This is a genomic window from Methylophilus aquaticus, assembly GCF_030769565.1.
Taxonomy (GTDB): domain Bacteria; phylum Pseudomonadota; class Gammaproteobacteria; order Burkholderiales; family Methylophilaceae; genus Methylophilus; species Methylophilus aquaticus.
Window position 1 is genome coordinate 320,846 of record NZ_JAVCAP010000001.1, and the last position, 44,267, is coordinate 365,112.

Consider the following 44,267-nt stretch of genomic DNA (forward strand, 5'->3'; position numbering starts at 1 on the left):
ATGCAAAGCCGGTGGCCGCGTGGTCTACGCCACTTGCAGTCTGTTGCGTGATGAAAATGAAGCGATTGCCGAAGCCTTTATGGCAGCGCATCCCGAGTTTAAACTCATCCCCGCACACGAAGTGCTGGCGCAGCAGCATATCGAGCTGAATACCGGTGACTATTTGAAGTTACTGCCACATCTGCATGGTACGGATGGCTTTTTTGCAGCGGTGTTTGAAAAGGCGGCTTAATGCGTAGTCATCACTGCTGAAAAGCATGAACCAGATTCAAGTAAAACAGCCCTCAAGAAGCAGCTTGATTACGGTCATACTGTGCACACGTTGTACAGATTAATCACCCAAATGAGGAGAAACACCATGTGGACTAAACCAGCTGCTACAGAAATGCGTTTTGGCTTTGAAGTAACCATGTACGTGATGAACAAATAATTTTAGCCTCGGCTAAGATGACTAAAACCCGACCGAGTGTCGGGTTTTTTGTCGGCGCATGGACTTTGTATGACAAGCCCGTTTGCAGCACTTCAAACGAGTGCCATTTGCGTACATGGGGGCCATATATGAAGTCGAGTATTGCATTCCAATATTTCATTCTTAACCTTGATTTTCAGGTCAATCTAAAACAAAAAGCGATACGATCAGCCAATCGCCTTTTGAATCAACGGCACTAAATCTTGCGGTAGTTTAATCAAGCGCAAAGCGGCCTCTCTGCCTTTGGGAGACATCTTCAAATAAGATTTACGCAATATATCCACAAACTTGCCTTCTGAATATTCGGGGTGCATGCCTGCAAATTCGGTGAGGTCATGTTCTAAAAACGCTAGCACAATCACATCTTCCAACGTTTGCATTTCAGGGTCACTGCTGAGATTCTCTTTATTGAGTAGCGCACACACTTTGCTGATGGTGGTTGCATCGTAGCCATGCGTGGTTAGCACTTGGGTGGCAATTTCTGCGTGATAGCTTTTGAGTTTGGTGCGCCAGGCTAAATAGCCGGGTTTGGTCATGGGGTAGTCGCTGCGTGGGATTTTCCAGCGTTGAATATGTTGGCTGCGCGCGGCGAGTTGCAATGCCTCTGAAGCGTCTGGTGCGTAGCGCGCAAGCATTTCGCTCATGCGGTGTGCGTAAACCAATGCTTTGGATTGCGCTGTGCCTTCGACCATGACGCTGGTTGGGTCTTGGCTATTGAGGGCGTCAAACGCGGCGAGGGCGGTATGAAAGCGTTGGGTGTTCATTTGCAGAGTGCTCATTTTGTGATGTGCTGCGGTGGGGTCTTGCATGACGAGTTTACCCTTTTAAGCTTAAGCAGAATGCTTGTGCTGCAAGCATGGCGGGGAGTTTAAATAGTACAACATTCTCTAAATTCTCTGTCTTGTGTCGCGAAAGTTACAGTATCATGATTCTAACCAATAGCACCCTGAAAATCCGCATGTTCAAACTCCCCAGCCTCAATGCTCAAATCCTGATTGCTGCCATTGCCGGTGTTTTTCTAGGTTGGCTTGCACACGGAAGCGAGCACGCATCATCCTTGTATGCTGCCAATCTGGTGGGCACGCTATTTATCGATTTACTCAAAATGGTGCTGGTGCCGCTGGTGTTTTGTTCGATTGTGGTGGGTATTGCCAATTTGCGGCAGCATCAGCAGATGCACAAGGTATGGCGGTATACCTTGCTGTTTTTTATCAGCAGCATGCTGGTGTCGATTGTGATTGGACTCACGGCCAGCAACCTGTTTAAACCGGGTGCCGGGTTGCAAATGACGATGTTTGAAGGCGCGATTCAGCAGTTTGAGGCCAAGAGTATGTCGTTGCCAGATTTTTTTGCCAGCTTTTTGCATGGTTTGTTTATGAACCCGTTTAAGGCGCTGGCGGAGGGCAGTATTCTGGCTGTGGTGATGTTTGCCTTGTTGAGCGGGATTGTGCTGGTGCTGGGCGGGGCGCAGTACGACGGTTTGCGTAGTCTGTTCGAACAGGGGCTGGCCTTGTGCATGCAGATGGTGGGGTGGGTGATGCGTCTGGCCCCGCTGGGCGTGGGGGCGCTATTATTCAAGCTGGTGGCACAGCAGGATATTGCCATGTTGCAAGTGCTCGGACGTTTTGCAGCCGTTGTGGTGGGCTCAACCCTTGTGCATGGCTTGGTGGTATTGCCGCTGGTATTGTGGCTGTTTACTCGGCGCAGTCCACTGTGGTTTTGGCGTGGTGCACGCGAGGCATTGGTCACTGCATTCGCCACCAGTTCGAGCAGTGCCACCTTGCCAGTGACTTTGCGCTGTGCCACGCAACATTTGCACGTCAAGCCTGAAATTGCCGGGTTTGTGCTGCCGCTGGGGGCGACGATTAATATGGATGGCACCGCGCTATACGAAGCCGCCGCTGCTTTATTTATTGCGCAGCTCGCCGGGGTGGACTTGAATCTGGCCCAGCAACTGGTGGTGTGTTTTACCGCGATGATTGCTGGCATGGGTGCGCCCGGCATTCCCAGTGCCGGCATGGTGACCATGGTGATGGTGCTGCAAAGTGTGGGCTTGCCTGCAGAGGCGATTGCCATTCTATTGCCCGTGGACCGCCTGCTGGACACCTTGCGTACGACGGTGAATGTCGAGGGTGATATGGTAGGCAGTTTAGTCGTACAAAAAATGATTTCCTGAAAGTTTTCAAAAGCATGCTGTTATTTCATCAAGCCGAGCTCAGTGAAGCCGGCGATATTGCCCAACTCGTGAATAGTGCTTATCGCGGGGAAACCAGTCGCGCGGGCTGGACAACAGAAGCCGATTTGTTGGCGGGTTTGCGCACGACCACGCAGGAAGTCGCCAGCATCATTCAACGTGAAGATGCTTTTATGTTGATTGGTGTCGAGCGTGATGAAATCGTGGCGAGTATTTGTTGCGAGTGGCAAGCGCTGGCGGGGCACAATACCGCCCATTTTGGCATGATTGCGGTCAAGCCGAAGTTGCAAAACAAAGGCTATGGCAAAGCGATGATTGCGGCGGCAGAGGCGGTGACGGCCAGAAGATGGCGTGTGGTCGGGTATCACATGGCTGTGATTTCGGTGAGGCATGCCTTGATTGATTTTTATGAAAGGCTTGGCTATCAGCGCACGGGGGAGTTTGTGGCTTTTCCAGAGAAATCCGAGCTGTGGCAACCCAAAGTCGAGGGGCTGAATTTGCAGTACATGGCAAAGTTAATCTCAAGGAGTGGGCAATAACCGCCATTCGCATTGGCCAGCATTCATTAAGCAACGATAATGTGCGACCCATCAAAAAAGGACCAGGGTCGGTTTTGCGCCGAGGTGCAATCTTGGAATGCCCCACATATGTGAAATCGGATAACGCAGCTTCAAGGCCGTTAATAATGATTGCAATGCCATTACCAACGTATTGTTGCAGTGGCAGGCTGATATTGTGAATCGTGATCGTGTCGATGACGGTGTTGACCAGACGTGCATCCACACTCGGCAACAGTCCTTGCAAGACTTGGCCTGATCCTCTTGTCTGCTGGTTCTTGACCCCCCTGCCAAAGCAGCGTAGAGTACGTAGCCTTATGAACAAGCAATGCTCATCAACCTCAGTGATTGCGATGCATCGAACAGCATTGTGGCTAGTCGCCACATTGTGCTGCGGTTGCTGCTTGTCGTAAAACTCATGCAACCGCGGGCTCTCCGCGGTTGATCTTGTTGTCTTTCTCCGTAGAGCCCCACATTCAGGGCTCAATATGAAACACGCCTCACTCCCGTATTCTGGTGCCTTACTGGTGCTGCTGTCCTCTATTGCCTTTTCGTCCAAAGCGATTATGGTCAAGCTGGCTTACGCTTATCACATCGATGCGGCGACCCTGATAGCCTTGCGTATGGCGTTTGCAATACCGTTCTTCGTCGGGCTGGGCTGGTGGGCGATGCGAGACGGCGCCGCATTGCGCGTGACAGCACGTGACTGGCTGACGCTAGTGGTATTGGCGGTGATTGGCGGGTATGGATCTATGTGGCTCAACTTTGAAGGCTTGCGCTATGTTTCAGCGGGTCTGGAGCGGGTGATTTTGTTTCTTTACCCGACGCTGGTGGTTGCCATGAGTGCGCTGTTTCTGCAGCACACCATTACACGTCGCGAGTGGTTTGCCATGCTGACAGGGTATGCCGGGGTCGTGCTTGTTGTTTGGCACGATATCGAGCTGTCTGGCCTGCAGTCTGCCGACACCTTGTATGGCGCCGGACTGGTGCTGTTAAGTGCCATTGTTTATGCGGCCTATTTACTGGTCAGTGGGCAGTTGATCCCCAAGCTGGGCGCCAGCCGCTTTACCGCGCTGAGCATGACGCTGGCGACCCTGGCGAGTGCCATGCACTTCAGCCTCAGCGAGCCAGTCAGTGCGTTGACGCATTTGCCGCCAGCGGTTTACGGCTTGGCCATGCTGATGGCTATCGTGGCAACGGTCTTGCCTTCTGTACTGATGAATTTGGGTATACAGCATCTGGGCAGCCGGCGTGCTGCGCTGATCAGTGCGATTGGGCCGGTAGCCACCATCGTCATGGCCTATCTGTTTCTGGGCGAGCAGTTGTCCTGGATTCAGGCTGCGGGCACCTTGCTGGTACTGGCGGGTGTGGTCGCCGTCAGTGTGCAGGCCGAGTCGGCCTAAACAATCCGTTCCCAGTCAAAAAAAGGGCCAGGGTCGGTTTTACGGCCTGGCGCAATCTCGGAGTGTCCGACAATATGCTTAATGGGGTAGCGCAGTTTTAACGCCGTTAATAAGGTTTGCAGTGTCAGGTATTGCACCTCGGTAAAGGCTTCAACGTCGCTGCCTTCCAGTTCTATGCCAATCGAGAAGTCATTGCAGCGTTCACGCCCCTGCCAGCTGGAAAGCCCGGCATGCCAGGCGCGTTGGGCACAGGCTGCAAACTGAATGAGTTCGCCATCCCGCCGAATCAAAAAGTGGGAGGATACTTTGAGATGTGCAATTTCCGCATAATAGGGGTGTTCTGCGGGATCCAGTTGATTGGTAAACAGTGCCATAATGCCATTGCCACCATAGTGTTGCGGTGGCAGGCTGATATTGTGAATCACGATCATGTCGATGACGGTGTTGGCCGGACGCGCATCTACATTCGGAGAAAGTACCTGAAGGCACGGCTGCGCAAAGCCATCGTCATCAATCATCAGTTTGCTGGAAAATCTGTCAGACATGACAACATTGTAGGTGAATTTTCCAAAATTGCGCTATGATTTCGCCCGCACCGCCATCAATTGGCTTGCACATGTCAGCGCTTGCGTGCGGCGGATCGCGACATGCCCTCTTATCGCCGCCAGATGAGGTTTCACATGGTTTTTCTACAGTTGTTATTGATGTTGCTGCTGATTCTGGTAGCTGCCGAGGTGTTCACTAATGCACTCGAGCACCTGGGTGAGCGCCTGGGTATTTCCGAAGGGGTCACCGGGTCAATTTTCGCGGCTGTGGGCACTGCATTGCCTGAAACGCTGGTGCCTTTACTGGCGATTTTTTCTTATACCTCGGCCAGTGGCGACAGCCAGGCCGGCCATGATATCGGTGTGGGAGCGATTTTGGGGGCGCCTTTAATGCTTGGTACATTGTCAATTAGCCTGATGGCCTTGTCAGTGTTGAAGCGTCGAGGAGCACATGGACATATCCGCCCTGAGCGTACGGGTTTGGTACGCGACCTTAATTTTTTCATCCTTGCATTTATTTTCGCTGCTGCAGCCATGTTTATCCCGCATGAAGAAGCGTTGGTGCGCTATGGCATCGGTATTGTGATGATACTCACCTATTTTATTTACGTATTGATGACGATTCAGGCCTCCAAGGCGCTGGTTGAAGACGGTCACGCCACCGAGGCAGAGGAGGTGATGATGCTTGCCAAGCTCGGGTTGCCTACCAATATGACAACGATATTGCTTCAGTTAGGCTTGGGTTTGGGTCTGCTGATCGTAGGTGCCAAAGGGTTCATTAATGAAGTTGAGACTGCTGCTGCAATTCTCGGAATCTCAGCATTGTTGTTGTCATTGTTGATTATTCCGATTGCCACCGAGCTACCTGAAAAAGTGAACAGTATTTTATGGATACGCAAAGGCAAGGATACTTTGGCTTTTGGCAATATCACCGGAGCGATGGTGTTTCAGGGCACCTTGTTGCCGGCCATCGGCATTATGCTGACTGAATGGACGCCCAGACAAGAAGTTGCGTTGGGAATTGTGGTGACATTGCTCGCTGCACTATGGGTGCGTTACCGCATTGCAAAAGGCGGATTACTGGTATGGCATTTGTTGGTGAATGGGTTGTTTTATCTGGTGTATCTGGCGATTGTTCTTAGCTAGCGTTTGATGAAAAGACCCCTGCAAATACAGGGGTCTTTTTTACATGCTTTATTCTTCGCCTTCAACGTCGTCAATATCTTGTTCTTTGGATAACCCCAGTTTGGAGAGGCGATAGCGCAAGGTTCTAAAGCTGATCCCCAGTAATTTTGCAGCTGCCGTTTTGTTATTATTCGTTTTTTCCAATGCTTGCAGAATCGTACGTTTTTCAATATCTTCCAAATAGTCTGACAGGCTGAGATCTTTGGGTAACATTTCGCCTGATGGCATGGGAGATGCTGGCATAGATGATGCGGGAAAAGTTGTCTGCGAGGTTGAGGGGATGGCAATCCCCGGTAGAGATGTCAGCACAGTCGCCTCGGCTGGTTCGATGACTGTAGTCCGTCTTTCCAGCAGAACAGGCAACTCATCCAGTGATAAGTCCTCGATGTTGATGGTTTGCCCGTCACAGAGTGCCAGGGCACGCTCCAGCATGTTTTCCAGCTCTCGCACATTGCCTGGGAATTGCAGTTGCTGGATGTAAATGCGGGCCTCTGACGAAATGGCTGGAGGCGTAATGCCCTGTGCCAAACTTAATTTGGTCAGCAAGCGTTCAGTCAGTTCAGGAATGTCTTCAACGCGTTCCCGCAGCGCCGGCATTTTTAACTGAATCACATTGAGTCGGTAGTACAGGTCTTGCCTGAACTCGCCTTTTTCCATCATCGCATTCAGATTCTTGTGTGTAGCAGAAATAATCCGGACATCGACGGTTTCTTCTGTGGTGCCGCCTACGACGCGCACTTTTTTCTCTTGGATGGCGCGCAGTAATTTGACTTGCATGGCCAGAGGCAGGTCAGCGACCTCATCCAGAAATAATGTGCCGCCATTGGCCGCCTGAAACAGACCTTGCGTATCTTGAATGGCGCCAGTGAATGCCCCTTTTTTATAGCCAAAAAATTCACTTTCCATCAGGTTTTCGGGAATTGCACCACAGTTCACTGCAATAAAGGCCTGGTCGCGACGTGAACTATTTTGATGAATGAGTCTTGCAGCCAGTTCTTTACCACTGCCAGATTCGCCGCTGATATATACCGGCGCCTGACTGCGTGCCAGTTTGGCAATCATGATGCGCACATTACTCATGGCTGGCGAGCCGCCAATCAGGTCTACCGTATTTGCGCCTTGCGATTCCTTTTGTGAAGAGAGCTTGAGTGCAGACTCTACCAGTGGACGCAGTTGCTTCAGTGAGATCGGTTTGGTGATGTAATCAAACGCGCCCGCCTTCAGTGCCGATACCGCATTTTCAGCACTGCCATACGCAGTAATGACGGCGACCGGCAAGCCTGGAAAGTGCAGATTAATGTGCTGTACCAACTCTAGACCAAGGCCATCAGGCAGTCGCATGTCGGTCAAGCAAAGATCATAACTGAATGATTGCAGCATGTGCTTGGCATCAGTGACATTCCCGGCGCTTTCTGCTTGTATGCCCATACGTTCCAACGTCAGAACCACCAGTTCGCGAATATCTGTCTCATCATCCACTACCAGACAGCGATATGTAGTTGCCATTTAAGCGATTGCCTTTTTAATTGTCAGTGAAAATTGAGTGCCTTTTGCCGAGCTGGTATACGACAGCTTTGCGCCATTGGCTTCTGCAAGCTCGCGTGCAATAAACAGCCCGAGGCCAGTGCCGGTTTTTTCGGTTGTCATAAAGGGCTCGAACAAGTGCGGTTGAATTTTTGCATCGATGCCACGGCCGTCATCTATGACTAAAAGATGGGCAAACTGGCCACTTTTATCGGTGATAATGTTCAGTTTCAGACTGTGCGCATTCTGCTGACAGTGCCGCCATCCATTTTTACATAAATTCCATAAAATTTGATTAATATGCCGACGGTCAAACACAATGACGCACTCTTCATCCAGCACCTGTAGTATAAAACGGCTGGTATCAATCTTTTCAACCGCACAAAATTGCTGATAAAATTCTTGCACAAAACTGTTTACATTAAACAGTTCCTGATTGGTTCGGTCACGACGATTAAGTTCCAGCACGTCTTTAATGATTTGGTCCAGACGCTGCACATTATCCGAGATGATTTGCAACATACGCAATGTGCCTGTTTGTTGCGAATCTTCTTGCAGTAATTGCGTCGCATGGCTGATGGCGCTCAGCGGGTTGCGGATTTCATGCGCAATGTTGGCGGTTAACCTGCCCAGCGCTGCGAGTTTAACCTGATGTGCCTGTGTTTGAATTTGCGACCAGTCTTCAATGAAAATGACAACGCCATTTTCGATATCCTCAGAAATCGCGTGAAAACGGATACCGAGATCACGATTGTTCATGCTGAAACGAATCGCATCTTGCGGCGATAATTTGCGCTCGGGATACGTGTGTAACAATTGCATGAGCGCCGGAATAAGTACCTCGATCGGTGTATTCACTTCTAGTGCTTCTTGCAATTGCGCTTCGTTTAAACCAAGCAACTTACAAGCTTGCAGATTGTAATGCTTGAGTTGTTGGTTCTGGTCAATCACCAGAACTCCATTGGGCATTTCCTGCGTAATCAGCGCATTTGTTTTTGCCAGATGCTCTATATCTTGGCCTCTTTGCGTCGCCAGTTTCTCACTGCTTTGCATACGCACTGTCAGTGATTGGGCCAGCCAGGCAGTTGCAAAGCAACTGAGCGACAGGAGTACTGCCGTGCCATAATCATTCCCCGGAATATTACGAACCAGTATCTGATAGGTATTATCAAGCAATATGCCAATCGTCGCGATTGCCGCGTAAAACATGGCGAATCTGCCATCGCTGATTAAGCTGGCAAATACAATATTGATGACCAGCAGCAAGCCGATACCACTCTGATTGCCATGCAGAAAATGCATCACCATGATGATGAAAGTGATGTCGATGATTGTTTGTGCTTTAAGAAAATTGCCATGTGATAGTTGTAGTCGCTTGGTGCGCACACTCATGACAATTGCATATATAAAGTAAACGACCAATATCCAGAAAATAGCCGGAGAGAGGGCTGAGTGTTGCTTCCAGTATGGCCAGAGCTGGCTTCCTAGCAATGTGCCTGATGCACATAGTCTGAAAAGACTATACAGTTTGACGTGTTGCGTATCCGGCATTTTTTGTGGCGTTGGCTTGCTCATTATTAAGCTTTTTTCATATGTTAAAGCAGTGGAGGCAGCGATGTTCATCAGGCAGCATCCAGGCAGTTCTGGTACTTGCGCTTATTCTAACAGTAATTAAAATTAAAGCTGATATACTCTGATGACATGGAAAAATGGCACTGAACTGGTAAGTGGTTTGATGTGGCGCGTATAACAATAGTGCTTTTAAGGGGTGTAGATGTCAGGTTTGACCGGCATTGATAAACCTTAGAATTGGGAAGAAGTAGTGGCGAGTGCGCAAGAAATATCAGATTTTTTACATCAAGTAGAAAAGAGAGCGTTCAGGCAAACAGCATTTGCTGTGCGTGATGATCATGCTGCGCTGGATATTGTGCAGGATGCCATGCTGAAGCTGGCGGAAAAATATCACAGCAAACCTGTCACCGAATATCCAATGCTGTTTCAGCGTATTTTGCAAAATACCATGCGCGATTATTGGCGCAGGCAAAAAGTAAGAACGATGTGGACTTCCTTGTTTTCTTCATTTGGAAGCCCGGATGACGAAGAGTATGATCCGCTGGAAACACTGGAGGTTGAGCAGGCTGATGCCGAGCCTTCTGGCCAGTTGGAACAGGTGCAAACCATGGCTATCATAGAAAAAGCATTAACCAGACTGCCGGCACGTCAACGGGAAGCCTTCGTCCTGCGTTATTGGGAGGAGTTAGATGTTGCAGAAACTGCCGAGGCGATGGGTTGCTCTGAAGGCAGTGTAAAAACACATTGCTCGAGGGCGGTGAGTGCATTATCCCAGACCTTGATCCAGATGGGTCTCGGGAGTCAAGAGTTGAAAAAGACAGGAGCAAAAACATGAGGAACAAACGTCATCCAGAAGACGAGTTGCCTATTCCTTTGCGCCAATACTTGGACGTAAAAAAGCAAGCAGATACCTTGCCGTTGAGTCCTTCAGTGGAGTTGGGTCTGGCAAAAGCACGGCAGGCGGCTTTGAGACGCTTTGCTGCGCAAAAAAATAATACGCAGCGACTAACCGATATACTCGGGTGGGCTTCGTTTGGACACCCGCGTATGGTGGGTGCAGCAGCTTTGTCTGTGTGCCTGGTTGTGGGGGTCATGCTGATGATGGTAAGTCAACCCGAGGATGCGATGTTGCTCGGTGCCGATTTGCCGCTGGAGGCTTTTGTTGATAACGGTTTCGAGCCTTGGCATTATTCTGATCAGATCTGATCGGTCTGACTGGCTATACGAGCGGTTTTTATTTTGGGATTGGAATAACGAGAAGTGATGCAAAATCATTCAATCACATGGTCTAGGCTGGCATTGCTTTTTTGTGTGAGTCAGGGGTTTGTGCAAAGCGTTGTGAATGCTAATGAGGCGTTGTCTTTGACTGCGCCCTCTTTGTTAATTGCAATGGGAGATATCGGGACGATCAAAAGTGAATTGACGCCCAGTGATCCCGCTTCAAATTTAACTTGGGTGCAGTTAACAGACCAGCAACGTTCGGTACTTTCACCTCTGGCCACCGAGTGGGATAGTTTGCGCCCTTGGCAGCGAGAGAAAATGCTGGATATTGCCAAAGAGTATCCCAAAATGGATGCGCAAAAACAGCAGCGTATTCAGCACCGACTGGTTAAATGGAGTCGGATGACGCCTTATGAACGTGAGAATGCCCGCAAGCGATATCAGCAGTTTCAAAGTTTGAGTCCCGAAAAAAAGGAAGCTTTACGCAAGCAATGGAAAGAGCATCAGCGCAAATCAGCTGCCAGCGAAGGGTATGACCCTGAGTTTGATGGTGTCGAGCCTTGATGCAATGGTTTTTGTCGGTAGCAATGACACCATTAAAAAGGCCCGCAATTGCGGGCCTTTTTAATGGTCAATCTGATTAGTTTGCATTTTCATTCAATGACTTACTCATGGATAGTCCAGTCAATACAATTTCCCCGTGCTGGTCTAGGGAGGATAATGTGTTGTAGTTATGCTCCATCCATTTTTTTATGCGTCTGGCATCGCCAATGCGGGTTAGTTTTCCAACTGAGTCAAGTAGTACCATGATGAAGGGCTCGCCTGCAATGGTCGCTTGCATGACCAGGCAGCGGCCAGCTTCACTGATATAGCCAGTTTTGGATAAACCAATTTCCCAATTGCTTTGCTCTGCCCGTACGAGCGCATTGGTGTTATGAAAATGCATGGGTTGTTGTCTGCGGGCAATTTGCAGGTCGTAGTCAGCCGTTGTTGTAATTTGGCGTATCAACGGGTATTGGTAAGCTGCATGCACCATTTTGGCCAAATCTGACGCCGTAGAAATATTGTTGCTGGTGAGTCCGGTGGAGTCTTCAAAGCGTGTGTTCATCATGCCAAGACTGGCAGCCTTGCTGTTCATATCTTGGATAAACCGTTGTTTGCCGCCTGGGTAATGCGTAGCCAATGCTGAAGCTGCGCGGTTTTCTGATGCAATCAGGGCAAGGTTAAGCAAATCTTCACGGGTCATGGTGGTGCCGACGGGCAGGCGTGAGGAGGTGCCTTTGAGGTAGTCAACATCCATTTCGGTAATCGAAACTTGCTCACGCAAATCAAGTTTTGCATCCAGTACGACCATCGCCGTCATCAGCTTGGTAACCGAAGCAATGGGTGTGGGCGTGTCCAGGTTTTTTGAGTAAATAATTTCGTGGGTATTTTGGTTTATTACCAAGGCTTTGGTCGAAGCAATTGCGAGATTGGTGACGCTGGATTTTCCTTCATATGCGTCATACATGTCGGCTGCAATAGCTGGTTTTGCCGATTTACGGGCATGCGCATGCAGTTTTGTCGGACGCATTGCCTTTGTTTTTTCTTGATTCACGCGGTATTGGCTTGGAACGCGCGTGATGTATTTTTTTTGCTTGCTTGCTGATACATGCTGTTTTTTCACAGGCGACTTGGCCGCAGCGTGCTCAACAGGCGCAAACGCGAGTGAACTGACAAGTAATAACTTAAAACATCTAGTGAAAAAACCCATAATCAACCTTCCTGAATGCGAAGCCATTATTGCCCAATTGTTATTCAACGTCAATTACTTATCATCATTTATTCTTGTAAAAAATTAAACATTTTATGTCTTTAGTTGGTAATAAGTTTTGGCCTGCTTGATGGACTGTGGCACAATAATTATTGCTTAAACTTTTGATTTTTAATTCATATGTCAACGATGTCGCAATACTTCTTTTCAAAAGATCATACATGGGCTGCTCGCAGCGATGACGGAGCTTGGTTGATCGGTATTACCGACTATGCACAGAATATGCTCGGAGATGTTGTGTTTGTGGATCCTCCAGAATTGGGGCAGTCTGTGCAGCAGTTTGCGGTATGCGGTTTGGTTGAATCGGTCAAAACCGGCTCTGACTTATATGCGCCGTTGAGTGGTCGTGTGCTGGCAATCAATGAAGAGGTGTTGGCAAACCCTGAAAAGCTGAACGATGATCCTTATCGCGCATGGATTTTCAAGCTTGCCTCTGATGCTAGCGGTGAAGCTGAACTTTTGAATGAGGCCGCTTATCAGCAATTGCTATAAATCACTATTCATTTTTTGACTGATAATCAGTGTTGGGCTGTTTTGCGCCAATGCGGCGTGACTGGCAGCCGCTGATTGATCTTGGTGCAGGCGCAGCAGGGGCAGGTGCGTATTTAGGTCTCGACTGGTTAATCCCAGAAATATCAGCGTTCCAATGATGCTGCTTGTTTTTAAGTGGTGTTGCATGGGTTGCTCCTAAAGTCTTTTTAATTCAATCACATCACATCGATTTTTGCGATTCGGAATGTGAATCGGTTATAATCTGAATGTGTTTTTTCCTTGTTGTTTAAGAGTTGCGCTTTAAAATATGCCTATCTACGATTTTGAATGCAGTCATTGTGGTTATCAGAAGGAGTTGATGCGTAAGGTGTCCGCACCCGCAGTGGATATTTGCCCACAATGTCAGCAATCAACATTTGCCAAAAAAGTCTCTGCACCCAGCTTTCAGCTGACAGGAAGTGGCTGGTATGCAACTGATTTCAAAAACAAAACAAGCGCTGGTTCAGGGGGGAAATCCGCTGACTCTGACAGTGAAGCTGCAAAATGTGCACCTGGCTGTGCTTGCCACTGATCCGGTGACGATATGAAAAAATACTTTATTACCGGTTTGCTTGTGTTGGTCCCACTGTTTATTACGGTCTGGGTGCTTAAAACTTTAGTGCAAACACTGGATCAAAGTCTGTTGCTTTTGCCTGTTGCATGGCGCCCAGAAGCCTTGCTGGGTGTTGATATTCCCGGGTTTGGCGTAATTTTGACCGTCGCTATTGTGCTTTCGGTAGGGCTTGTGGCCACCAATATTTTTGGCCAGCAACTGATCGAGTTGTGGGAAGGCTTGCTGGTCAGGGTGCCGGTAGTTAAATCTATTTATTCCAGTGTCAAGCAAGTGTCTGACACCTTGTTTTCTGATTCCGGCAATGCGTTTCGTCAGGCTTTGCTGATTCAGTATCCGCGTGAGGGTGTATGGACAATCGCCTTTTTAACGGGCACCCCTGGTGGGGATGTCGCCAACCATTTGCAGGGTGAATATGTCAGTGTGTATGTCCCTACTACGCCTAATCCCACTTCAGGTTTCTTTCTGATGCTACCCAAGTCTGACGTGATCGCGCTGGATATGAGTGTGGATCAAGCCTTGAAATACATCATCAGCATGGGTACAGTGGCGCCTTCGCTCAAAAACCATTAATTCGCAATTCTTTCACTTATTTAAAACTATTATGATGCGTACACATTACTGCGGACATTTAAACCGCGAACATATTGGACAAACCGTGACGTTGTGTGGCTGGGCCCACCGTCGTCGTGACCACGGTGGCGTGATTTTTATTGACTTGCGTGACCGTGAAGGCCTTGCGCAAATTGTCATTGACCCCGACACCAAAGAAGCGTTTTCGATGGCAGAAACCGTACGCAGTGAGTTTGTGCTAAAAGTCACCTGTAAAGTACGGGCGCGCCCTGAGGGCACAGTAAACCCTAACTTACCAACGGGTGAAGTGGAAATGCTGGCGACCGAGATTGAAGTGCTGAATCCTTCACTGACGCCACCGTTTATGCTGGATGACGACAATCTCACCGAAACCGTGCGCCTGGAACATCGCTATATCGACCTGCGTCGTCCGGCCATGCAGAAAAACCTCATGCTGCGCTACAAGGTGGCCAAAAACCTGCGCGACTATCTGGACGAAAACGGCTTTGTCGAGGTGGAAACGCCGATGTTGACCCGTTCCACGCCAGAAGGTGCGCGCGATTATCTGGTGCCCAGCCGTGTGCACCATGGCCAATTTTTTGCGCTGCCACAATCTCCACAGCTGTTTAAACAGTTGCTGATGGTGTCTGGTTTTGATCGCTACTTCCAGATCACCAAATGCTTCCGTGACGAAGATTTGCGCGCAGACCGTCAACCAGAATTTACCCAGGTGGATATTGAAACTTCGTTCCTGGAAGAAAATGAGATCATGGACATCGTTGAAGAGATGATCCGCCGCATGCTGAAAAAGGTACAGGATGTGGAATTGCCAGCCAAGTTTCCGCGTATGCCATTCTCTGAAGCCATGAACCGTTACGGCTCAGACAAGCCAGACATGCGCGTGACGCTTGAAATCACTGAGCTCAGTGATGTCATGAAAGATGTCGACTTTAAAGTGTTCGCAGGTGCTGCCAATATGGTGGGCGGTAGAGTTGCAGCGATTCGCGTACCTAACGGCGCAGCGATCAGCCGTTCTGAGATTGATGCTTACACCGAGTTTGTCAAAATCTACGGCGCTAAGGGCTTGGCGTACATCAAAATCAACGACATCACCAAACTCAACGAAGAAGGCTTGCAAAGCCCCATCGTTAAAAATATCCACGTGAACGCGTTACAAGCCATTATTGACCGCACCGGCGCACAAAACGGCGACATCGTGTTTTTTGGTGCAGACAAAGCCAAAATCGTCAACGAGGCTTTGGGCGCATTACGCACCAAAGTCGGTCACGAAAAAGGCCACGTCGATGGTCGCGCTTGGGCGCCATTGTGGGTGGTTGACTTCCCCATGTTTGAGCACGACGAAGAAAATGACCGCTGGGTCGCGCTTCACCATCCGTTTACCGCGCCGAAAGAAGGCCACGAAGACATGCTCGCCACTGACCCAGGCGCATGCTTGTCCAAGGCCTACGACATGGTGCTCAACGGCTGGGAGGTCGGCGGCGGCTCAGTGCGTATCCACAAGCAGGAAGTGCAATCCAAAGTCTTCGACGCCCTTAAAATCAGCCGCGAAGAAGCCCAGGAAAAATTCGGCTTCTTGCTTGATGCCTTGCAATACGGCGCACCTCCGCATGGCGGCCTAGCCTTCGGTTTAGACCGCTTAGTGACTTTGATGACAGGCGCTGAATCGATCCGTGACGTGATTGCCTTCCCGAAAACTCAGCGCGCACAATGTCTGATGACCAATGCGCCGAACGAAGTGGATGAGAAGCAGTTGCGCGAGTTGCACATACGTGTGCGTACGCAAAACGTCGCTGGCTAATCCAATGCAGCCAGCTGCTGGAGTTGAAACGCGCCTGTCATTGTGTAGGCGCGTTTTTTATTGAACGCTCGGGGACCTTCATGTTTGCATCCACTATTCGTACCATTGCGGATTATCCGAAACCAGGCATACAGTTCCGGGATATTACAACCTTGCTTAAAGACCGGGTGGCTTTTAATGCGATGGTGGATGCGCTGGCCTTGCATTATGCAAATGTGCGACTAGATAAAGTGGCGGCAATAGAGTCGCGCGGGTTTATTATAGGAGCGGCGTTGGCCAGTAAGCTTGAGTTGGGTTTTGTCCCGGTACGCAAGCGCGGTAAATTGCCCGCGGAAACGGTTATGCAGCCTTACAAGCTTGAGTATGGTGAAGACGCGCTGGAAATACATGTGGATGCGGTCACGGAGGGCGAGCAATTGTTACTGGTAGATGACCTGATTGCCACTGGTGGCACGGCCATGGCTGCAATGACGCTGGTCAGGCGCTTGGGTGGCGTGGTCGAACATGCTGCATTTGTGGTTGACTTGCCCGCGCTTGGCGGGTTGCAACAATTGCAGTCTGCAGGCGTCAAACCCTTTGTCTTGTGTCAATTTGATGGGCACTAGTGTTGATATCATCTGCGTTGTCCATGCCATGGAACTATTCTTAGAGACGGGAGCATCATGCCACTGACTGAAATTAACCACGTGAATTTTCGCACTGACCGCGAAACCATGCATCTGCTGCGTGATTTCTACTGTAACGTACTAGGGTTAACAGTGGGCAAGCGTGTGGCCAGTACCACCTATGGCTACTGGTTATACATAGGTGAAAACGACGTCATTCATCTGGCCGAATACAAGACGTCGGAACCGCCCCAATTACATGTGCACGGCACCTATGACCATGTATCATTCACCTGTACCGATATGCCCGCCATGGAGGTACAGTTGCAGGCACATGGCATGACTTATACCACGCGAATCTTGGCCAATGGTGTACGTCAAATCAATCTGAAAGACCCTGCAGGCAATGGTGTGGAGCTAAACTTCGAGGAATACCGTGATCCTGCCTATGTGATGCGTCCATCGGGAGACCCAAGCAAGCTGGTTTAGTGGCTTTGTGATGTGAATCACATATCCCGCAGGGATTTCGATTAAGAATATGCTACAGACATGATTGTCGTATCAATGAGTGATTATCGGGGGAAGTGATGAAAAAAATATGGATAGTGCTGGCAGCGACGTCTGCCTTGTGGGTGTCGGGATGGGCGCAGGCAGAAGCGGATCCGAAGTTGTGGTCAGTGGTGAAGGAAGCCTTTTTTCCCAAGCGAGACATTCAAGAAGTTGAGTTTCTCAAGGTGGATGGGCCTAAACGTGCGGAGAGCGGTGCACAAGTGCCCGTGACCTTTACCTATGACAAGGCCGCTGCCAATGGGGTTGTACTCAAGAAGTTGTATGTGATTGTGGATGCCAACCCCATCCAGTTAGCCTCCACCTATCACCTGACCGATATGCTGGGGGGATTCCAAATGTCTACCCGTATCCGTCAGGAAACCGATTCTTTTGTGCGTTTGATAGGGGAAACTGCAGATGGCAAGCTTTACATGGGTAAGCGCGAGATCCGTGCAGCTGGTGGCTGTGGCGGAACAGTAGACAACAATGAGTCAGAAGTGCGCGCGGCGGCGGGTAAAATCAAACTGAGTGCAGATGTTCCCAAATTTGGCGAAGCCTCAACAACGACCTTCAACATCAAGCACGTGATGCGGACCGGGCTGCAGCGTGACTTGGTATCGCAAGGGTATGTGCCAGCCTTTTACATCAATAAAACAGTGTTTACCTACAATGGGAAAGAGTTAATGACGGTAGACGTGGGCGTAGGTACCAGTGAAGATCCTTATATGAAATTCAGCTTTATCCCGGATGCACCAGGGACGCTGGAAGTGGTGGCAACCGATAATGAAGGCAAGACCTTCAGTAAATCAATTAATGTTAACAACTAAGCATTTGTGGACTGGAAACCAAGGCCTCGCAAGAGGCCTTTTTGTTTTTTGCATGCAGTAAAAATGATAAAATACCCTAATCAGAGTAAGGAGATTTGGCATGAAAAGTTTTCGTAAAGAGTTGTGGTTCAACATCCCCGCCCGTATGGACTTTAAAAACATCACCAGTGATGTGATTGCCTGTGTACGTGAAAGTGGCGTGAGAGAAGGGTTGGTATTGATTAATGCCATGCATATCTCGGCCAGTGTGTTTATTAATGATGATGAAAGAGGCCTGCACCATGATTACAAGGTGTGGCTGGAAAAACTGGCCCCGCATGAGCCGGTGAGCGGCTACCGCCATAACGATACCGGCGAAGACAACGCTGATGCTCACATCAAGCGCCAGATCATGGGGCGCGAAGTGGTCGTCGCCATCACCGAAGGCCAGCTGGATTTCGGTCCGTGGGAACAGATTTTTTATGGCGAGTTTGATGGTCGTCGTAACAAACGCGTGCTGGTCAAGATTATTGGCGAGTAAACACAGATGACGATGAAATCACCAGAGCTGCTGGCCCCGGCCGGTGACCTTGACCGCATGCGTACTGCCTTTGACTATGGTGCGGATGCAGTCTATGCCGGTCAACCACGCTACAGTTTGCGCGTGCGCGAGAATGATTTTTCCATGGAAAATCTGTCTATCGGCATCCAGGAAGCCCATGCCCGCGGCAAAAAGTTTTTTGTTGCCAGCAATATTTCACCGCACAACGCCAAGGTGAAAACCTATATGCGCGACATGGCGCCGGTGATTGCCATGCAGCCCGATGCGCTGATTATGGCCGATCCCGGCCTCATTATGATGGTGCGTGAACAATGGCCTGAAGTGCCCATACATCTCTCGGTACAGGCCAATGCCGTCAACTATGCCTCGGTGAAATTCTGGCAGCGCATGGGTCTGACCCGCGTGATTTTGTCGCGCGAGTTATCGCTGGATGAGATTGCAGAAATCCGCGAGGAATGTCCAGAGATGGAACTGGAAGTGTTTGTCCATGGCGCCTTGTGCATTGCCTACTCTGGCCGCTGCCTGCTCTCCGGTTATTTCAACTCGCGCGACCCCAATCAGGGCACCTGTACCAATAGCTGTCGCTGGGATTACAAAGTGCATGACGCCGAGCCAGATGCTGCCGGCGTCATCCGTCTCAAAGAATTTGACTTCCAGGCCGAAATGGAAAAAAGCAATCTTTCTTCCTGTGGGTCCCTGCCACGCCATCCGGCTGCAGATCAAGTGTTCCTGATTGAGGAAAAAGGCCGTCCCGGCGAATTGCTGCCGATGATGGAGGACGAGCACGGCACCTATATCATGAATAGCAAGGATTTACGTGCCATTGAGCATGTGGAAAAATTGATTGCGCTGGGCGTCGATTCCTTGAAAATCGAAGGCCGCACCAAATCTCGCTATTATGTGGCACGTACCTGCCAAAATTACAGGCAGGCAATCGATGATGCCATGGCCGGACGGCCATTTGACTGGCGCTTGTTGGGTGAACTGGAAAACCTCGCCAACCGTGGGTATACCGACGGCTTTTATCAGCGTCACCATACCGCGGAACATCAGAATTATATACAGGGACATTCCAGTGCAAACCGTAGCCTCTATGTCGGGGATATTGTTGATTATGATCAAGCGCAAGGGTTGGCCTCCATTCAGGCCCGCAACAAATTTGGTGTAGGCGATAAATTGCAACTGATCCATCCAAGTGGCAATCGGGATATTGTCGTAGAGCAATTATTTAACAAAAAGGGTGAGGCCATACAAGAGGCTTCTGGCAGTGGTCACTTTGTTAAATTACCGCTGGTGGCTGAGGCCTTGCATAATGCGATGGTCGCCAGATATTTGATTTAGCCAGTTCATTAATACTGGTCAATCTAGCCAACAAAAAAGGGAGCATAGCTCCCTTTTTTGCATCAGTAAATGCGGCTAACTGTGAATATAGCTTTCCAGCTGCCTGATCAGCTCCTGTTGATAGTCAATTGTTTCTTTGAGTACATCACCAATCGAGAGCATGCCTAGCATTTTTCCATTCTCCACCACAGGCAAGTGGCGTATGCGCTTTTCCAGCATGGTGTTCATGGCGCTTTCAACCAGATCCGCCGGATTGGCTGTAATCACTTTGTCGGTCATGACTTCGCTAATCAGCGTCGACTTGGATGAGCGGCCTTGCAGAATGATTTCTCTGGCATAGTCACGTTCGGAGAAGATGCCTACTAAGTTGCCGTCCTTGATGACTGCCAGCGCACCGATTTCATACTCGGCAAGAATCACCAGCGCGTCATACACCGGTCGACTGGGTGCAATGCTGATAATGCCCTGATTGTGCTTGTTGTTTAGAATCTGTTGAAGAGTTTTCATCACTTCTCCCTGTTCTGCTTACATGCGAATGCATAATATACACCGATCTGCCGTAGAGAAAAATAGTGCTTTCCCTTGACATAATTAGGAAGCTAACTATAATGAAGCTAATTATGTTGCAGCTCAGAGACCTTCCTACCCCTGAAATATTGCAGAAGTTTGTTCAGCGTTACCCTGAAGCAGACGTCACTGCAATTTCAAGCTTTCTCATGCTCTTGCGTGTTGCCACCGATTTGTCGTTGGCGCTGGATGCCTGTCTCAGTAAGCATGGCTTGCTGCAGGGGCGCTGGTGGGTACTTATTTTGCTCATGCGTGAAGATAATCTGACCTCTACGCCTTCAGTGCTGGCAGAAAAGCTCGGCGTGTCACGCGCTACCATGACTGGCTTGCTGGATGGGCTGGAGCAGGGTGGGCTGGTAAAGCGTGTGTTTAGTCAGGCTGACAGGCGCAGTGTGCAGGTGCAGTTGAGTGCAGTCGGCCAGTCAAAACTAGATACGGTAATGCCGGATTATTATGCCCGCGTCAGATTGTGTATGCAGCAATTGCCGCAACAACAACATGCAGAATTACAGAAAATTCTCGGCGTAATCGTGCAGGGAATGCCTGCCTGGGATGCGCAGGCTGGAAGTTTAACAATAAAACAGGAGCTTTAAATGACTACATTAGCAGAGACTTTTATTCAATTAAACAAGCAGTTTGATGCTGCTTTTAACAGCAAAAATACACAGGCAATTGGTGCATTATATGCAGCGGATGCAACTGTGATGCCCGCGCCTGCAGGTCAGCCAGTGGTCGGTCGCCAGGCTGTGACCGAGTTTTTTGGCGGATTGATATCAGCTGGCGTGATTGAACACCAGCTCACCATGACACAGGTGGTGACTGCGGAAACATTGGCTACGCAGTTTGGCACATGGGCTGCTGCCATGGTAGGTACGGATGGCGTCAAGCAGCAATTTGGCGGCAATGTGCAAGTGACCTACCAAAAACAGGCTGAGGGCCATTGGTTAGTGGTTGCCCACATCTGGAACTAATGATTCAGTAGTAGAAAAACGGAAAATCTGGCATGGAACAATTGGCTAAACAGCGGTCGCAGGCATTGGCAGCTTTGCTACTGTTGACCTTGATATGGGGTTACAACTGGGTTGTGATGAAGAGTGCGCTGCAATACGCCGGTCCGTTCCAGTTTGCCGCCATGCGCACATTTTTTGGGGCATTGGTACTCTTTCTTGTGATGTTTTTCGCGAAAAGACCGATGCGGCTGCAAGCATTTCCAACCATGCTGGTGCTGGGTATTTTGCAAAATGTCGGCTTTACCGGTGTGCTGATGTGGGCACTGGTAGAGGGCGGCGCCGGTAAAACCGCCATATTGACTTACACCATGCCGTTCTGGGTGATGCTGTTTGCATGGCCGCTGCTGGGTGAGCGTGTCCATGGCTGGCAGTGGCTGGCTGTACTGTCTGCAGTATTGGGCATGTTGCTTATTTTTGATCCCTTGCATCTCAAGGCTGATCTTTTCAGCATGGCCTTGGCAGTATTGTCCGGGGTTTGCTGGGCATTGTCTGCCATTATGACCAAGCAGTTACATCGCAGACTACCTGACCTCGATTTGATGAATCTGACTGCATGGCCAATGCTGCTGGGGTCGCTACCGATGGTGCTTTTTGCATGGTGGATGCCCTCTATGCCAATCCAATGGACGCCATATTTGATTGGTGCCGTACTATTTAATGTGGTGTTGTGTGGTGCATTGGCCTGGACCTTGTGGTTGTTTGCTTTGCAGCGGTTGCCAGCAGGGGTGGCCAGTATGGCCTCGATGCTGGCGCCGGTGATTGGCGTGGTTGCAGCGTGGATTCAGTTGAACGAAGTTCCTGATGGCATGGAGTTGACAGGAATGGCGCTCATTATCTTTTCGCTGACATTAATTTCTATCTTGATGATGCGACCTGCGTATAAAGTGGTGCCAGCGCCTGCCACAGCGGTTTAATCTGAGCGTGTTTACTTAAAGGCCTGATATTTTCAGGCCTTTTTTGTATCAATTGCTGTGAGTAATAGTGCTGCAAACGCAGTCAGCGCCTGTGGTAAAATCACAAAAATAAATCAACTCAATACCATTGTTTAAAAATACAAGGAAGCAAGATGGCTGGACATAGTAAATGGGCCAATATTCAACATCGTAAAGGCCGTCAAGATGCCAAACGTGGCAAAATTTTTACCAAGCTGATTAAGGAAATTACGGTTTCAGCGCGTATGGGTGGCGGCGATACCGCCATGAATCCACGCTTGCGCGCAGCGGTGGCGGCTGCCAAAGAAGAAAACATGCCTTCGGACAATATTACGCGTGCCATTAAAAAGGGCACCGGTGAGCTGGAGGGCGTGAGTTATGAGGAAATCCGTTATGAAGGCTATGGCATTAATGGCGCGGCCATTATTATTGATTGCCTGACTGATAACCGCCAGCGTGCCGTGATGGATGTGCGTCATGCGCTGACAAAGCATGGTGGCAATCTCGGTACAGATGGCAGCGTGGCCTTTATGTTCAAGCACTGTGGTCAGCTGGTGTTTGAGCCTGGCGTGTCGGAAGATGCCGTGATGGAAGCGGCGCTGGAAGCCGGTGCCGAGGACATTATTACGGATGAAGATGGCAGCATTGAAGTGATTACAGCGCCAGGAGACTTCGTTACAGTAAAAGAAGCCCTTGAGGCGGCAAGCTTGAAAGCCGTGATGGCGCAAGTGACGATGAAGCCGTTGAATGAAGTGGTGTTTACCGGTGAAGATGCTGTCAAAATGCAAAAAATTCTTGATATGCTGGAAGATCTGGATGATGTGCAAGAGGTCTATACCTCGGCTGTGATTGACGAGAGTTGATCAGCTCGCCCAATGGCCACATACCGTATATTAGGCATAGATCCGGGTTTGCGGGTCACCGGGTTTGGTGTCATCGAGGCGGTGGATGGCAAATTAAACTATGTGGCCAGTGGCGTTATTAAAACAGCATCAGCCAAAAAAAGTGCGCATGGCGAAGCCGAGAGAGAGGCCTTGCCAGAGCGTATCAAAGTGATTCTCGACGGATTGTTTGAAGTCATCACGACCTATCAGCCGGCACAAGTGGCCATTGAAAAGGTCTTCGTCAACGTCAATCCCCAGTCTACTCTGCTCCTTGGGCAAGCCCGCGGTGCGGCGATTTCCGCCGCAGTCATCAAACAATTGCCGGTGGCGGAATATACCGCGTTACAGGTCAAGCAGTCTGTGGTTGGTAACGGGCATGCACAAAAAGAACAGGTGCAGGAAATGGTCAAGCGCTTGTTGAAGTTGCCCGCCAATCCGAGCCCGGATTCGGCAGATGCACTCGCTTGTGCCATTTGCCACGCACACGGTGGTCAAGGGTTAGGTGCGCTGGCAACCGCTGGCTTTAGAGTGAAAAATGGAAGGTTAATATGATTGCACGCCTCAACGGACGCCTGCTGGAAAAGTCTCCGCCCTTGATTGTCATCGATTGCAATGGGGTAGGTTATGAGGTGGAAGTGCCCATGAGCACTTTTTTTAACCTGCCTGAGCTGGGTCAACCGGTACAGATACTCACGCATATGGTGGTGCGCGAAGATGCGCAGTTGTTGTACGGCTTTGGTAGCGAGCAGGAAAAAAATACCTTCAAGCAGTTGCTCAAAGTCAATGGCATTGGTGCTAAATCAGCCTTGTCGATACTGAGTGGTGTGAGTGTCAGTGATTTGATGCTGGCAGTCAACCAGCAGGAAGTCGGATTGCTGACGCGCATTCCCGGTATTGGTAAAAAAACGGCTGAACGCTTGTTGCTGGAGCTGAAGGATAAATTTGTGGTCTCGGGTTCGACCTCAGCACAGCCGACGATCAAAGCGGCGACCGATGATATTCTGAATGCATTGCTGGCCTTGGGGTACCATGAGCGAGAAGCTGCTGCCACCGTTAAGCTTTTAGAGCCCGGCACAGGTGTGAGTGAAGGCATCAGGCAGGCATTAAAATATTTATCAAAGTAAGCCGGCCTCAAGGCTTGCATTGGTAGGCATTCAATAATCAATGTCAACCATGATAAGATGGCATAAATAACGAATTTGAAATGCGGCAAGTGTGCAGTAAGCAGTCACCCACCGTAGCCGATGACCCATGATAGAAACCGATAGACTTGTCGCACCCGCTGCCGAAAGCGTTCAGGAAGAAGCGCTGGAACGTGCTTTACGTCCAAAGTTGCTGGATGAGTATGTCGGACAGGAAAAAGCACGCGGTCAACTGGAAATTTTTATCAATGCAGCCCGTGGTCGCAGCGAAGCGCTCGACCATGTGCTGCTGTTTGGCCCGCCCGGTCTGGGCAAGACTACCCTTGCACACATCATTGCTAAAGAAATGGGCGTCAATTTGCGCCTGACTTCAGGCCCGGTGCTTGAACGTGCCGGTGATCTGGCCGCATTGCTGACCAATCTCGAACCCAATGATGTGCTGTTTATCGATGAAATTCACCGGTTGAGCCCGGTGGTTGAAGAGATTTTGTATCCTGCCATGGAAGACTATCGGCTGGATATCATGATCGGTGAAGGTCCGGCGGCACGCAGCGTTCGGCTGGATCTGCCGCCATTTACCCTGATTGGGGCCACTACGCGTGCAGGGATGCTGACCAATCCATTGCGCGATCGCTTTGGCATTGTGGCACGCCTTGAGTTTTATACCCACGATGAGCTGGCTAAAATCGTCGTCCGCTCTGCCAAGTTGCTTGAAGTTGAAATGCAGGCAGCAGGGGCCTCTGAAATTGCGCGCAGGGCACGCGGCACGCCGAGGATCGCCAACCGTTTGTTACGGCGGGTACGTGATTATGCACAGGTGAAATCTGATGGCGTGGTGACTGATACCATTGCCGATGCTGCACTTAAAATGCTCGATGTTGATCAGCTTGGTTTGGATGTGATGGACCGTAAACTGTTGCAAGCGGTACTGGAGAAGTTTGCTGGCGGTCCTGTTGGGTTGGATAATCTGGCTGCAGCCATTGGGGAAGAGCGTGACACCATAGAAGATGTGCTGGAGCCCTACCTGATTCAGCAAGGTTATTTAATGCGAACCCCGCGGGGACGCGTTGCGACCATGCTGGCTTACCAGCATTTTGGATTAAAACCCCCCGCCAGTATGGTCGGTGGGGAGTCCTGGCAAGACTCGGCGCCATAGCATGTTTGTGTTTCCCGTACGCGTGTATTACGAAGATACTGATGCCGGTGGCGTGGTTTACCACAGCCAGTATTTAAATTTTATGGAGCGCGCACGTACCGAATGGTTACGCAGTCTTGGGTTTGCGCAAACCCTGCTGCGCCAGCAGGAGCAGGTATTATTTGTGGTGCACAGTATGCACTTGCAGTATAAAAAACCAGCCAGATTTGATGACACCTTGCTGGTTTCTTCGCAGCTGCTGGCCATGGGCCGCAGCAGTTTTACCTGTCAGCAGCACATATTGCGGGACGAGGTTGTTTTATTGGAGGCACAGGTCAAAATCGCCTGTGTGCACGCAGATTCATTTAAACCCACGGGTATTCCAGCCCGTATCAAAATAGCACTGGAGTCTTCATGAATGTAACAAACGATATGTCAATATTCACCCTGATCACTGGTGCCAGCTTGCCTGTGCAGCTGGTCATGTTGATTTTGCTCATCACTTCCCTGATCTCATGGTGGTATATCTTTATCAAAGTATTTTCTCTCAAAACAGCCACAGAAAATATTGATCAGTTTGAAGCACAATTCTGGGCCGGGGGCGATTTGAATGACCTGTACGAGCGCATTTCGGCAGGCCATAAAACGCCACAGGGCATGGCTAGCATTTTTCAGGCTGGATTAAAAGAGTTTATACGCTACAAACAGCAAAAAGATACCGAAGTCAGCGATGTGATGGAAGCAACACGTCGTGCCATGCGTGCGGCGTATAACCGCGAGCTCGATTACCTTGACTCGCATTTGCCATTTCTGGCGTCTGTAGGTTCCGTCAGCCCTTACATCGGCTTGTTTGGCACCGTCTGGGGCATCATGAATGCGTTTCGCGGCTTGTCCACTGTGGCGCAAGCAACCTTGAGTCAGGTCGCGCCCGGTATTGCAGAAGCCCTGGTGGCCACCGCAATCGGCCTGTTTGCGGCGATTCCGGCAGTGATTGCTTACAACCGCTTTGCGGCAGGGGTAGACCGGCTCTCGGTGCGTTACGAAAGCTTTATTGAAGAATTTACCAATATTCTGCAACGCAGAGCCTGACAGGAGCGCTTATGAGCAGAACGCGTAAACGGCGCCTGATGAACCAGATCAATGTGGTGCCTTACATTGATGTTACGCTGGTCTTGCTGGTGATTTTCATGGTGACTGCACCCATGACCAATCCCGGTATGGTTGAGTTGCCAAAAGTCGGGCAAGCACTCAAGCAAAGCGGCGATCCTATTGTGGTCACTGTGAAAAAAGAGGGTTCAGTCCAGCTGGATGGCAAGGAAATGGAGCGAGATGACATGCTGGCACTGGTACGCCAGCGTCTGGCCGAGTCCAACAAGCCGGTCGTGGTCGCAGCAGACAAAGATACACCTTATGGCGAGGTGGTTTCTGTCATGGACTTGCTCAAGCAGGCACAGGTCACCCAGGTTGGGCTGCTGTTTCAGAACGAAAAGTAATCACTGGAAGCGACTTCTGGCATGACTCAGCACATCAATAGACAAGATCAGGCAATACGCAGACGCGCCGCCATACTGTCGGTGGTCATGCATGTGTTTCTTCTTGCAGCCATGATTTTTATGGTGGACTGGAAAGACGCGCATGTGAATCCCTCCGTGATGGAGGCAACTTTATGGGATAGTTTGCCCAGTAAGGCATCTCCTGACCCAGTCTCTAAACCGCCTGAGCCAACGCCGCCCCCTCCTGCGCCCGAGCCCCCCCCTAAGCCAGAACCTGAGCCTGAGCCACCGAAAAAGGTGACGCCGCCTGAGCCGCAAGTCAATCAGGCGGAACAAGAAGCTGAAATTGCACTCAAAAAGCTGGAAGAAGAGAAAAAGCGCAAGATTGAGGAAGAAAGAAAAGAGGACGAAAAGAAGAAGCAGGAAGAAAAACTGAAGAAAATTCAGGAAGCGTTGCGCAAGCAAGAGGAAGAAGACAAGCTGAAGAAAATCCAGGAGGCCATGCGTCAGCAGGATCTGGCAGCGCAGCAGGCAGCCGCCTCTGCAACAGTGGATCCTTCTGTATTGGGTTATTACGTCAAGCTGATGGAGCGTAAAATCCGGAGTACTGTGAACCCCGGTTTATGTCCGGTGACCAATCCCGAGTTGCTGGTAGACATGCAACTCACGCCTGGGGGCGATATTTCAGGCCTGCCTAAATTGGCCAAAGGCTCTGGTGATGCCGTCTGTGATGATGCCGTGTTGCGCGCGGTTCTCGCGGCCAAACCATTTGATTTGCCGGGGGACGACTATCCTGCAGAGCGCAAGAGAATGCTGGAACAGATTCGCCTGAAATTCAGGCCTCGTGGTTAAGTCATGACGTGGTCAGGGCTTTTCGTTATAATTCTTGATTAACGGGCAATATAAAGTGAATAACATTGTGAGCATGAAAACGCTAAAAAGCCGCCTGGATTGTTCTCGTCAGGCATTTTGGAATACGCTGGCTGCCAGTGTACTCGTCTTATTGACCGCAATACCTGCAAAGGCAGCGCTCGAAATCGAGATCAGTGGCGGAAGTGCTGTACAGATCCCGATTGCGATTTTACCCTTGGCTGAATCTGCCAATGTGCTAGGTAAAAACCGGTTGCATGAAATTATCAGTAACGATCTGAAAAGCAGTGGCCTGTTTCGTATTATCAATACCAGTGGCATGCCAGCACTGCCGACCAGCCAAGCGCAAATTAGGTACACTGACTGGACCGCACTCAAGGCACAGGGTTTAAGTCTGGGGGATGTTCAGCAAACGGCTAACGGCAACCTGAAGGTTTCTGTACAGGTCATGGATGTATTACGCCAGGCGCCGCTTTTACAGCTTAATTACACTATTCCTCCTAGCCAATATCGCCATGTGGCGCATTTGATTGCAGATCAGATTTACGAGAAATTCACAGGTCAGCCTGGGTCATTTGCCACTCGGATTGCCTATGTGACCAAAGTAGGCAAGCGCTTTACCCTGCAAGTGGCCGATGCGGATGGCTTTAACGCACAAACGCTGGTTGCCTCGAATGAGCCGATTATTTCACCTACATGGTCGCCTGATGGCAACAGCATGGCCTATGTTTCGTTTGAAAAGAAAAAGCCGGTGGTCTTTGTGCAGTCTCTTTATACCGGTGAGCGTAAGGTCGTTGCTAACTTTAAAGGGAACAACAGTGCGCCTGCCTGGGCGCCGGACGGTAGTAAGCTGGCAGTGGTGCTGACTTATGGGGCTAACTCGCAAATTTATACGATTTCCCAGGATGGCTCAAATTTGCAGCAAGTTACAAAGAGCAATGCCATTGATACCGAGCCTGCGTTCTCACCAGATGGTCAGTGGATCTATTTCAGCTCTGATCGGGGCGGTCGTCCGCAAATTTACAAAGTTCCGGCTTCTGGCGGTTCGCCAAGCCGTGTTACTTTTGAAGGCGGCTACAATGTCAGCCCGCGCTTTTCACCAGATGGACGGTATTTAACTTATATCCGTAATGATGGTGGTTCATTCAAAGTTGCGTTGCAAGACTTGGGCACAGGTGCTGTCAAGCTGCTAAGCACCGGTTCGCAAGATGAATCCCCCAGTTTTGCCCCAAATGGACGTACGCTGATGTACGCTACCCGGGTAGGTGGACGTGGCACATTGGCGACGGTCACAGTAGATGGTTTGGTGCGGCAGCGCTTGTCAGAAGCCGGTGGTGATATTCGTGAGCCGGCCTGGGGCCCTGCTCAAGCCATTAAGAGTGGCAACTAAGTGATTATTTTTTGGTTTTTAACGTAATTTAAAGGAGAAATGATGAAAAACATCTGGAAAGTAGCAGTACTGGCGTTGGTTCTGTCAGCTTGTAAAAGCACCCCAATGAACCCGGCCAAGGTGGAAGACGCAAGTGTCACCCGCCCGATTCCAAAAGCCGAAGCACAATCTTCCGCTGATGGTTCTGCAAGCACTGATAAAATCACCATGAAGACTGTGGATGTGGATGCAGACAAGAATGGTCAGATGGACGCGGCTGAGCTGGCAAAACGTCAAGTATTTTTTGACTACGACAGTGATGCGATTCGTGCAGAATACAGTGCATTAATCGCCAACCATGCCAAGTATCTGGTGGCACACCCGCAAACCAAAGTGGTGCTGCAAGGCAATACTGATGAGCGTGGTACCCATGAATACAACCTGGCATTGGGTCAGCGCCGTTCAGTGGCAGTGAAAAAAGCTTTGAATGTGTTGGGTGTGCCTGACAGCCAGATCGAAACAGTGAGTTACGGTGAAGAGCGTTCCAAGCAAAATTGTGCTGAAGAAGACTGCTTTCAGTATGACCGCCGTGTAGACATTGTGTATGCTGGTCAGTAATTCACGCACCAGTTTCTCTGCTGTATTGATGTGCCTCGGGCTGGTTGTTCACTCCGCCAGCCATGCGGCATTATTTGATGATACAGAGGCGAGAAAACGTATTCTTGAGGTTGAGACCAAGCAAGCGGCGGATCACGACGCGCAGCAAAATGCGATTAGTGACTTGACGCGTGTGCAAAAAAGCCTGGAAAAGCGTGTACAAAGTCTGGAAGCGCTGATGAATGGTAAAGGCCTGCTGGATATGCAAAATCAGCTGGAGCTTATGCGTCAGGATGTGGCACAGCTTAAAGGGGATCTTGAAGTGGTGACGCATCAGCTAGAAGAGATGCGTGCCAAGCAAAATGCTTTATACACTGATCTCGATACTCGCCTGCGCAAACTGGAGTCAGGTGCGTTAGCTGGTTCTGCACAGGGCACGACCACTGATGGGGCAACTGATGCAAAATTGTCAGAAGCCGCACAACAGGAGTCGCGCGCTTTTTCTGAGGCTGATTCTTTCAGTCAGGCGGGCAAGTATAAAGAAGCATTTAATGCGTATGATGCTTTTCTCAAAGCATACTCAGGCAGCAAGCTGGTGCCTGATGCGATGTACGGGATGGGGTATAGCCAATTTGGACTGAAAAACTACAAATCGGCTATTTCGACCCAGCAGAAATTTCTAGAAAACTATCCAACGCATCCGTTGGCGGCAAATGCCATGATGAACATGGCGAATAGCCAGATTCAGTTGGGCCAGATTCCTGAAGCAAAAAAAACGCTCAAGAATCTGATTTCTACCTATCCAGCTGCTGAAGTCACACCCAGTGCACAAAAGCGCCTGAAGGTGCTGGAGAGCATTAAATAGCAGTTTTGCCAAGCTTGGGCGATAATAACGGGCAGATAGCAATATCTGCCCTTTTTATTTTAATATCCTCATGACTACACTCAGAATTTTTGAAATTTTCTACTCCTTGCAAGGCGAGAGTTCACGTGTCGGCTTGCCGACCGTATTTGTGCGGCTCACGGGCTGCCCATTGCGCTGCGGATACTGTGATACCGAATACGCGTTTGAGGGCGGCGGTGTCATGACGGTAGAGGACATCTTGCAGCAAGTTGCCTCTTACGGGACGCAATTTGTCTGTGTCACCGGCGGGGAGCCGCTGGCACAAAAAAACTGTATTACCCTGCTGGACGAATTGGTCACTGCCGGTTATCAGGTCTCGCTTGAAACCAGCGGTGCGCTGGATATTTCCATGGTGAATTCACAAGTTAAAATTATTATGGATATCAAAACGCCGGGTTCGGGTGAAGTGCATCAGAATCGTTGGGCCAACCTCTCACTTTTAAAGGCGGGGGATGAAGTGAAGTGGGTGCTCTGCAGCCGCGAAGACTATGACTGGGCCAAGGATATGCTGGACGTGCAGCCATTTCCTGCGCACTGCGAGCATTTATTTTCACCGAGTTTTCATGAAGTAAGTGGCGAAACGCTGGCCAGCTGGATTTTGCAAGATCAGCTCAAGGTGCGTATGCAGTTACAGCTGCATAAGATTTTGTGGGGAGAAAAGCAAGGGGTATGACAGTGCAAGAAAACGCACCCAAGGCGGTGATTTTACTTTCAGGTGGACTCGATTCCAGTACGGTACTGGCGATTGCCAAAGCGCAAGGCTATGCCTGTTATTGTTTAAGTCTGGATTATCACCAGCGCCACAATGTGGAGTTGCTGGCGGCGCAGCGGGTGGCCAAAGCCCTGGGTGCGCAAGCGCACAAAACGGTGCAGCTCGACTTATCCTTGTTTGGTGGCTCAGCGCTGACCGACAATGCGATTGCTGTCCCAGAATACGAAACGCAGGGAATTCCGGTCACCTATGTGCCTGCACGTAACACCATCATGCTGTCACTGGCGCTGGCCTGGGCAGAGGTGTTGCAGTCGCGGGATATTTTTATTGGGGTGAACGCCCTGGATTATTCCGGTTACCCGGATTGCCGTGGTGAATACGTCAGCGCTTTCCAGCAAATGGCCAATCTGGCAACTAAAGCTGCGGTTGAAGGACAAACCATTACCGTACATGCACCATTGATTGATATGACCAAGGCCGAGATTATTCGCGCTGGTCATGCGCTGGGATTGAATTATGGTCTGACGGTATCGTGTTATCAGGCGGATAGTCGTGGTGCAGCCTGTGGCGTCTGTGATTCCTGCCGTTTTCGTAAATCCGGCTTTGTGCAGGCCGGGCTGGCAGACCCAACGCGCTATCGTGATGCCGAAAAGCTGATATAAAAAGCTTGCCACGGCTTGCAATTCTCCAGTATAATCCGCGCCTTTCTGCAAAGAATTCATTTTTAAGAGAAAACAAGATTATGGTCGTTATTCGTTTATCACGTGGTGGCTCCAAAAAGAACCCGTTCTACAGCCTGGTTGTGGCAGATTCCCGCAATCGTCGTGACGGTCGTTTTATCGAGCGCGTTGGTTTCTATAATCCATCTGCGCGCGCTGGCGCTGAAGCCTTGCGTATCGATGAAGCACGTACACAATACTGGGTTGACAATGGTGCACAATTGTCTGACACCGTTGCACGTCTGGTTAAATTTCACGCCAAAGGCCCTGAAGGCATGGCTGCTGTGAAAGCAAAAGATGCTGCCAAAGCTGAAGCTGCTAAAGCTAAAGCGATTGCTGATGCTGCTGCAAAAGTAAAAGCTGAAGCGGATGCCGCCGCGGCTGAAGCTGCTGCCAAGGCCAAAGCAGAGGCTGACGCTGCTGCTGCAGAAGCTGCCGCCGCTGAAGCGCCAGCTGCTGAGTAATTGTTTCAACGCCTGAAATCATATGGCGTTTGAAAACATGGTTGTGATGGGGCGCATAGTCGCCCCATATGGCGTTTATGGGTGGCTGAAAGTGATCCCGGATACCGAGACTATCGATGGCTTGCTGGGCTATGATGCCTGGTGGGTCGGCAAAGCACCCAACTGGCGTGCGATTAAAGTCGAGCAAGCCAAAATTCACAACGATGTGTTGCTGATTAAATTTGCTGGCGTTTCTGACCGTGATCAGGCATTTAGCCTGAAAGGGCAGCAGGTTGCCGTGCCGCGCGAAGCGCTGCCAGAGCCGGATGAAGGTGAGTACTACTGGTCCGACCTGATAGGTTTGCAGGTGACCAATAAGCAGGGTGTCGTGTTTGGAAAAATCACCCAAGTGTTTGAAACCGGTGCCAATGACGTATTGGTGGTACGGGAAGAACAGGCAACCGCTGTGCAAGGCAAAGATGGCAAGATGCACGAAGAATATCGCGAACGTCTGATTCCGTTTACCAGTGAGGCGGTGCCAGATGTGAATCTGCAAGCCGGGACGGTACTGGTGGATTGGGATGCTGATTTTTAAAGCGGTCTGTCGTTTAGAGGGGCTGGCGTTTGGAAGGACAGCACGCGCATGATGCAGATTGAAGTGATCAGTTTGTTCCCGGAGATGTTTTCGGCGCTGACTGAGCATGGTATTACCAGTCGCGCCAGACAACGCAGCCTGTATCAACTGACGCTGACCAACCCGCGTCAGTATACGCAGGATGTGCATCATACGGTGGATGATCGGCCTTATGGCGGTGGCCCCGGCATGGTGATGCTGGCAGAGCCGCTGGCGGCTGCAATTACTGATGCCAAAGCACGGTTGCAGGCAAAAGGGCTGGTGCCAAGGGTGATACACCTCTCACCCCGTGGGCAAGCCCTGACGCATGCCAAGGTGATGGCGCTAAAAGAATGTTCGGGGCTGGTGCTGTTGGCCAGCCGCTATGAGGGCGTAGACCAGCGGGTGCTGGATACGCTGGTGGATGAAGAGTTGTCGATTGGCGACTATGTGCTCAGTGGTGGTGAGTTGCCTGTCATGGTGTTGCTGGATGCGATTATCCGACAATTGCCAGGGGCCTTGGGCGATGCAGATTCGGCGCAGGAAGATTCGTTTGTAAACGGCCTGCTCGATTATCCACACTACACGCGCCCGGAAGAATTTGCAGGTTTAAAGGTGCCGGAAGTGTTATTATCCGGGCACCACGAAAAGATTAGACAATGGCGATTACAACAGTCGCTGTTACTAACCAGGGCGAAACGCCCGGATTTGCTGGCCGCAAGGCCGTTGACGAAGGAAGAGGCTAGGCTACTTGGCAAGCAAGAGTAGGTACGAGCTCTTTACAATTAAAAGGAACGAAAGGAAGTAATATGGCTGACATTATTAAAATGTTAGAGCAAGAAGAAATTGCTCGCTTGAACAAAACCATCCCTTCATTTGCCCCAGGCGACACAGTCGTTGTTGGTGTAAACGTGGTGGAAGGTACCCGTAAACGTGTGCAGGCTTACGAAGGCGTAGTCATTGCAAAACGCAACCGTGGTCTGAACTCCTCATTCATCGTGCGTAAAATCTCTTCAGGCGAAGGCGTTGAGCGTACATTCCAGACTTACTCCCCACTGATCGCTTCGATTGAAGTGAAACGCCGTGGTGATGTACGTCGCGCCAAGTTGTACTACTTGCGTGAGCGTTCAGGTAAATCTGCACGTATTAAAGAAAAACTGGTTGCCCGCGAGAAAGAAATCGCTGTGGACAACAGCTAAGATTGCGACTGAACAGTCAGCAACGTTAAAAGCCCTTCTTCGGAAGGGCTTTTTTATGCCTGGTTGCATGCCGCGCTGGATTACAGTTTAATAGTGGTCATGAAGCCTCCTTCAAATACTCCTCTGGATGCACTGGTCCCGGCCCCATTCGGGTTTGTCGGTGTGCGCTGTGACGAAACAGGTGATGCGCTGCAACTGCTGATGCATGCCTTGCCGCTGAAAGCCCAGCCCAACCCACGTGCCAGCAGCATTGCTGATCAGGTTGCGGCTTATCTGGACAATCCGCGCAGCCAATGGCAAGCCATTGCATCCAGTCGCGGCACTGCATTTCAGCAGCGCGTCTGGCAGGCCATGCGCGAGATCCCGGTGGGTGAAACCTGCACCTACGCGCAACTGGCTGCGGCAGTACACTCTGGTCCACGCGCCGTGGCCAATGCTTGTGGCGCCAATCCCTTGCCCTTGTTTAATCCATGTCATCGCGTGGTGGCCAGCAATGGCATGGGCGGCTTTATGCAAGGCGTTGCAGAAGGGCTGGAGATCAAGCGCTGGTTGTTGGCGCATGAGCAGAAAGGCACGCCATAACAGTAGATGCAGCAAAAAAATACTTCTTCAGCAAGCGCGATGCCTTTTCCTGACATCGACACGTTTATCGACCAGCTCTGGCTGGAGGATGGGCTTTCCGCCAATACACTCTCCAGTTATCGCAATGATTTAAAGGGCTTCGCGGAGTGGTGCAGTAAATACCCGCTCACCCTGTGGGAAGTGCAATCCTCGCATGTACAGGAATATCTGGCCGTGCGCTTTCCGCAGGTGAAAGTACGCAGCATTAACCGGCTAATTGCCACCTTGCGCCGGTTTTATCGCTATGCGCTGGCAAGCAACCTGATCAAGCAAGACCCCACGCTGCATATCGAAGCGCCAAAAATGCCCAAGCAGTTGCCCAAAACCATGAGTGAGTCACAAGTCGAAGACTTGCTCAATGCCCCGGATGTAAATACACCTTTGGGCATGCGCGACCGTGCCATGCTGGAACTACTGTACGCCAGTGGCTTGCGTGTTTCCGAGCTGGTGAATATCACCATTGCCGAAGTCAGCACCCAGGATGGCGTGGTGCGGGTGACTGGCAAGGGCAGCAAAACACGGCTGGTGCCGATGGGGCAAGAGGCCGCCGAGTGGATAGACCGTTACCTTGCGCATGCACGCACAGAAATACTCAAAGGCGGCTTGAGCAATGCAGTGTTTGTGACCCATCGCGGTGAAGCCATGACCCGACACGCGTTCTGGCACATTATCCAGCGCTATGCATTGCAGGCGGGGATTGCCCAACATATCAGCCCGCACGTGCTGCGGCACGCGTTTGCCACGCATTTACTTAATCATGGCGCCGATTTGCGCGTGGTACAGATGTTGTTAGGGCACGCGGATATTTCGACCACGCAGATTTATACGCATGTGGCTAGGGAAAGGTTGCAGCAGTTGCATAAGATGCATCATCCTAGGGGATAGTGTTTGAGGTTAAGATGAACCTTTGAATGATTGTAGTATCTTGCTGATTTGCTCTATGCCGTCGAAAGTTGAAGGTAAATTCTCCTCATTTGTTATCAATCCGCTAAAGACAAGATTTTCAAATTTATCTAAAGAAGCAGAATCTTTGGATTTCATTTCTCAAAAGTAGAATTTCTATTAGGACGGGACTGATTGAAGCAAATCCTAATAACAGTAGGATTGATCTTGCCCAAGTAAGTTCTCTTAATTTTGATAAGGCAAGATTGTTGAATCCTTGGTAAAGACCTACAAAATTAAATGCTGTTTCGAAATTTTCTAACTTTGCTTTTAAGTTATCAATGGTTTTGAGTTTTGTTGATAATTCATTGTCCCATTTTGATTTTAAAGATTCTATTTCATCAATTTTTTTATTAAAGGATCTAATGTCAGCCATGCCTTCATTGTGAATGTAGGATTTAATGATTGCAGACGGCATGACGTATCGAGCCCATAACATTTCTGCATGAAATTGATTGAGTGCTGATAGCGGGGTAATAAGGTTCTCGAAATAATTTGAGATTGAATTTAGTTCGAAGGACTCCTCATTAACATTAAATTGAGCTTCAAGGATTAATCTGTAAACTGAGGCTGTGATGTTGTTGATTAACTCGTTTACAGAAGTGTCGCTGACTTCAGTATCGTTTATGAATTTGCTCAAGTAATTTATTAAGGAGTTGCCAATCCATTCGATATTATTTGGGCAATTGATATCAAAAAAAGCTGTGTTATTTTGCAATATCTTAAAGAATTTGATCAGGTTATTTTGCGTCTTAGAAAGTGAAGCATCTGCGATTTCATGGGATCTTAGTTTTTTTAAAAATAACCTTATTAGCTCTTGGTTTTGTTGTTGTGAAAAAAAATCATTAGAGATCGTTTCCATATATGACCTTCCTAGGAGTGGCTTCTGTAAATAACTATACCCAGCGCCTTCAACCCAGGCAATATTCCCGGCTTACTTACCTTTAATTTCACATTTTGCGCTTTAAATTCCTGCAAAATCAGTTGGCAAACATGTTCACCTAAAGCTTCAACCAATTTAAAGCTATGTTCGGCCAAAGTCTCGCGAATACGGCTGACCACCATGCCATAATCAATCGTATCTTCAATGGCATCGGTCTGGCAGGCCTGGCTAAAATCATAGCCAATTTCAATATCCAGAATAATGGTCTGCGGGATAGTGCGTTCCCATTCGGGCACACCGAGTTTGGTTTGTACTTTGACTTGTTCGAGAAAGATAATATCCATCAACGCTGATCCTTGTTGTTATTTCCGCGCAGGCCGGAATCCAGTATGATTCGGCATCATACAACATCGTACAGCGGCTGGCATAAGCGGCTGACTTTCTCCGGGATTCAAGCATGAATGAAATAGGATTTGATATCGAGGCGCTGGTCTGGATTGTTGCAGGCTATTTGATCGGCTCAATAGCTTTCGGCATTATTATCAGCAAGTTATACCGCTTGCCTGACCCACGCACGGTGGGCAGTGGCAATATCGGCGCGACCAATGTGGCGCGTAGCGGTAAAAAATCGGCGGCGATTTTAACCTTGGCGGGCGATGCTTTTAAAGGCTGGCTGCCAGTGTGGCTGGCCTTGCATGCGGGTATGTTGATGGATGTGGTGGCGCTGGTCGGGTTGGCGGTGTTTTTAGGGCATTTATACCCGATTTATCACAAGTTTAAGGGCGGTAAAGGGGTGGCGACTGCGCTGGGTGTAATGATTGCCTTTTCTGGCTGGTTGGCCCTGAGTGTGATCGCTGTCTGGCTGGCGGTGTTCCTGATTAGCCGCATTTCTTCATTGTCTGCATTGGTGGCTGCACTATTGTCACCGTTGATTGCCTGGCAGTTTTTGTCACCTTATCCGGTGTATGTGGCAGTCGTGGTGATCATGGCGGCTTTTCTAATCATTCGACACCAGTCCAATATTGCCAAAATACTCGCCGGGACTGAAACCCGCTTTGGCAAAAAGTAAGTACTTGCCTGTTGGCTAGGCGGGGGCTTTTAATTCCGCCAAATCCCAACGCGGGCGTACGCTAAAGCTGTATGCCTGCGTCGAGGTTTCGGTCTGCGTTTGCATGGCGTTGAGGCGCATGGCGCCTGCAAAGGCAATCATGGCGCCGTTGTCGGTGCAAAATTCCAGTCTGGGATAGCTTACCTGTGCACCACGCTTGGCGGCGGCTTCATTCAGGCGCTGGCGCAGGCGTGTGTTGGCCCCCACGCCCCCTGAGACCACCAGTCGCTTCAGCTTGGTCTGCTTAAGCGCTTTCATGCATTTAAGCGTCAAAATTTCGGTGACTGATTCCTGAAACTCAAAGGCGATGTCTCGCACCGTTTGATCATCCAGCTGTGGCTGCTTGTTGACCAGTGTGAGCACGGCTGTTTTGAGCCCGCTAAAACTGAAATTCAAATCCGGGCTGTTGAGCATGGGGCGCGGCAACTGAAAGCGTGCCTGGCCAAGGTCGGCCAGTTTTGAGAGTGTCGGGCCGCCCGGGTAGCCCAGGCCCAGTAATTTGGCGGTTTTATCAAAGGCTTCGCCTGCGGCGTCGTCCAGTGTGTCGCCGAGCAGAGCGTATTGGCCAATGCCGTCTACGCGCATGAGTTGACTGTGGCCGCCAGACACCAGTAATGCCACAAAGGGAAAGGCTGGCCGGTTTTCTTCCAGTAGCGGGGCGAGTAAATGGCCCTCAAGGTGGTGCACACCGACAGAAGGCACTTGCAGCGCAAATGCCAGTGATTGTGCAATGCTGGTGCCGACCAGCAGCGCCCCGGCGAGGCCAGGCCCTTGTGTATAGGCAATGCCATCAATCTCTTGCAGCGTTTTGCTGGCGTGCGTCAGCACTTGTTGTGTCAGCGGCAGCGCGCGGCGGATATGGTCACGCGAGGCCAGCTCAGGCACTACGCCACCATAAGCGGCATGCATGGCAATTTGCGAATGCAGCGCATGCGCCAGCAGGCCTTGCTCGGTATCGTAAAGCGCGACGCCAGTTTCGTCGCAGGAGGATTCAAAGCCCAGCACCAGCATTAAGAATGGTCTCGCATAGATTTTTTTGCAGAAGTGATTGATAAATCCGGATAAGCGCGATAGAATACGCGGTTTTCAGTGCTGCATCAATGCGCAAGCACGATTTGATAACCATTTTTGAAGGATAGGGATTACATGACCGCTATTCGTGTGAAAGAGAACGAGCCGTTTGACGTGGCAATGCGTCGTTTCAAACGTTTGATTGAAAAAACAGGTTTGTTGAACGACTTGCGCGCTCGCGAGTTTTACGAAAAGCCAACTTGGGAACGTAAGCGTAAAGCGGCTGCTGCGGTTAAACGTCAGTATCGTCGTCTGCGCAACCAACAGTTGCCAACAAAACTCTACTAAGCCGTAGAGTGGTTTTTCCGGTTAACTATTTACGCGTTAACCGAATATTGCAAAGGTTGTGGCATGCCACAACCTTTGGCTATTTGTAGGCTAGCCGATTTCGTCTGCTGTTTGCAGGCATCATTATTACGGGACACTCTGATGAGCTTAAAAGCACAAATTACCGAAGACATGAAAACCGCCATGCGCGCGAAGGATATGCAGCGTTTGGGTGTGATTCGTTTGTTGCAAGCTGCGATCAAGCAGCGTGAAGTTGATGAGCGTATCGATCTGGATGATGCCGCGGTGATCACTGCAATTGAAAAAATGCTTAAACAGCGCCGTGATTCGATTGCCGCCTATGAAGGTGCCAATCGGATGGATCTGGCGGATCAGGAAAAATTTGAAGTCACCGTTTTGCAGGGCTATTTGCCCGCACAGATGAGCGAAGAGGAAATCAATGCCATTATCGCCAAAGTGATTGCAGAGACCGGGGCTGCCGGTGCCAAGGATATGGGCAAAGTGGTGGGCGCGGTCAAACCGCTGGTGGCTGGTAAAGCCGATATGGCCAAGGTCTCTGGCATGATTAAGGCTGCATTGGGTTAAATTCGTCCGTTCGGCAAGCTCACAAAAGGCGCGTGCAGCGCCTTTTTTATTTCGCGCTTTTATTGACTGCCGTCTTGCCGAGTCGTCAGCCATGGCCTGATATGCGATACTTGCGTTTATGATTCCAGAAAGTTTTATTCAAGAACTGCTCAACCGTGTGGATATTGTCGAAGTGATCGACAAGGCAGTGCCATTGAAAAAAGCCGGGGCCAATTATTCGGCCTGCTGCCCGTTTCATAACGAAAAATCCCCCAGTTTTACCGTCAGCCCGACCAAGCAGTTTTATCACTGTTTTGGCTGTGGTGCGCATGGCAGTGCGATCAGTTTTCTCATGGAATATAACGGCCTCAGCTTTATAGAGGCGATTCATGATCTGGCAAAAAATATTGGCATGATTGTGCCACAGGAGCAGCGCGACCCCAGTCAGCCCGCGCCGCCCAGTAAAGCCGTCATGCTCAGTTTGCAGGAAACCCTGCAGCAGGCGGCCGCGTATTACAAAGCTGAGCTTAAAAAATCCCCCCGTGCCATTGAATACCTGAAAGCGCGTGGACTGAGCGGCCAGATTGCGGCCAGGTTTCAAATTGGCTATGCCCCGGCTGGCTGGCAGAATCTGCAAACCGTGTTTCCGCAGTATGAGGCCGAAGCGCTTGAAACCGCCGGGCTGGTGGTGCAAAACGAGCAGGGGCGTCGCTATGACCGCTTCCGTGATCGCATCATGTTTCCTATTTACAATCAAAAAGGGGAAGTGATCGGGTTTGGCGGGCGCGTGATTAACCCGGAAGACACCCCTAAATATTACAACTCGCCAGAAACGCCGCTGTTTCAAAAGGGCCACGAGTTGTATGGCTTGTTTATGGCACGGCGCGCCATACGCGATGCCGGTCGGGTGCTGGTGGTGGAAGGGTATATGGATGTGGTGGCGCTGGCGCAATATGGCATCGACTATGCCGTGGCGGCGTTGGGCACGGCGACGACGCCGTTTCACGTCGCCAAGCTGATGCGGCAAACCGATGAAATTGTCTTCAGTTTTGACGGTGACAAGGCCGGGCGAACAGCGGCCTGGCGTGCCGTGATGAATGCCTTGCCTGCAATCAAAGATGGCCTGAAGTTGCGTTTTTTGTTCTTGCCGCAGGAGCATGACCCTGACAGTTTTGTGCGTGAATTTGGCAAGGCGGCTTTTGAAGCGGAAATGAATAAAGCCATGCCGCTGTCGCAATACATCATTCAGCACCTGAGTGAGCAAAATCCACTGGCTTCGCAAGAAGACAAGGTGCAGTTTTTAAATGATGCCGAACCGATTCTCAAGCAGATTCAGGCGCCACGATACGCCACTTTGCTGCGCAAAAAGGTGGCTGAACTGGCTGGTTTGGGTGAAGGGGAAATGCAGCGCATGCTCAAGTTACCCAATCCGGCCAAAGTTCAGCAAAAGGCCGTCAGGCAGCGTGCGCGCACCACGCTTTCGATTTATGTCCGGCTAGCTTTAATGCTGCTGATGCAGCCGCAATGGGCCACCCCAGACTTGCTGGCCAATGTGACGGGTGAGGGCGAAGAGGAAAACATGTTGCGGGTGCTGGTGAAAGCGGCCATCAGTCAGCCGCAATCCCGCCCGGTGGTGTTGCTGCAAATGATTACGCCTTATATTTCAGAGGTTTTGCGCAATCAATTGCACAGAGAGTTGTCTCTGTTAGATGAATCACTCGACTTTGCCCTTGAATTTGAAGCTACGCGTACCCAATTAGCCGATATGGCGCATAACAAGCGCGACAAAACGATGCTCAATCAACTCACAGAAAAGCCATTTTCTGCACTCAGCGATGCTGAACGTGAGGCATTAAGGCAGCTGACATCCAAGCGCTAGCAGGTTTTTTGCAGCAATACTCAAAAAAGCCGGTGCCAGGTGCTTAAAAAAAGTGCAAAAATCGGGTAAAATGTAGGGTTTCCCGTAATGTTAAATCAAGCAGTGTGACCGAAGTTGTGGGGGCTGCTGGGTAACAATTATTTTAGAGGTGGAATCGGCCATGGCCAGACCAAAAGCAGATAAAAGTTTAGATAAAGAGCTCGGAATCAACGAAGTCGACACCCCCAGAGATCCTGCTACACAGGCCCTTGATGCCGAAGCACGCCGTACCCGCTTGAAAACCCTGATTGTATTGGGCAAAGAGCGCGGTTACCTCACCTACGCCGAAATTAATGACCACCTCCCGGATGACGTGCAAGACTCCGAGCAGATCGAGAGCATTATCGGCATGATCAACGACATGGGTATTCAGGTGTATGAAGAAGCGCCTGATGCCGAAGTGTTGTTGATGTCTGATGCACCGCCAGCCGTGGCTGACGAAGATGCTGCTGAAGAAGCCGAACAGGCATTGGCCACTGTAGACTCAGAATTTGGCCGTACCACCGATCCGGTACGGATGTACATGCGTGAAATGGGGACAGTGGACCTGCTGACCCGCGAAGGCGAAATTGAAATTGCCAAACGCATTGAGGATGGTCTCAAGCATATGGTGCAGGCGATTGCCGCCTGTCCAACCACCATCGCCCAGTTGCTGGACATGGTGGATAAAGTTGAAAAAGACGAAATGAGTGTCGATGAGCTGGTCGACGGCTTGATTGATAGCGACATTGGTCTGGATGATGCGCTTGCGGTGGAAGAGGACGAAGAAGAAGAGTCCGCTGAAGAGGATGAAGATGAGGATGATGAAGACAGTGATGCCAAGGCCTCAGCCTTGTCTGCTGAAGTCATTGCCAAGCTTAAGGAAGAAGTGCTTGCGCGTTTTGCCATCATTCGTGCCGCCAACACCCAAATGAACACGATTCGCGAGGCCAAAGGCACGCAAGATACAGAATACAAAACCCTGCATCAGCAAGTGCTGGATGAACTGACCGCCTTCCGTTTTTCGGCCAAACAGGTTGAAGCGCTGTGTGACCAGGTGCGCCAAATGGTGGAAGAAGTGCGTACCCACGAGCGCAAGATCATGGAGTTTTGTGTAGACAAGGCTGGCATGCCACGTCAGCAATTTATCAAGAGCTTTGTTGGCAACGAAATCAACCTGCAATGGCTGGAGAATGAACTGACCGGCAACCCCGCCTACGGCGAGCGTCTGGAACGTTTCAGGCACTCTATTCTGGATCAGCAAGAGCGCCTGCAAAACCTGCAAAACCGCGTTGGTTTGCCGATCAAAGAATTGCGCGACATTAACAAGCAAATGACCACCGGCGAAGCCCGTGCCCGTCGCGCCAAACGCGAAATGATCGAGGCCAACCTGCGTCTGGTGATTTCCATTGCCAAAAAATACACCAACCGTGGCCTGCAGTTCCTTGATTTGATTCAGGAAGGCAACATCGGCCTGATGAAAGCCGTGGACAAATTTGAATACCGCCGTGGTTACAAGTTCTCCACCTATGCAACATGGTGGATTCGCCAGGCCATCACGCGTTCGATTGCTGACCAGGCACGTACCATCCGTATCCCGGTGCACATGATCGAAACCATCAACAAGATGAACCGTATCAGCCGCCAGATCCTGCAAGAAACTGGTCTGGAGCCTGATCCGGCCACTCTGGCTGAAAAAATGGAAATGCCGGAAGAAAAAATCCGCAAAATCCTCAAAATCAGCAAGGAGCCGATATCGATGGAAACGCCGATTGGTGACGACGAAGACAGCCACTTGGGTGACTTTATTGAAGACAACACCACGCTGGCCCCAATGGATGCTGCCGTGTACGCCAGCCTGCGTGACGCCACCAGTGAAGTGCTGGAATCATTGACCCCGCGCGAAGCCAAAGTGCTGCGTATGCGTTTCGGGATCGAAATGAACACCGACCACACGCTGGAAGAAGTAGGCAAACAGTTTGATGTCACCCGCGAACGTATCCGCCAGATCGAAGCCAAGGCTCTGCGTAAACTGCGTCACCCGACCCGCTCGGAACGCCTGCGCAGCTTCTTAGAAAACGGCCAGGATTAGTTTATAATCACACGCTTTTCGGCCCCTTAGCTCATGCTTGGTTAGAGCAGCGGACTCATAATCCGTTGGTGCTGTGTTCGACTCACAGAGGGGCCACCATTTATAAAGAGACTCAAGGTTAACGCCTTGGGTCTTTTTTTTTGGGGTGAATATCCTTTGGACTCTAGCTTAAGCAATTAACGACTCATTAAAACTACTGCAACTACTAATTCCGTAATTAACATTGCAAACATCAGATATTTTGCGGTATCAACAGAGGTGGACCCGGAAAACTGGACAGTGTTTTAAGTGATATTCTTGCTTAACCTTGCAGCCGATAGGCGGCAGAAAGCAGAGAAAGAAAGCAATGAAACGTACCCGAAGAACCCACGC

The 44,267-nt window shown here is 50.2% G+C and carries 55 protein-coding genes and 1 tRNA gene (1 of these 56 cut by a window edge); 46 read left to right on the forward strand and 10 right to left on the reverse strand.

Annotated elements, in window-relative coordinates:
• Window positions 1–232: the 3' end of an RsmB/NOP family class I SAM-dependent RNA methyltransferase gene (locus tag Q9291_RS01470; protein ID WP_306388202.1), read on the forward strand. 1,049 nt of this gene lie to the left of the window's left edge; the window shows 232 of its 1,281 coding nt (coding positions 1,050–1,281); its start codon lies beyond the left edge, outside the window; it ends in the stop codon at window positions 230–232.
• A gap of 126 nt (window positions 233–358) precedes the next feature.
• Window positions 359–430 (forward strand): pyrroloquinoline quinone precursor peptide PqqA, encoded by a 72-nt coding sequence (gene pqqA / locus Q9291_RS01475; RefSeq protein WP_081624291.1) that lies wholly within the window; start codon window positions 359–361, stop codon window positions 428–430.
• 206 nt (window positions 431–636) lie between these two features.
• On the opposite strand, the gene Q9291_RS01480 is transcribed toward pqqA, so the two are convergent.
• Window positions 637–1,278, reverse strand: coding sequence for a DUF4202 domain-containing protein (locus Q9291_RS01480; RefSeq protein ID WP_306388203.1), 642 nt, complete (start codon window positions 1,276–1,278; stop codon window positions 637–639).
• A 116-nt stretch (window positions 1,279–1,394) separates the two neighbouring features.
• Here Q9291_RS01480 and Q9291_RS01485 point away from each other — a divergent pair, with 116 nt between their 5' ends.
• The 3 genes from Q9291_RS01485 to Q9291_RS01495 all read left to right on the forward strand — a co-directional run bounded on the left by Q9291_RS01485 (window position 1,395) and on the right by Q9291_RS01495 (window position 4,623).
• Complete coding sequence (locus tag Q9291_RS01485) at window positions 1,395–2,645, forward strand: dicarboxylate/amino acid:cation symporter (protein WP_306388204.1); 1,251 nt, start codon at window positions 1,395–1,397, stop codon at window positions 2,643–2,645.
• Window positions 2,646–2,659: 14 nt separating this feature from the next.
• Window positions 2,660–3,202, forward strand: a complete 543-nt coding sequence (locus Q9291_RS01490; protein ID WP_306388205.1) for a GNAT family N-acetyltransferase — start codon at window positions 2,660–2,662, stop codon at window positions 3,200–3,202.
• A gap of 506 nt (window positions 3,203–3,708) precedes the next feature.
• Window positions 3,709–4,623: a DMT family transporter gene (locus Q9291_RS01495; RefSeq protein ID WP_306388206.1), complete on the forward strand. Its 915-nt coding sequence runs from the start codon at window positions 3,709–3,711 to the stop codon at window positions 4,621–4,623.
• On the opposite strand, the gene ampD is transcribed toward Q9291_RS01495, so the two are convergent.
• Window positions 4,620–5,168, reverse strand: a complete 549-nt coding sequence (gene ampD / locus Q9291_RS01500; RefSeq protein WP_370530716.1) for a 1,6-anhydro-N-acetylmuramyl-L-alanine amidase AmpD — start codon at window positions 5,166–5,168, stop codon at window positions 4,620–4,622. The two genes, Q9291_RS01495 and ampD, sit on opposite strands and share 4 nt — an antisense overlap.
• A gap of 135 nt (window positions 5,169–5,303) precedes the next feature.
• Between ampD and Q9291_RS01505 the strand changes: the two genes are divergently transcribed.
• A complete protein-coding gene (locus Q9291_RS01505; RefSeq protein WP_306388207.1) occupies window positions 5,304–6,314 on the forward strand; it encodes a sodium:calcium antiporter in 1,011 nt (336 codons plus the stop codon).
• 48 nt (window positions 6,315–6,362) lie between these two features.
• Here the strand turns inward: Q9291_RS01505 and Q9291_RS01510 are convergent, their stop codons facing one another.
• Window positions 6,363–7,859, reverse strand: coding sequence for a sigma-54-dependent transcriptional regulator (locus tag Q9291_RS01510; RefSeq protein WP_306388208.1), 1,497 nt, complete (start codon window positions 7,857–7,859; stop codon window positions 6,363–6,365).
• A complete protein-coding gene (locus Q9291_RS01515) occupies window positions 7,860–9,452 on the reverse strand; it encodes a sensor histidine kinase (protein WP_306388209.1) in 1,593 nt (530 codons plus the stop codon).
• 247 nt (window positions 9,453–9,699) lie between these two features.
• Between Q9291_RS01515 and Q9291_RS01520 the strand changes: the two genes are divergently transcribed.
• The 3 genes from Q9291_RS01520 to Q9291_RS01530 all read left to right on the forward strand — a co-directional run bounded on the left by Q9291_RS01520 (window position 9,700) and on the right by Q9291_RS01530 (window position 11,234).
• Window positions 9,700–10,284, forward strand: coding sequence for an RNA polymerase sigma factor (locus Q9291_RS01520; protein ID WP_306388210.1), 585 nt, complete (start codon window positions 9,700–9,702; stop codon window positions 10,282–10,284).
• Window positions 10,281–10,655, forward strand: coding sequence for a DUF3619 family protein (locus tag Q9291_RS01525; protein WP_306388211.1), 375 nt, complete (start codon window positions 10,281–10,283; stop codon window positions 10,653–10,655). Before Q9291_RS01520 ends, Q9291_RS01525 begins: the two co-directional genes overlap by 4 nt.
• Before the next feature lie 183 nt (window positions 10,656–10,838).
• On the forward strand, window positions 10,839–11,234 hold the full coding sequence (locus Q9291_RS01530) for a DUF3106 domain-containing protein (protein WP_306388270.1): 396 nt from the start codon (window positions 10,839–10,841) through the stop codon (window positions 11,232–11,234).
• A 76-nt stretch (window positions 11,235–11,310) separates the two neighbouring features.
• Here the strand turns inward: Q9291_RS01530 and pbpG are convergent, their stop codons facing one another.
• Window positions 11,311–12,423: a D-alanyl-D-alanine endopeptidase gene (gene pbpG, locus Q9291_RS01535; protein ID WP_306388212.1), complete on the reverse strand. Its 1,113-nt coding sequence runs from the start codon at window positions 12,421–12,423 to the stop codon at window positions 11,311–11,313.
• A 189-nt stretch (window positions 12,424–12,612) separates the two neighbouring features.
• Between pbpG and Q9291_RS01540 the strand changes: the two genes are divergently transcribed.
• Complete coding sequence (locus Q9291_RS01540; RefSeq protein WP_306388213.1) at window positions 12,613–12,975, forward strand: glycine cleavage system protein H; 363 nt, start codon at window positions 12,613–12,615, stop codon at window positions 12,973–12,975.
• On the opposite strand, the gene Q9291_RS01545 is transcribed toward Q9291_RS01540, so the two are convergent.
• Window positions 12,970–13,161 (reverse strand): hypothetical protein, encoded by a 192-nt coding sequence (locus tag Q9291_RS01545; protein WP_306388214.1) that lies wholly within the window; start codon window positions 13,159–13,161, stop codon window positions 12,970–12,972. The two genes, Q9291_RS01540 and Q9291_RS01545, sit on opposite strands and share 6 nt — an antisense overlap.
• Before the next feature lie 121 nt (window positions 13,162–13,282).
• Between Q9291_RS01545 and Q9291_RS14135 the strand changes: the two genes are divergently transcribed.
• From Q9291_RS14135 to trhP, 8 genes are all read left to right on the forward strand, one after another.
• Window positions 13,283–13,546: an FmdB family zinc ribbon protein gene (locus Q9291_RS14135; protein ID WP_370530717.1), complete on the forward strand. Its 264-nt coding sequence runs from the start codon at window positions 13,283–13,285 to the stop codon at window positions 13,544–13,546.
• Window positions 13,547–13,558: 12 nt separating this feature from the next.
• Window positions 13,559–14,158, forward strand: coding sequence for a DUF502 domain-containing protein (locus Q9291_RS01555; protein ID WP_306388215.1), 600 nt, complete (start codon window positions 13,559–13,561; stop codon window positions 14,156–14,158).
• A gap of 31 nt (window positions 14,159–14,189) precedes the next feature.
• On the forward strand, window positions 14,190–15,977 hold the full coding sequence (gene aspS / locus Q9291_RS01560) for an aspartate--tRNA ligase (RefSeq protein WP_306388216.1): 1,788 nt from the start codon (window positions 14,190–14,192) through the stop codon (window positions 15,975–15,977).
• A gap of 80 nt (window positions 15,978–16,057) precedes the next feature.
• Entirely contained in the window at window positions 16,058–16,582 is a 525-nt protein-coding gene (locus Q9291_RS01565) for an adenine phosphoribosyltransferase (protein ID WP_306388217.1), read from the forward strand.
• A gap of 57 nt (window positions 16,583–16,639) precedes the next feature.
• Window positions 16,640–17,071 (forward strand): VOC family protein, encoded by a 432-nt coding sequence (locus tag Q9291_RS01570; protein ID WP_306388218.1) that lies wholly within the window; start codon window positions 16,640–16,642, stop codon window positions 17,069–17,071.
• Window positions 17,072–17,169: 98 nt separating this feature from the next.
• Window positions 17,170–17,958, forward strand: coding sequence for a quinoprotein dehydrogenase-associated SoxYZ-like carrier (locus Q9291_RS01575; protein WP_306388219.1), 789 nt, complete (start codon window positions 17,170–17,172; stop codon window positions 17,956–17,958).
• Window positions 17,959–18,058: 100 nt separating this feature from the next.
• Window positions 18,059–18,478 carry a secondary thiamine-phosphate synthase enzyme YjbQ gene (locus Q9291_RS01580; protein WP_306388220.1) on the forward strand — a complete coding sequence of 140 codons (420 nt, stop codon included), beginning with the start codon at window positions 18,059–18,061 and terminating at the stop codon, window positions 18,476–18,478.
• A gap of 12 nt (window positions 18,479–18,490) precedes the next feature.
• Window positions 18,491–19,840 (forward strand): prephenate-dependent tRNA uridine(34) hydroxylase TrhP, encoded by a 1,350-nt coding sequence (gene trhP, locus Q9291_RS01585; RefSeq protein WP_306388221.1) that lies wholly within the window; start codon window positions 18,491–18,493, stop codon window positions 19,838–19,840.
• A 75-nt stretch (window positions 19,841–19,915) separates the two neighbouring features.
• Here the strand turns inward: trhP and Q9291_RS01590 are convergent, their stop codons facing one another.
• Window positions 19,916–20,347 (reverse strand): CBS domain-containing protein, encoded by a 432-nt coding sequence (locus tag Q9291_RS01590; RefSeq protein WP_306388222.1) that lies wholly within the window; start codon window positions 20,345–20,347, stop codon window positions 19,916–19,918.
• Window positions 20,348–20,460: 113 nt separating this feature from the next.
• On the opposite strand from Q9291_RS01590, the gene Q9291_RS01595 reads away from it, so the two are divergent.
• From Q9291_RS01595 to xerD, 22 genes are all read left to right on the forward strand, one after another.
• Window positions 20,461–21,000: a MarR family winged helix-turn-helix transcriptional regulator gene (locus Q9291_RS01595; protein ID WP_306388223.1), complete on the forward strand. Its 540-nt coding sequence runs from the start codon at window positions 20,461–20,463 to the stop codon at window positions 20,998–21,000.
• Window positions 21,001–21,378, forward strand: coding sequence for a YybH family protein (locus Q9291_RS01600; protein WP_306388224.1), 378 nt, complete (start codon window positions 21,001–21,003; stop codon window positions 21,376–21,378). It begins immediately after the preceding gene.
• Window positions 21,379–21,410: 32 nt separating this feature from the next.
• Window positions 21,411–22,331 carry a DMT family transporter gene (locus Q9291_RS01605; RefSeq protein ID WP_306388225.1) on the forward strand — a complete coding sequence of 307 codons (921 nt, stop codon included), beginning with the start codon at window positions 21,411–21,413 and terminating at the stop codon, window positions 22,329–22,331.
• 152 nt (window positions 22,332–22,483) lie between these two features.
• Window positions 22,484–23,212 (forward strand): YebC/PmpR family DNA-binding transcriptional regulator, encoded by a 729-nt coding sequence (locus Q9291_RS01610; protein WP_306388226.1) that lies wholly within the window; start codon window positions 22,484–22,486, stop codon window positions 23,210–23,212.
• Window positions 23,213–23,224: 12 nt separating this feature from the next.
• On the forward strand, window positions 23,225–23,785 hold the full coding sequence (gene ruvC / locus Q9291_RS01615) for a crossover junction endodeoxyribonuclease RuvC (protein ID WP_306388227.1): 561 nt from the start codon (window positions 23,225–23,227) through the stop codon (window positions 23,783–23,785).
• Entirely contained in the window at window positions 23,782–24,357 is a 576-nt protein-coding gene (ruvA, locus tag Q9291_RS01620) for a Holliday junction branch migration protein RuvA (protein WP_306388229.1), read from the forward strand. The genes ruvC and ruvA overlap by 4 nt, the downstream gene beginning before the upstream one ends.
• A gap of 127 nt (window positions 24,358–24,484) precedes the next feature.
• Window positions 24,485–25,531 carry a Holliday junction branch migration DNA helicase RuvB gene (gene ruvB, locus Q9291_RS01625; protein WP_306388230.1) on the forward strand — a complete coding sequence of 349 codons (1,047 nt, stop codon included), beginning with the start codon at window positions 24,485–24,487 and terminating at the stop codon, window positions 25,529–25,531.
• Between the two features lies 1 nt (window position 25,532).
• Window positions 25,533–25,928 carry a tol-pal system-associated acyl-CoA thioesterase gene (ybgC, locus tag Q9291_RS01630; RefSeq protein WP_306388231.1) on the forward strand — a complete coding sequence of 132 codons (396 nt, stop codon included), beginning with the start codon at window positions 25,533–25,535 and terminating at the stop codon, window positions 25,926–25,928.
• On the forward strand, window positions 25,925–26,599 hold the full coding sequence (gene tolQ / locus Q9291_RS01635) for a protein TolQ (RefSeq protein ID WP_306388232.1): 675 nt from the start codon (window positions 25,925–25,927) through the stop codon (window positions 26,597–26,599). The genes ybgC and tolQ overlap by 4 nt, the downstream gene beginning before the upstream one ends.
• A gap of 11 nt (window positions 26,600–26,610) precedes the next feature.
• A complete protein-coding gene (locus Q9291_RS01640) occupies window positions 26,611–27,003 on the forward strand; it encodes an ExbD/TolR family protein (RefSeq protein WP_306388233.1) in 393 nt (130 codons plus the stop codon).
• A gap of 21 nt (window positions 27,004–27,024) precedes the next feature.
• A complete protein-coding gene (gene tolA / locus Q9291_RS01645) occupies window positions 27,025–27,855 on the forward strand; it encodes a cell envelope integrity protein TolA (RefSeq protein WP_306388234.1) in 831 nt (276 codons plus the stop codon).
• A gap of 73 nt (window positions 27,856–27,928) precedes the next feature.
• Entirely contained in the window at window positions 27,929–29,263 is a 1,335-nt protein-coding gene (gene tolB, locus Q9291_RS01650) for a Tol-Pal system beta propeller repeat protein TolB (RefSeq protein ID WP_306388235.1), read from the forward strand.
• Between the two features lie 39 nt (window positions 29,264–29,302).
• Complete coding sequence (pal, locus tag Q9291_RS01655; protein WP_306388236.1) at window positions 29,303–29,860, forward strand: peptidoglycan-associated lipoprotein Pal; 558 nt, start codon at window positions 29,303–29,305, stop codon at window positions 29,858–29,860.
• Window positions 29,847–30,704 carry a YbgF trimerization domain-containing protein gene (locus Q9291_RS01660; RefSeq protein WP_306388237.1) on the forward strand — a complete coding sequence of 286 codons (858 nt, stop codon included), beginning with the start codon at window positions 29,847–29,849 and terminating at the stop codon, window positions 30,702–30,704. Before pal ends, Q9291_RS01660 begins: the two co-directional genes overlap by 14 nt.
• A gap of 70 nt (window positions 30,705–30,774) precedes the next feature.
• Window positions 30,775–31,416, forward strand: a complete 642-nt coding sequence (queE, locus tag Q9291_RS01665) for a 7-carboxy-7-deazaguanine synthase QueE (protein WP_306388238.1) — start codon at window positions 30,775–30,777, stop codon at window positions 31,414–31,416.
• Window positions 31,413–32,117, forward strand: a complete 705-nt coding sequence (queC, locus tag Q9291_RS01670; RefSeq protein ID WP_306388239.1) for a 7-cyano-7-deazaguanine synthase QueC — start codon at window positions 31,413–31,415, stop codon at window positions 32,115–32,117. Before queE ends, queC begins: the two co-directional genes overlap by 4 nt.
• A gap of 80 nt (window positions 32,118–32,197) precedes the next feature.
• Window positions 32,198–32,638, forward strand: coding sequence for a 30S ribosomal protein S16 (gene rpsP / locus Q9291_RS01675; RefSeq protein WP_306388240.1), 441 nt, complete (start codon window positions 32,198–32,200; stop codon window positions 32,636–32,638).
• 22 nt (window positions 32,639–32,660) lie between these two features.
• Window positions 32,661–33,212 (forward strand): ribosome maturation factor RimM, encoded by a 552-nt coding sequence (gene rimM, locus Q9291_RS01680; protein ID WP_306388241.1) that lies wholly within the window; start codon window positions 32,661–32,663, stop codon window positions 33,210–33,212.
• Between the two features lie 51 nt (window positions 33,213–33,263).
• Window positions 33,264–33,998, forward strand: a complete 735-nt coding sequence (trmD, locus tag Q9291_RS01685; protein ID WP_306388271.1) for a tRNA (guanosine(37)-N1)-methyltransferase TrmD — start codon at window positions 33,264–33,266, stop codon at window positions 33,996–33,998.
• Window positions 33,999–34,039: 41 nt separating this feature from the next.
• Window positions 34,040–34,429 (forward strand): 50S ribosomal protein L19, encoded by a 390-nt coding sequence (rplS, locus tag Q9291_RS01690; protein ID WP_306388242.1) that lies wholly within the window; start codon window positions 34,040–34,042, stop codon window positions 34,427–34,429.
• A gap of 99 nt (window positions 34,430–34,528) precedes the next feature.
• Window positions 34,529–35,011, forward strand: a complete 483-nt coding sequence (locus Q9291_RS01695) for a methylated-DNA--[protein]-cysteine S-methyltransferase (RefSeq protein ID WP_306388243.1) — start codon at window positions 34,529–34,531, stop codon at window positions 35,009–35,011.
• A 39-nt stretch (window positions 35,012–35,050) separates the two neighbouring features.
• Complete coding sequence (gene xerD, locus Q9291_RS01700) at window positions 35,051–35,935, forward strand: site-specific tyrosine recombinase XerD (RefSeq protein ID WP_370530718.1); 885 nt, start codon at window positions 35,051–35,053, stop codon at window positions 35,933–35,935.
• A gap of 124 nt (window positions 35,936–36,059) precedes the next feature.
• Here xerD and Q9291_RS01705 read toward each other — a convergent pair whose 3' ends face one another.
• Both Q9291_RS01705 and folB read right to left on the reverse strand, forming a co-directional pair.
• A complete protein-coding gene (locus Q9291_RS01705; RefSeq protein ID WP_306388245.1) occupies window positions 36,060–36,854 on the reverse strand; it encodes a hypothetical protein in 795 nt (264 codons plus the stop codon).
• A gap of 11 nt (window positions 36,855–36,865) precedes the next feature.
• Complete coding sequence (gene folB / locus Q9291_RS01710) at window positions 36,866–37,219, reverse strand: dihydroneopterin aldolase (RefSeq protein ID WP_306388246.1); 354 nt, start codon at window positions 37,217–37,219, stop codon at window positions 36,866–36,868.
• Window positions 37,220–37,332: 113 nt separating this feature from the next.
• Between folB and plsY the strand changes: the two genes are divergently transcribed.
• Window positions 37,333–37,944, forward strand: a complete 612-nt coding sequence (plsY, locus tag Q9291_RS01715; protein ID WP_306388247.1) for a glycerol-3-phosphate 1-O-acyltransferase PlsY — start codon at window positions 37,333–37,335, stop codon at window positions 37,942–37,944.
• Between the two features lie 15 nt (window positions 37,945–37,959).
• Here the strand turns inward: plsY and tsaD are convergent, their stop codons facing one another.
• Window positions 37,960–38,994, reverse strand: a complete 1,035-nt coding sequence (gene tsaD / locus Q9291_RS01720; RefSeq protein ID WP_306388248.1) for a tRNA (adenosine(37)-N6)-threonylcarbamoyltransferase complex transferase subunit TsaD — start codon at window positions 38,992–38,994, stop codon at window positions 37,960–37,962.
• Between the two features lie 135 nt (window positions 38,995–39,129).
• Here tsaD and rpsU point away from each other — a divergent pair, with 135 nt between their 5' ends.
• From rpsU to Q9291_RS01745, 5 genes are all read left to right on the forward strand, one after another.
• On the forward strand, window positions 39,130–39,342 hold the full coding sequence (gene rpsU, locus Q9291_RS01725; RefSeq protein WP_018987466.1) for a 30S ribosomal protein S21: 213 nt from the start codon (window positions 39,130–39,132) through the stop codon (window positions 39,340–39,342).
• Window positions 39,343–39,483: 141 nt separating this feature from the next.
• The gene (locus tag Q9291_RS01730; RefSeq protein ID WP_306388249.1) at window positions 39,484–39,927 is read left to right on the forward strand and encodes a GatB/YqeY domain-containing protein; all 444 of its coding nucleotides are present in this window, start codon (window positions 39,484–39,486) and stop codon (window positions 39,925–39,927) included.
• 118 nt (window positions 39,928–40,045) lie between these two features.
• Complete coding sequence (dnaG, locus tag Q9291_RS01735; RefSeq protein WP_306388250.1) at window positions 40,046–41,785, forward strand: DNA primase; 1,740 nt, start codon at window positions 40,046–40,048, stop codon at window positions 41,783–41,785.
• Window positions 41,786–41,945: 160 nt separating this feature from the next.
• The gene (gene rpoD, locus Q9291_RS01740) at window positions 41,946–43,895 is read left to right on the forward strand and encodes an RNA polymerase sigma factor RpoD (protein WP_306388251.1); all 1,950 of its coding nucleotides are present in this window, start codon (window positions 41,946–41,948) and stop codon (window positions 43,893–43,895) included.
• Window positions 43,896–43,915: 20 nt separating this feature from the next.
• Window positions 43,916–43,994: transfer RNA gene (locus Q9291_RS01745), tRNA-Ile, on the forward strand.
• Window positions 43,995–44,267 lie beyond the last annotated feature (273 nt).

Bases quoted from the DNA above. Each gene is read 5' to 3' on its own strand.
- Q9291_RS01480 (WP_306388203.1), bottom strand. From the start codon at position 1,278: ATGCAAGACCCCACCGCAGCACATCACAAAATGAGCACTCTGCAAATG.
- Q9291_RS01485 (WP_306388204.1), top strand. From the start codon at position 1,395: ATGATTCTAACCAATAGCACCCTGAAAATCCGCATGTTCAAACTCCCC.
- Q9291_RS01490 (WP_306388205.1), top strand. From the start codon at position 2,660: ATGCTGTTATTTCATCAAGCCGAGCTCAGTGAAGCCGGCGATATTGCC.
- Q9291_RS01495 (WP_306388206.1), top strand. From the start codon at position 3,709: ATGAAACACGCCTCACTCCCGTATTCTGGTGCCTTACTGGTGCTGCTG.
- ampD (WP_370530716.1), bottom strand. From the start codon at position 5,168: ATGTCTGACAGATTTTCCAGCAAACTGATGATTGATGACGATGGCTTT.
- Q9291_RS01505 (WP_306388207.1), top strand. From the start codon at position 5,304: ATGGTTTTTCTACAGTTGTTATTGATGTTGCTGCTGATTCTGGTAGCT.
- Q9291_RS01510 (WP_306388208.1), bottom strand. From the start codon at position 7,859: ATGGCAACTACATATCGCTGTCTGGTAGTGGATGATGAGACAGATATT.
- Q9291_RS01515 (WP_306388209.1), bottom strand. From the start codon at position 9,452: ATGAGCAAGCCAACGCCACAAAAAATGCCGGATACGCAACACGTCAAA.
- Q9291_RS01525 (WP_306388211.1), top strand. From the start codon at position 10,281: ATGAGGAACAAACGTCATCCAGAAGACGAGTTGCCTATTCCTTTGCGC.
- Q9291_RS01530 (WP_306388270.1), top strand. From the start codon at position 10,839: ATGGGAGATATCGGGACGATCAAAAGTGAATTGACGCCCAGTGATCCC.
- pbpG (WP_306388212.1), bottom strand. From the start codon at position 12,423: ATGGGTTTTTTCACTAGATGTTTTAAGTTATTACTTGTCAGTTCACTC.
- Q9291_RS01540 (WP_306388213.1), top strand. From the start codon at position 12,613: ATGTCGCAATACTTCTTTTCAAAAGATCATACATGGGCTGCTCGCAGC.
- Q9291_RS01545 (WP_306388214.1), bottom strand. From the start codon at position 13,161: ATGCAACACCACTTAAAAACAAGCAGCATCATTGGAACGCTGATATTT.
- Q9291_RS14135 (WP_370530717.1), top strand. From the start codon at position 13,283: ATGCCTATCTACGATTTTGAATGCAGTCATTGTGGTTATCAGAAGGAG.
- Q9291_RS01555 (WP_306388215.1), top strand. From the start codon at position 13,559: ATGAAAAAATACTTTATTACCGGTTTGCTTGTGTTGGTCCCACTGTTT.
- aspS (WP_306388216.1), top strand. From the start codon at position 14,190: ATGATGCGTACACATTACTGCGGACATTTAAACCGCGAACATATTGGA.
- Q9291_RS01565 (WP_306388217.1), top strand. From the start codon at position 16,058: ATGTTTGCATCCACTATTCGTACCATTGCGGATTATCCGAAACCAGGC.
- Q9291_RS01570 (WP_306388218.1), top strand. From the start codon at position 16,640: ATGCCACTGACTGAAATTAACCACGTGAATTTTCGCACTGACCGCGAA.
- Q9291_RS01575 (WP_306388219.1), top strand. From the start codon at position 17,170: ATGAAAAAAATATGGATAGTGCTGGCAGCGACGTCTGCCTTGTGGGTG.
- Q9291_RS01580 (WP_306388220.1), top strand. From the start codon at position 18,059: ATGAAAAGTTTTCGTAAAGAGTTGTGGTTCAACATCCCCGCCCGTATG.
- trhP (WP_306388221.1), top strand. From the start codon at position 18,491: ATGAAATCACCAGAGCTGCTGGCCCCGGCCGGTGACCTTGACCGCATG.
- Q9291_RS01590 (WP_306388222.1), bottom strand. From the start codon at position 20,347: ATGAAAACTCTTCAACAGATTCTAAACAACAAGCACAATCAGGGCATT.
- Q9291_RS01595 (WP_306388223.1), top strand. From the start codon at position 20,461: ATGTTGCAGCTCAGAGACCTTCCTACCCCTGAAATATTGCAGAAGTTT.
- Q9291_RS01600 (WP_306388224.1), top strand. From the start codon at position 21,001: ATGACTACATTAGCAGAGACTTTTATTCAATTAAACAAGCAGTTTGAT.
- Q9291_RS01605 (WP_306388225.1), top strand. From the start codon at position 21,411: ATGGAACAATTGGCTAAACAGCGGTCGCAGGCATTGGCAGCTTTGCTA.
- Q9291_RS01610 (WP_306388226.1), top strand. From the start codon at position 22,484: ATGGCTGGACATAGTAAATGGGCCAATATTCAACATCGTAAAGGCCGT.
- ruvC (WP_306388227.1), top strand. From the start codon at position 23,225: ATGGCCACATACCGTATATTAGGCATAGATCCGGGTTTGCGGGTCACC.
- ruvA (WP_306388229.1), top strand. From the start codon at position 23,782: ATGATTGCACGCCTCAACGGACGCCTGCTGGAAAAGTCTCCGCCCTTG.
- ruvB (WP_306388230.1), top strand. From the start codon at position 24,485: ATGATAGAAACCGATAGACTTGTCGCACCCGCTGCCGAAAGCGTTCAG.
- ybgC (WP_306388231.1), top strand. From the start codon at position 25,533: ATGTTTGTGTTTCCCGTACGCGTGTATTACGAAGATACTGATGCCGGT.
- tolQ (WP_306388232.1), top strand. From the start codon at position 25,925: ATGAATGTAACAAACGATATGTCAATATTCACCCTGATCACTGGTGCC.
- Q9291_RS01640 (WP_306388233.1), top strand. From the start codon at position 26,611: ATGAGCAGAACGCGTAAACGGCGCCTGATGAACCAGATCAATGTGGTG.
- tolA (WP_306388234.1), top strand. From the start codon at position 27,025: ATGACTCAGCACATCAATAGACAAGATCAGGCAATACGCAGACGCGCC.
- tolB (WP_306388235.1), top strand. From the start codon at position 27,929: ATGAAAACGCTAAAAAGCCGCCTGGATTGTTCTCGTCAGGCATTTTGG.
- pal (WP_306388236.1), top strand. From the start codon at position 29,303: ATGATGAAAAACATCTGGAAAGTAGCAGTACTGGCGTTGGTTCTGTCA.
- Q9291_RS01660 (WP_306388237.1), top strand. From the start codon at position 29,847: ATGCTGGTCAGTAATTCACGCACCAGTTTCTCTGCTGTATTGATGTGC.
- queE (WP_306388238.1), top strand. From the start codon at position 30,775: ATGACTACACTCAGAATTTTTGAAATTTTCTACTCCTTGCAAGGCGAG.
- queC (WP_306388239.1), top strand. From the start codon at position 31,413: ATGACAGTGCAAGAAAACGCACCCAAGGCGGTGATTTTACTTTCAGGT.
- rpsP (WP_306388240.1), top strand. From the start codon at position 32,198: ATGGTCGTTATTCGTTTATCACGTGGTGGCTCCAAAAAGAACCCGTTC.
- rimM (WP_306388241.1), top strand. From the start codon at position 32,661: ATGGCGTTTGAAAACATGGTTGTGATGGGGCGCATAGTCGCCCCATAT.
- trmD (WP_306388271.1), top strand. From the start codon at position 33,264: ATGCAGATTGAAGTGATCAGTTTGTTCCCGGAGATGTTTTCGGCGCTG.
- rplS (WP_306388242.1), top strand. From the start codon at position 34,040: ATGGCTGACATTATTAAAATGTTAGAGCAAGAAGAAATTGCTCGCTTG.
- Q9291_RS01695 (WP_306388243.1), top strand. From the start codon at position 34,529: ATGAAGCCTCCTTCAAATACTCCTCTGGATGCACTGGTCCCGGCCCCA.
- xerD (WP_370530718.1), top strand. From the start codon at position 35,051: ATGCCTTTTCCTGACATCGACACGTTTATCGACCAGCTCTGGCTGGAG.
- Q9291_RS01705 (WP_306388245.1), bottom strand. From the start codon at position 36,854: ATGGAAACGATCTCTAATGATTTTTTTTCACAACAACAAAACCAAGAG.
- folB (WP_306388246.1), bottom strand. From the start codon at position 37,219: ATGGATATTATCTTTCTCGAACAAGTCAAAGTACAAACCAAACTCGGT.
- plsY (WP_306388247.1), top strand. From the start codon at position 37,333: ATGAATGAAATAGGATTTGATATCGAGGCGCTGGTCTGGATTGTTGCA.
- tsaD (WP_306388248.1), bottom strand. From the start codon at position 38,994: ATGCTGGTGCTGGGCTTTGAATCCTCCTGCGACGAAACTGGCGTCGCG.
- rpsU (WP_018987466.1), top strand. From the start codon at position 39,130: ATGACCGCTATTCGTGTGAAAGAGAACGAGCCGTTTGACGTGGCAATG.
- Q9291_RS01730 (WP_306388249.1), top strand. From the start codon at position 39,484: ATGAGCTTAAAAGCACAAATTACCGAAGACATGAAAACCGCCATGCGC.
- dnaG (WP_306388250.1), top strand. From the start codon at position 40,046: ATGATTCCAGAAAGTTTTATTCAAGAACTGCTCAACCGTGTGGATATT.
- rpoD (WP_306388251.1), top strand. From the start codon at position 41,946: ATGGCCAGACCAAAAGCAGATAAAAGTTTAGATAAAGAGCTCGGAATC.